Raw genomic sequence first — 51,178 nt, 5'->3', positions numbered from 1 at the left:
CCGAGGGTGCGGGTCATGTACCGGTACGCGGCGATGCGGCGCTGCCGGGCGGCGGTGCGGTTCTCGGCGGACACCTTCGCGGGGTCGAGGCCGGTGCGGTGTGGGGCGCGTTCGGCTTTGCGGTGCGCGGCCCATGCGGCGCGACATTCGGCGTCGGTGGGTTCGTGGCGCTTGATGTGACGGAGGTAGGCGGCGACGGTGCCGCAGGGGGCGCGGCGGGTCACAGCACCTCCCCGTGGCGTCGGGGCCCGGTGCCGGGGCGGGGTTCCTCGTCCCAGCGCGGGTCCCAGGTGAGGCCGTCGGTGTGGTCGGGCGGGAGGGCGTCGATGCGCTCGTCGCGGACGTCGCAGAGGGCGGGGAGGTCGTCTCCGGCTCGGGCGATGCGGGCGATGGCCCATCCGAGGGCGATGATCGCGACGGCGATGGCGGGGACGGCGGTGGCGGTGCTCACCGGTCGCTCCCCAGGACGGCGGCAGCCGGGAACTCGTCCCAGGTGCGGCCGTCCAGCTCGCGCCCGGCAGCCTTCTTACTGACGAGGCGTACCGTGATTGCGTCACCGCGCGCCATGGGCGGCTCGACGGGCCGCCCGTTGTGGAGCGGGCGGAAGGTGCCATCGGTGTCCAGGAATGCGGACTGTGCGCCGCTGGTGTGCAGGAGCATCGACTCCGGCACCCACACCCCGTACTGCTTGAAGAAGAACGAGATCCCCGCGGGGGTGCACTGGTCGCGGAGTGAGCGGGCCCAGTCGGGGTGCATGGGGCGGGCGCGGGCCCGGACTCTCCGCCGACGATGACCCAGTCGGGGGCGATGCGGTCGGGACACGGTCCGCTGCAGAACCCGCCGGGGAAGTCGTGGACCGGGCAGTGCGTGAGGCCGTGGTGCAGGTTGATCGGTCCGAGCAGGGGCTCGGCGCTGATGAACCGGATGGCGGCCGGGGTCTGCATGAGCGCGGGTACGCGCAGGTTGGCGCGTTTCTGGTCCTCGGTGGATACGCCGAGCCAGACGTTCGGCAGGGGCCACGGTGCGAGGTGGGCGAGGTTGTCGCGGAAGCTCGGCCGGTTCAGCAGGGACCGCATCCGCCCGTGTCGCTTCGTGAGGAGCTGGAAGGTGTGCTGCGGAGCACGGGCCATCACCGAGAACACTTCGGCGATGAACTCGTCCGGCACGCCCTCGTGGAACAGGTCGCTCATGCTGTTGACGAAGATCCGGCGGGGCTTGCGCCAACGGAGCGGCTGTTCGAGTCGCTCGGGCCGGAGCGTGAGGTCGAACCCGTTCTCGAAGTGGTGGCCGGGCGTGCCGCGCCACCGCTCTGCGAACGTCTCGGCATAGCAGTTGTCACAGCCGGGGCTGACCTTGGTGCAGCCTGTGACCGGGTTCCAGGTGGCGTTGGTCCACTCGATCTTGGTGGTGGCGGTCATGTGGGTCTCCTGGGGGTGGGGGCGCCGCGGGTGGCGGCGGCCCCGCAGGTGGTCAGGTCAGGCGCCGGGCTCGGCGGCCGGGGTGCGCGCGTAGAGGCGGTCACGGATCGCGGTGAGGGCGTCACGGGCGTCGCCGGGGTGAGCACCCCCGCACTCCCACGCGACGACGACGGACTCGACGAACGCCCGGTCGGCCTCCAGTCGGTCCCGTTCGGTGTCGGCCGCCGCGACCGTCTCAACCAGCGCCGCGTTCTCCCCACGGAGCCGGGACACCAGCGTCAGCAGGTAGGTCACGTCCGCGCGGGCGTGCACCATGAACTCGACGTCCGCCTCCGCCGTCTTCTGCTCCGCCGGGGTGACCCCTGCCGGGACGAACACGTCGGCGACCCGGACATCCCCGGCGTCGATGGCCAGGGTGGCGCCGTCGGCCGGGTCGAGGTCCGCCACGACCTGCCACGTGCCCTTGGAAGCGGCGGTCTTGCGGGCCCGGATCGCGGCGAGACGCGCGCTCTCTGCACCGAACATCGGCTTCTGCTGGTCAGCCACGGGTCCCTCCGTCCTGCTCGCTGTGATTGGCGGCGTAGACGGCGCGCAGGTCGACCAGCTCCCGCCGGTCGTCGGCGACGATCGCCTCGGCTAGGTCCAGCACCGGGACCATCTCCGGGCACGGCACGCCCGCGAAGTCCCCCCAGGGGATCCGAGCCCCGCACGAGCACCGGCGGTCCGGCATCGGATAGTCGGGCACCTGGTGCTGCCCGCACAGCCGGAGCAGCAACAGCAGCAGCGCGTCAACCTCGGCGGTGTACGGACGCCGCCGCTTCAGCGCCGTCACGGCCGTGTGCACGAGGTCGTGCGGGCCGCCCTCGACGGGCTTGATCTCGGTCATCGGACGCCCGCCCACTTCAGGTCCTCGTCCGTGCACGCGACGACCTCGACGCACACGTCCGGGTCCTCGTCACGCTCCCACTCGGCCTTCCGCTGTGCCTCGTCCCACGGCAGCGGCATCTCCGGCAGGACGGGCGTGCCGTCGATGACGACGTAGTAGAAGGGTCCGGTCTCGTCGCGGTAGTGGATCGTGGTCAGCTCCACGTCGCCGCTGCTGGTGCGCTCGATCACTGTCGCTCTCCGTCCTGCGCGCTGAGGGGGTTCGTGGGCCGGTGGGGGCAGGTGCACGTATCGCCCTGTTTGCGGACCTTGGCGATGAGCAGTTCCCACGGCGTGTACGCCGGGACACCCAGCGCCTCAGCAAGGGCGCGGACGCGCTCGGTGTGCCGGTCGATGTTTCGGGCGCACGTCGAGAGTTGACGGCGCAGCTCCTCGATGAGGTCTTCCTGGCGTCGCACCTCGCCGCCCAGGCGCGCCTGGACTTCCTTGATCTGCTCGTCCGCCTCGAGGTGGGCTCGCACGAGCGCAGCCTCGGCCTTCGCGTCGGCGCGTTCGTTGATGAGGGTCTCGAGGCCGGTCGCGGCCTTCGCGATCCACTTGGCCTGCTCGACCAAGTCGTTGCTCGTCTGCTCAGCCACGGCCATCGCCTCCGAGGTCGGCGGCGATCTCGTCGGCCGTCCGGGAACCACCGGGCACGATCAGCGCGTGCGGAACCCCGTCGATCTTCAGGGTCGCGTTCTTGTAGCCGGCTTCGGTCAGAGCGCCCGCGAGCCGGTAGTAGCGGCCACGGCGCACACCCGGCGTGCCGAGGCCGTACATGCCGTGCTCGAAGCGGGCGACGACCACGACGTGGTCGAAGGACTCCCGCAGGGGCTTGAGGACGTCGAAGCCATCCGGTCCGGGCTCGAACCCGGCGGACACCAGCGCGTCCCACACGTTGGTGCCGAGGTGCTCGGCGTCGAGGCTCGTTGCGGTCACCGGGTCACCGCCGTCTCCACCGGGCGCCACGGCCCGTCCCCGGCGCGGGTCACCAGGACGGCATCGTGGTTGCCGCAGAAGTGAAGGGCACGCAGCCAGCGGCGGGCGTCAGCCTCGCTCGCGCGAACGTCGACTTCCTCGACGGGGCACGTGCAGCGGACACCCCACTCGGGCTTGGTGAGCATGACGGTCATGACGCCACCGCCTGCCCTACGGCCTGGGCGGCGTCGTACCGGGCGATGCCCCACACGATCGCGCAGCAGGCCCAGAGGAAGGACCAGTTGTAGTCCCGCAGGTTCCACTCCCACGTGTCGTAGAAGCGGAACGGCTTACCGTTCTCCCCGTCGGGGAGGTACGTGAACTGCTCCAGCGCGTATCGCGCGTCCTGCTCGGTGGTCGTGTAGTAGTCCGGCAGGATCCCAGTAGTCGCGTTCGTCCAGGCGTCGGTCACGCCGGGGTAGTTCTCCTCGGCGTCCTTCAGCTCGTCGGCGACGCACTCGTGGAGCAGGTCCTCGTTGTAGGTCTTCAGACCGTCGCGTCCAGCGGTGACCTTCTCGTCCCAGTAGGTGAAGTTGGGTTCGCCGTTCCACGCGGAGCCGCGGAAGAACTGGAACATGTCGTCGGCGCGGCGGAACACGTAGCCGTCGATGTCACCGCTGATCGACAGGTAGCCCGGCCACGTGACCAGGTCGAAGTGGTACAGGCCCGAGTTCGGGGCCATGAACCGCACGTGCCGGTACAGGCCGTCGTCGTGCAGCACGGTCATCTCGTGGTTCGCGGTCTCACGCTTGAACCGCTCGGCGATCTCGGTCGCGGCGGTCATGACGCGCACCCCTCGCACGTCGTGCCCTGGGCGTTGACCGTGCCGTGCGTGTCGCACACCCACGTGGAGCCCAGGATGATCGCCCCGGCGGCCTCAACGGGCCCGGCGATCCGGTTACGCTTCTTCATAGCTAGCCGACTTCCTTCCTGCTGATGACGGGTGGTCGGTTGGTCAAGGGCTCGACCGGGCGCAACCGGTCGAGCCCGTTCTGCTAGGCGGCGTCCCGCGTCTCCTGCGGGGGCGTGGTGAGCCAGCCCGCGAGGAGCGGGCGGAGCTTCAGGTGCACGTCGTCGCCGCGGCGGATCTCCGGGGCGGAGTCGGCGGCGCGCTCTGCGGCTTCCCAGATGCGGGCCTCGGCGTCGGTCATGCCGGGCCGCCACCACGCCGGGCGCTTGGCCTGGCCGCCGCTCACGAAGCGGCCTTCATCGGCTGCTCGACGACTTCGTCCTCCAGGACGATGTCGTCGAGGTCGGCCCCGAGCGCCTTGGCGATGCAGGCAAGCATCAGGCGGGATGCGTTCTTGCGGTTCCGTTCGATGTTGCGGAGGGATTCCGGATGGCGGTCGGTGCGGACACCGAGCTCGATCAGGCTCAGCCCGGCCCGTTCGCGCAGGTCGCGGATCTTGTCCGCGTCGTAGGGGAGGGTCTGCATCTCGGGCATGACGCCACCATAGGACTGTCAGTCCTATCCAGTCCAGAGATTCGAGGACTCTGATTCCTTTTTCTGGACTGACGTCACCTTGAGGGGACTCTTAGGTACACCTAACCGGGGCAGTATCCACACGCGGATGCAAGTGCTCTAAGCTTGCGCGCGAGTCCCACTGAGTCCCACCTGACCCCACTCCGGCTCAGGCGACGAGGAGAACCATGGCCCGCCAAGCGAGCGCCGACCCCTCCTGGCGGAGGATCGCCGCCCTACTCGTCAGCAGACGCATCGACCTCGACCCCAGGTACCGGAACCGTCGCGTCTTTTGCCGAGAGAAGAAAATCGAGTACCGGGTCATCTCCGACATCGAAGGGGCTCGCCGCACCAACTTCAGCACGCCGATGATCACGGCAATCGAGGTCGCATACGAGGTTGCCGAGGGATCGATCAAGGCCGCCCTAGCCGACTCGTCGATCAAGCGGCTACCGGAAAGACGCACCCGGCAAACGGCAGGTACCACAAGCTCGCAAACTAGGACAAACCCCGACATTCCACAGTCTGTGAGCTTGCCTGATCTTGAAGAGTGGGAGCAGCACATCTGGCTCACTCCAGACCTCACTGTCGAACAACGCCGCGCCGCCATTCACTTTGTGCGACTGCAACGCGGCGACCTCGCCGGCGACAGCAAGGCGCTCTTGCATCTCAGCAACGCTCTGAACCAAATGGTTGCTCGACACCTGGCACGAGAGCAGGACCCCCCGCAAGCCAGTTGAGGCCTCTACCGCCAGACCAATCGTTGCCGCAACGTTGCAACACGGATTGTTAGGTCACGATCACGTAACCTTGCCGGTACAACGTCAACACCACGCCCGCAACGGGTGTCTCATCTATACGGGGACCTGGCACACACACGACAACTGCACAAGCAGCGAAACAGCCGAGGTGTGCCTGCATGTCTATCAGCGTCGATGGCTCCGGTGCCCCGAACCCCGACGATGGTCCGATCCCCCTAGACGAGCTCCGCGCCCTGTCGTGGATCGATGTCCGCACTCGGCAAACCACCCGACACCCCGACCTCGACCGCTACCTCGAACACGCCGAGATGGACGACGCGGTCGCCGAGTTCAACGCCCGGACGTTCGTCTCCGACGTACCCGTTACGTACATCGCCGCCCTCCGCAACGGAACGCCTGATGGCAGCTACTCCGTCACCATCAACGGAACTACGGTCCGCTTCGCTCTGTCCTCCTCGACCGCACCACCTGCAATCCCGATCCGGCCCGTGAGAACGAAAGTTTTCAGCAGCTTCGCGACATCGTCGCGACCACCACCTGCACCGGCATCGTCCTCGATCTCCCCCACGAACTCGTGCTCGCCATCTGGGAGCGCAACGGGGAGGAAATCTGGGCGTGCCGACCAGGCACCTCCACCGGCCCTCTCCGGAAAGCACGGCAACGACGCCGGCGCCTCACCGCCCTCTCCCCTCTCCCGTTCCTGGGCGCGTTCGGGCAGACCATCACCAGCGGCACGTGCGCCGCGAGTTTCGCGTTCGCGCCGATGCTGCCTGCGGTACCGCATTCCGACAGCGACCCTGGGGTCCTCTCCCGGCCACCCGCCGCCGCCGCGCACCACCAACCGCTAACCGTCTTGCCCACCTCCGCAGAAGCGGCGCGCACCGACGTGTTCCTGCCCCCAGCGGCGGCCTCGGATTTCACGCTCCCCGGGCCGACACCGTCGTCGACGCCGACGAACTCTCCCACCCCGATGGCGACGGCGTCGGCAACGACGACTGTGGAGCCCCCGCCGACGTCCCCATCTCCGACGCCTTCGCCCACAACCAGCGTCCCGGCGGGCAGCCCCACTCCAGCAACGGAAAACCCCATCGACCAGATCGATAACGGGACGCCAACGCCCGAGCTCGAGAAGACGGAACAGTCGGCCCCAGCCGGCGACACCGATGCGCGCTCCCGCCCGAGGGCGAAGAACCGCGAAGCGTCCGAAGGCCAGCGACACCACCATCGACCGGACCGATCCCGCAACCACCAGGGTGGGGACCGCGGTCACCGCTAGTTCGCAGTGGTCACCCGATTGGGCTGCCTCCAAGTGATCAGGACGGACTCGTCCGGCTCATAGCGTTTACGGCCATGCAGCGGCATGATCTCGACCTTCTCCGTCAACGCCCTGATCACCTCACGACGCTGCGGAATCGACCGCCGATTCCACTCCGCCCGCACCTCATCGAGCGTCCGCCCAACGAAATCACGCAGCACCGGCGCGACCCGCGTCTCCCGCATGCGGATCCGCGCCCGCTCGATCTCCGGCACCAGTTGCCGCTCGAGCCGCTCCAGGCTGTCCAGCGACAGCGTCCGGCGGCCCGCGCGGTCGCGGGCGTCGTCCAGCAGCGCCTGCTTCTCCGTGACCTCCTGCAGCAGCGCAGCCAGACGCTCATCGGCGTCCTCGTCCTGCTTCATCAGGTCCACCAGGTCAGGCCGCGCGAGCCGCAGCCACATCGACCGCTCCACGAACGCGTCCACATCGGCGACCCTGCGGGACACGCAGTAGCCCGTCGCCGGCCCGAACCCCGACCTGCTGTCCGGCGCGCACACATACACGGGCTGGACCCGCGGCCCCATCCGCCGCACATACCGGCCGCACACACCGCACGTCGCCAGCCCGGCGTTCAGTCGCTTCACCGCCCCCTCCAGGTGCTGAGCCCGCCCCGTCCGGGTGAACCGCTCCATGCACGCGTGGAACATCGTCTCGTCCACCAGCGGCTTCCAGACCGTTTCCACGCCCTGCAGCACCTCCCCCTGGTGGACACGCTGCCCCACGTAGGCGGGGTTCGTTGCGATCTCCCTCAGCCGGGTCGGCTGCCACCCCGTCTTCCCGTTCCGCGGGGATGGGATACCGCGGCGATTCAGGTCGACCGTCACGCCCCGCAGCGAGTCCCCCGACGCGAGGCGCTTCACGATCTCCCGGACGACCTCAGCATGCGAGTAGACGTGTTCCTGCCCCTCCTTATCGGTCGTCGTGCGTGGCTCCTCATCGAAGATGATGTCGACGATCTCCCGTTTCCCGTCCGGCTGAACCTCGTAGATGCGCTTGTAGCCATAGAGGTTGCGGCCCTGCGGCTTCCCCTTCTTCGCCGCGTTCCGCTTGTCCCGGCGGAGACGCTCGGACGTCTTCTCCGAGTCGTCGGCCGAGTCCAGCCCCTCCTCCGCGAGAGTCTTGTAGTCGCGGCGCTTCCTCGGGTCGTAGGTCCGTTGATGGGAGGTGATGTGGATCAGGACGCCCAGGTCCCGGCAGCGGTCCAGGAACAGCACCCAGTTCGCCAGCCGCCGGTCACCGCGGGACGATTCCCACAGCACCACGACGTGGAACCGGCCAGCCGCAACGTCCTCCAGCAGCCGGTCCCAGTCCTCACGCGTCCCCCGCGCGAAGCGGGAGGCGGACTTGTCGTTGTCGCAGTACACGTCGCCGATGTGCCAGCCTTCCTGATCGACGACCTCACGGTTCTCGGTGTCCTGGTCTTCGACGGAGCGGTGGTTGCCGCGCTTGTCCTTGCTGACGCGGGAGTACAGCGCGGCAACCAGCTGCTGGCCGGCCTTGAGGGCGGCGTGCGCGAGTCCTTCGGGGGTCACGACTCCCAGATTAGAGCCAAACGACCTTGACGAGAACGGAACGCGTCCACGAACAGCCGGTGGTCGTCGCGGACGACCTCCGCGTACGCCGTCCCGAACCGGACCATGTCCTCGACGAACGCCGACTCGTCCGCGCCGATCACCGAGCTGATCGCGTCCTCCACCTGAAACCCGACGAGCGTGTGGTCGGAGTCGCTGTCGGACACGCAGTGGATCTTCGCGGTGGCGCGGCCCAGGTCGTCCAGCACCGACAGCATCTCCGCGGGCTCGGTCAGCCCGCCCCAGTCCAGGTCCTCCTCGTAGGGCGACAGCTCCTGCACCACGTACCCGACCCCGTCGATCTCGGCGTGCCCCAGCCACGGGTCGGTGTTGGCCTGCAGCGCCCGCCGCGACACCGCCGTCCGGTGCCCGTGATGCCGGAAGTACTCCCGGATCCGCGCGTCGTCGACCACCCGGCTCGGCGCCGCCACGTTCCCCTGCTTCATCGACAGGATCACGTCGTTCTCCAGCGCCTGCGAACGCCCCTCCACCAGGATGTTGTACGCCGACAGCCCCGCCGACCCGATCCCGAACCCCGACGCACCCACGATGTCCTTGATCTCGTAGGTCAGGCTCGCGAACCGCTTGTCGGCCGGGATCGTCTCCAGGTACCCCAGGTAGGCCGCCTCCACCTTCGCGCGCTCGGCCTCGCCCAGCCGCCGCACCCCGGACCGGTCCCGGAACCGCCGCTCGTGCCCGTCCAGGACCGTCTTGCCCTCCAGCAGCCCGATCCGCGTGGACGACAGCGCGTCGATCAGCACGCCCCGCACGTACCCGTCCGTCGTGTCGAGCGTCAGCGCGAAGTCGTCCCCGCCGTCGCCCGCGAACCGCCGCACCTGGTCGACGTAGGCGCGCACGTACGCCTCGATCAGCCGCCGGATGTCGGCGTCGGAGATCGCCTTCTGCCACGCCAGCAGCGCCAGGCTCGCCACCAGCCGCTTCACGTCCCAGGTGAAGTGCCCGACGTACGCCTCGTCGAAGTCGTTGACGTCGAACACGAACACGCCGTCGTCGTTCATGTACGTGCCGAAGTTCTGCGCGTGCAGGTCGCCCTGGATCCACACCCGCGCCGTCCGCTCGTCCGCCCACGGGTCCTCGTCGTCGACGATGTCGGCGTAGAACAGGCAGGCGCTCCCCCGGTAGAACGCGAACGGATCGGACGCCATCTTGCGGAAGCGGCGGCGGAACTCGGCGGGACTGCGCTCCATCAGGTCCGAGAACGCGTCCACCAGGACGTCCACGATCTGCGCCTGCCGCTCCTTGGGCTCGCGGCCGCGCAGGTCCTCGGTGATGCTCGCCATCAGGCTCTCTCCTCAGATGATCGGGTGGGCTCCCCGCCGCTGCCGGGGCCGTGTCCCGGTCATTGTGCCGGGTCTGCCCCCGTTCGGGCGGTGAACAACATGCGAACCCCCGGCTCGTCGCGCAGGAGGTCCAACGCGTATTGGGCGTGCCCGGGCACGTATCCGTTCCCGATCAGCATCGTCACGTCCGCCGCCAGCCCCTCCGCGCCGAGCGCCGCCGCCGGGAACGACGTCGCCATCGAGAAGAACACCACCGACCCGCCCTGCGCGGTCGCCAGGATCGCGCCGTGCTCGCAGCCCGGCACGTCCACGCACACCACCGTCACGTCCGCCGGTCCACCGGCCGCCGCGACCTCCCGCGCCACCGCCACCGGGTCCCGCGCGCCGCCCGCACCACGCGTCGGCCAGCCCGGACGCCTCCAGCCGCGCCGCCTCCGCCGCCGTCAGGCACCAGCCCCACCAGCCGGGACGCCCCGGCGCGCCGCGCCGCCGCCAGCGCCAGGCACCCGCTCTTGCCCGCCGCCCCAGCACCGCGACCACCGGCCCGTCCCCGCCGGACGACCCGCCGGACTCCGTCCGCGACTCCACGACGCGGCGGGTCAGCGCCGGGGCGCCGCACACGTCCAGCACCGACAGGGCGAGCAGGGACGGGCACGTCGCCCGGCAGCACGGCCGCGATCGAGAGCGCGAAAAGGACCGCGTGCCCCCGCGCGGGCACCTGCTCGGAACGCCCGTCCCACCCGGCGAGCCCGTCGGTGACCGCGAGCGGCGTCAGCGTGAGCGACACCAGCGTGGCGACGCGGTCGCCGGGCTTCAGCCCGAGCGGCGAGTCCGGCCCGGCCTCCTCGACGACGCCGACGAGCATGCCGCCCGACCCGGTGACGGGATTGTGCATCTTGCCGCGCTCGCCGATGATCCGCAGCACCTCGGCGCGGACGGCGGCGGCGTCGCCGCCGTGCGCGGTGTGCAACTGCCGGTAGGACGCCGCGTCCAGGTTGAGCCGCTCGACCGCGACCCGCACCTCGTCCGGGCCGATGCGCGGGTCGGCGTCCAGCCGGTGCGCCGCCTGCGGCAGCACGCCCGCGGGCTCCAGCACCCGATGCAGCCCGATCGCCGTCCCGCCGGTGGTCCCGTCGGTCATTGCGCCATCCCTTCGGTCATCGGCATCTCATGGAAGATATACCGAGAGCCCCTGGTTTGATCGAAAGTCTTCCCGTAACGTCGGCCGTGCACAAGATTTTTATGCGATCACGTGAGGCGAGGAGGGGTCGACGATGACCACTGCCCTGCACCCGGACACCGGAACCGGCGCGACCGGCGACGCGACCGGCGACGCGGAACCGTCCGCCGGACGGGCGGCGGGCCAGCCCTACGAGTACCGGCGCCGCCCCCTGGAGGAACCCGACTGGCGGCGCCTGCCCGGCTGGCGCGACGTCACCGACGCGGAGTGGGAGTCGGCGCAATGGCAGCGCGCCCACTGCGTCAAGAACCTCCGGCAGCTCCGCGCGGTCATGGGCGACCTGCTCGACGACTCCTTCTACGCCGACCTCGAACGCGACCAGGCCGAACGCGCGACGATGTCGATGCTGCTGCCCCCGCAGATGCTCAACACGATGGACACCTCCTCCACCGCCGCGTTCTACGCCGACCCGGTCCGCCGCTACATGCTCCCGGTCTTCTCCGACCGCCGCACCGACTGGCCGTCCCACCCGCACGCCGCCCGCGACTCCCTCCACGAAGCGGAGATGTGGGCCGTCGAGGGCCTCACCCACCGCTACCCCACCAAGGTCCTGGCCGAACTGCTGCCGACCTGCCCCCAGTACTGCGGCCACTGCACCCGCATGGACCTGGTCGGCAACTCCACGCCCAACGTCGACAAGCACAAGTTCACGATCCGGCCGCCCGACCGGCACGAGGCGATGCTGGACTACCTGCGCCGCACCCCCGGCGTCCGCGACGTGGTCGTCTCCGGCGGCGACGTCGCCAACCTGCCCTGGCCCCGGCTGGAGTCGTTCGTCGCCGCGCTGCTCGACATCGACAACGTCCGCGACGTCCGGCTCGCCAGCAAGGCGCTGATGGGACTGCCGCAGCACTGGCTGCAGGACGAGGTCCGCGCCGGCATGGAACGGCTGGCTGCCAAGGCCCGCGAGCGCGGCGCGAGCATCGCGATCCACACCCACGTCAACGCCGCCCGGTCGGTGACGCCGCTCGTCGCGCGCGCCGCCCGCGCCATGCTGGACACCGGAATCCGCGACGTCCGCAACCAGGGCGTCCTGCTGCGCGGCGTGAACGACTCCCCCGACGCGCTGCTCGACCTGTCGTTCGCGCTGCTCGACGAGGCCGGGATCATGCCGTACTACCTGTACATGTGCGACATGATCCCGGGCAGCGAGCACTGGCGCCTCGCGGTCTGGGAGGCGCAGGAGCTGCAGCACGCGATCATGGGCTACCTGCCCGGGTTCGCGACGCCCCGCATCGTGTGCGACGTCCCCTACGTCGGCAAGCGGTGGGTGCACCAGCTCTCCGGCTACGACCGCGAGCGCGGCGTCTCCTACTGGACCAAGAACTACCGCACCGGCCTCGAAGCGTCCGATCCCGACGCTCTGACCAGGCAATACGAGTATCACGACCCGATCTATACCCTGCCGGAGGAAGGCCGTCGCTGGTGGCGGGAGCAAATTTCGGTGTGACGCGTCGACGCGTCCCGCCCGGCGCCTTTACATTGTAGATCATTAGCCGGTGCCTTACCCTCGGGCGGATGAGCAGCGATCTCCCGGCCCGGTTCCCGCTCGGTGCGGCGGTGTCGGTCGCCGATCTGGAGGGCGACCCGCACCCGCACCTGGCCCGGCTGCGCGCCGCCGAGCCGGTCTCGTGGCTCCCCTCGCTCGGCGGCTGGCTCGTCACCTCGCACGCCCAGGCCGTCCGGGTCATGCGGGACGCCGCCGCGTTCACCGTCGACGATCCGCGCTTCTCCACCGCCCGGGTCGTCGGGCCGAGCATGCTGTCGCTGGACGGTCCCGCCCACGCCCGCCACCGCGACGCGTTCGCGCGGCCGTTCCGGCCGGCCCGGACCCGCGAGCGCTTCGCCGCCTTCGCCGCGGCGGAGGCGGGCCGCCTCGCGGCGCGCTCGTCCCGGCGGGACGCGCGGAACTGCGCGGCGACCTGGCCGGGCCGCTGGCCGTCGCGGTCGTCGCCGAGGCGCTCGGACTCCCCGAGGTGGACGCCGCGACCGTCCGGTCCTGGTACGGGACGTTCGTCGACGCGGTGTCGGCGCTGACCGGCTCCCCGGACGGCGACGGCGGCGCGGACGCGGCCCTGGAACGTTCCGGCGCGGCGTACGCGAAGCTGACGGACGCGGTCGCGGAGGCGATGGCCCGCCCCGGTTCGCTGCCCGCCGAGGCGGCGCGCGGCGAAGCCGGACGGGACGGGCTGGCGGCCGCCGAGGTGGTGGCGAACGCGGCCGTGCTGATGTTCGGCGGCATCGACACCACCGAGGGCCTGATCACCAACGCCGCGCTGCACCTGCTGTCCGATCCCGCACTGGCGCGGGCCGTCCGGGACGACCGGGAGCTGCTGCCCGCGGTGATCGAGGAGTCGCTGCGCACGGAGCCGCCCGCCGCCGTCGTCGACCGCTACGCGGTCCGCGACGCCGACCTCGGCGGCGCGCCGGTGCGGGCGGGCGACCTGGTGCGGGTGTCGATCACGGCGGCGAACCGCGACCCGGCCGTGTTCGCCGACCCGGACCGTTTCGACCCGCACCGGGCCGACGCGGGCGAGCACCTGGCGTTCGCGCACGGCCCGCACTTCTGCTTCGGCGCGACCCTCGCCCGGCTGGAGGCCCGCGCCGCCCTCGGCGCGGTCCTCGACCGGTTCCCCGGCGTCCGGCTCGATCCGGGCCGTCCGGCGCGCCCGGTGGGGCTGGTGTTCCGCAAGCCGGACCGCCTCGACGTCCGGTGGGACGCCCCGTCCGCGCGTCCGCGCAGGTGATCGCGGCGCCGTGACCCCGGGCGACCGGCCCGATATGGCACCATCGTGCAGATGATCGTAGAACGCCGGGTCGAACTTCCCTTCGGGCACGCGAGCCGGGAGGCGGAGACCCACACGAACCTGTCCGCGATCCGCCAGGACGGCCCCTGCCTGTGGGCGGCCGGCGACGAGACGGCGACGGTCGAGCGGCTCACCGCCGTGACCGGCCCGGACGGCGCCGTCACCGGCTACGAGGGGCACGTCACCGTCGCGCTCGCCGACCTGGTCCCGCTGCCCGCCGGCCCGGACGAGGAGGCCGACATCGAGGGGCTGGGCCGGGCGAACGGCTGGCTGTGGGCGATCGGCTCGCACAGCCTCAAACGCAAGAAGATCAAGGACGGGCATCCGGCGGCGAAGTCCCGCAAGCGGCTGGCGACGGTCGTGCGGGAGGACAACCGGTTCATCCTGGCGCGGATCCCGCTGGTCACCGGCGAGGACGGGCTGCCGCGCGCGGTGCGCGAGGACGGCGGCCGGACGGCGGCGGTGCTCGGGCTGGACGGCGACTCGATCACCGACCTGCTGGCGAAGGACCCGCACCTGGCGCCGTTCCTGCACCTGCCCGGCAAGGACAACGGCGTCGACATCGAGGGCGTCGCGGTGCACGGCGACCGCCTCTACATCGGGCTGCGCGGCCCGGTGCTGCGCGGCTGGGCGGTGCTGGTGGAGATCCGGCCCGGCGCCGACCCCGACGACCCGCGGCGGCTGCGGGCGCTGCCGGTGGACGGCGACGACCTCTACCGCACCCACTTCCTCGACCTCGGCGGCCTGGGCGTCCGCGACCTGTGCCCGCACGGCGACGATCTGCTGATCCTCACCGGCCCCAGCATGGACCTGGACGGCCCGGTGCGGGTGGTGCGGTGGCGCGGCGCGGCGAAGGCCGACGCGCCGGAGATCGTCCACGCGGACGACCTGGAGGTGCTGGGCGACCTGCCGTACGGCGACGGCGACGACCACGCCGAGGGCATCGCCGTCCTGGACGGGCCCGGGCCGGGCCTGCGCCTCCTCGTCGTCTACGACAGCCCGTCCCCCGACCGCCTCACCGCGGGCGGCGGCGTGCTCGCCGACATCGTTCACCTGCCCTGACACGACCGATGCCAAGTAAGCGCTAGCTTTTGCCGTCTGCTTTCATGGTGCGGTAACCGACCGGCCGAAAGATGAGGCGAGCATGATCGAGTGGTCCGACGAAGACCTGATGATCCGCGACGCGGTCCGCGACTGGATCGACGCGGAGGTCCGTCCCAACCTGGACGCGCTGGAGTCGGGCGAACTGCCGCCGTACGGCATCATCCGCGGCCTGTACAAGACGTTCGGCATGGACGAGATGGCCCGCTCGTCGTTCAAGGCCCGGATGGAGAAGGAGCGCTCGGGCGCCGCCGCCGGAAGCGGCGAGGACGACACGGACGGCGCGGACGGCGGCACCGGCCGCGGCGGCAACGCGGCGATGAGCATGCTGCCGATCATCGAGCTGTGCAAGGTCGCCCCGGGCCTGGTGTCGGCGATGGGCGTCGGCCTCGGCCTCGCCGCCGGGACGATCATGAAGCGCGGGACGGTCGAGCAGAAGGAGCGCTGGGCCCTCGACCTGCTCACCATGGAGAAGGTCGGCGCCTGGGCGATCACCGAGCCGAACTCGGGCTCGGACGCCTTCGGCGGCATGCAGGCCACCGCCCGCAAGGTCGGCGACGAGTACGTCCTCAACGGCGGCAAGACGTTCATCACCAACGGCCCCTACGCCGACACGATCGTCTTCTACTGCAAGCTGGACGAGCCGGGCGTCGAACCCCGCGACCGCGAGATCCTCACGTTCGTCCTGGACACGGGCATGGAGGGCCTGGAGCAGAGCAAGCCGCTGCGCAAGATGGGCCTGCACTCCTCCCCCACCGGCGAGCTGTTCCTCAGCGACGTCCGCGCGGGCGCCGACCGGCTGCTGTCGTCCGGGAAGGGCGGCGGCAAGGAATCGGCCAAGCAGAACTTCGTCACCGAGCGCGCCGGCGTCGCCGCGATGGCCCTCGGCGTCATCGAGGAATGCCTGAAGCTGTCGGTCGAGTACGCTAAGACCCGCGAGCTGTGGGGGCAGCGGATCGGCGACTTCCAGCTCATCCAGCTCAAGCTCGCCAAGATGGAGGTCGCCCGCCTCAACGTCCAGAACCTCGTGTTCCGGCACGTCGAGATGCAGCGCGCGGGCCGCGCCCCGACGCTGGCGGAGGCGTCGGCGATGAAGCTGTACGCCGCGCAGGCCGCGAGCGAGGTCGCCCAGGAGGCCGTCCAGCTGTTCGGCGGCAACGGCTACATGAGCGAGTACCGGGTCGAGCAGCTCGCCCGCGACGCCAAGTCGTTCCAGATCTACGCCGGCACCGACGAGATCCAGGTGACGCACATCGCCCGCGACCTGCTGTCGCGCTGACGTCCCGGCCGTTCCCCGGCGGACCGTCGGGAGCCTCTGCGATCATGAGGCGCCCGACGGTCCCGGTGGCGCCTCGCCCGTCATGGCCGTCTCCCCGTCCGTCGCTGGAGCCCGGTCCGCCGTCACCGGCGGCCCCTCCCACCGAACACCGCTCATACATGTTTGTCAATGTATCGAAATAATGGCTCGCCGCGACGCGGCGAGCCGGCCGTGAGCCGCTCCCGTAGGGTTGGCGGGTCGACGAGCGAAGGGATCTGCATGGCGGGCGACTCCAGCGACGCGGTGGTGCTCACGCGGCCCGGGCCGGGGGTCCGGCTGGTGACGCTGAACCGGCCGGGCGTCCGCAACGCGATGACCGAGGAGATGACCCGGGCCTGGGACGACGCCCTGGACGAGGTCGCGGCCGACCGGGAGACCCGCGTCCTCGTGGTGACCGGCGAGGCGAGCTCCTTCTGCTCCGGCGCCGACCTGTCCTGGCTCGATCAGGGAACCGGCGAGGACATCACGATCGACCGCCTCCGGGACCGGATGCTGCCGTTCTACCGCAGCTGGCTGCGCCCGCGCACGCTCCCCTTCCCGGTGATCGCCGCGGTCAACGGGCCCGCCGTCGGCGCGGGCGTCTGCCTCGCACTGGCCTGCGACCTGCGCTTCGCCGGGCCGGGCGCACGCTTCCGCACCCCCTTCCTCTACCTCGCCACGCACGGCGGCATGGGCGCGACCTGGCTGCTGCCCGAGGCGATCGGCGTCACCCGGGCCCGCGACATGCTCTACACCGGCCGCGAAGTCGCGCCGGAGCAGGCGCTGGAGTGGGGCTTGGTCAACGACGTCGCCGAGGACGCGCTCGCGCACTCCCTGACGGTCGCCGCCCGGATCGCGGAGGCGGGCCCGATCGCGCTGCGGCTCACCAAGACGGGCTTGGAGCAGTCGGCCGCGGGCCTGGAGGCCTCCATCCAGTGGGAGGCGCTCGCCCAGCCGGTCACGATGACCACGGCCGACCTCCACGAGGGCATCGCCGCCTTCCGCGAGAACAGAGACCCGCGGTTCCGCGGGCACTGAGCGGGCGCCGCGGGTACCGGTCGTCCGGCGCGGATCCTCCTGGCGGCGGGGCCTCGCCGCGAGCGTAGATGCACCGACGGGGATGCCGGCCGGGCCGTCGAGCACGGTGGCGGGCGGCGATTGTACTGGTCAGTACGGAGAACTGAGCGCCGATAGGGCTTGACGTGCGCCGGGGCGTCGGCGCACCATCATTTTCGATACCGACGTCGAAATCATCGGCGATGGGCTTTCCCGGCCACGGTCGCCGCCATCCCTCCGACAGCCGTATTCTCCAGCGCTTCGCGTCCGAGGCCGCAGCACCGCCGCGCCCGCGACCCGCTCTCCTCCCCGGGCACGGCCACGCCCCCACCGGGCCCGGCTCGCACACGGCGGCGAAAGCGCCGCGCCGGACTCGCCCATGCTCCCGATCGGACGGCCGAGTCCACCCACCCCACCCTGGAGGACCCGATGACCACCGGACCCGCCCCGTCCGCCCCGCCGAGAGTGCCAGCCCACACGCGCGTGCTGATCGCGCTGATCGCGATCGAGGTCTTCGCCGTCACCGAGACCGCGATGGCGATCGCGGCCATCCCGACCTTCATGCGCGTCTTCGAGGCCGACTCGGCCGCGGTGGGCTGGACCACCACCGCCTATCTGCTGGTCGGCGCCGCCTTCGCCGCGACCGGCGGACGGCTCGGCGACATCTTCGGCCGCCGCAAAGTCCTCGCGCTGCTGCTCCTGGCGGCGGCCTGCGGCTCGCTGATCAGCGTGCTCGCCACCGACCTGTGGATGGTGGTCCTCGGCCGGGGAGCGCAGGGCCTGGCCGCGGGCGCCCTGCCCATCTCCTTCGGCCTGGTGCGCGAACTGCTGCCGGAGCGGCGGGTGCCGCTCGCGATCGCGCTGCTCGGCGGCATCGTCCCGATCTCCGCCGGTGCCGGGGGTCTGATCGCCGGGGTGCTGCTCGACCACGGCGGGTGGCGCGTGCTGTTCATGGCCGCGACCGCCATGGGCGTCGTCGCGTCGCTGATCGCGTGGGCGGGTCTGCCGCGCACGCCCGGCCTCAGGCCGCGTCCGTCGATCGACATGGTCGGCGCCGTGCTCCTCGTCCCGGCCACCGCCTTCGTGCTGTTCGGCCTCACCCAGGCCGGCGACTGGGGCTGGACGAACGCGTCGGTGATCGGGTCGATCGCGGTCGGGCTGGCGGCCTGGGTCGCCTGGGTCTCGTGGGAGCGGCGCGTCCGCGAGCCGATCGTCGACGTCCGCCAGTTCCGCGACCGCAAGGTCGCGCTGACCACGCTGGCGACGCTCCTGGTGGGCATGGGCGGGCAGGGCACCGCCACGATCATGGCGCCGATCATCCTGCAGATGCCCGCGAACGCGCCGGTCGGCATGGGCCTGTCGCCGGACCCGCGCGGGCGTGGTGATGCTGTGCATCGCCGTGGTCGGCTACGGCGGGGCGGCGGCCAGCGGACGGATCGCGCAGCTGGTCGGCGCCCGCTGGGCGCTGGCGGTCGCGGGCGTGCTGTACATCGTCGGCCCCATCGTGTGGATCTTCCAGGCGCAGAGCCTGCCGGGCACGATCATCGGCCTGGGGCTCACCAGCATCGGGTCCGCGTTCGCCTTCTCCGCGACGCCGAACCTGATCGTCGAGGTGGTGCCGTCCGAGCAGACGGGCGCCGCCACCGGCATGAACCGGGTGGTGCTGAACGTCGGGGTCGCCGCCGGGCTGTCCGTCGGCTCGATCATCCTCGCCACCTGGACCGCGGCCGGCACGCACCTGCCGACCGAGACCGCGCTGACCGCGGGCTGCCTGTTCATCGTCGGCTGCGCGGTGGCGACCCTGCTCCTCACCGCGTTCATCGGCAACGCCCGCCGAACGGGCACGGGCCCGAGCCCGGCGTCCGGCGTCGACGCCGAGTCGGCGATGGCCTGACGACCGCGCACCGGAGGCGCCGCCCCGTGCGGCGTCTCCGGTGCGGGGCGGTGGACGGCACCGGGACGGAACGTCTATGTTCGGCAGATGCAATAATTTCGAACGATCGCCGCGCGCGTCCGGTCGCGCGGCGTCGCCGGGAGGTCGGAATGGATTTCGGTGTGCACCTGGGAGCCGTGAACCCCGGCCTGTGGGGGGAGGTGGCCGAGGAGGCGGACCGGCTCGGGTTCGAGTCGCTGTGGGTGCCCGAGCACCTGGTGGTGCCGATCGACGCGGCCGGGAGCCCGCACGACGGCTCGGACCATCCGCCGATCCCGTCCGATGTCCCGATCTTCGACGCGCTGGGCGTGCTGTGCCATCTGGCGGCGCGCACGACCCGGATCCGGCTGGGCACCTGCGTGTTCAACGTCGGCCTGCGCCACCCGTTCGTCACGGCGCGGGCCGCGGCGACGGTGGACGTGCTGTCCGGCGGACGGCTCGCGTTCGGCGTCGGCGCGAGCTGGCTGCGCTCCGAATGGGAGGCGATGGGGCTCGACTTCGACCGCCGCGGGGCCCGGGTGGACGAGGCCCTGGAGGTCTGCCGCCGGCTGTGGAGCGAAGACGTCGTGGAACACCACGGCGAGTTCTTCGACTTCGGGCCGCTGGCCTTCGAGCCGAAGCCGGTGCAGCGGCCGGGCCCGGCGCTGCACATCGGCGGCGACGGGCCGGCCGCGCTGCGCCGTGCCGCCACCGTCGGCGCGGCCTGGATGCCGATGAACCACTCGCTGGACGACCTGCCCGCCTCGGTGGCCCGGCTCGGCGAGCTGGCCGAGCACGCGGGACGCACGACGCCGATCGAGGTCACGCTCCCCGGCGGCGCGATCGAGCGGCCGCAGGACGTCGAGCGCCACGCCGCGGCGGGCGTCACGCGGCTGATCGTGTCGCCCTGGTCGCGTTCGCGGGAGGCACTGGACGGGATGCGCCGGTTCGCCGACGCGTTCATCGGCACCCGGGGACGCGGCCGGTGGTCAGGAATCGATGACCGCGGCCACGGCTTCGACCTCCACGAGCTGGTCCTTGTAGCCGAGCACGGTGACGCCCATGAGCGTGCTCGGTACATCGTGCCCGCCGAACCGGTCCCGGACCACCCCCCATGCCGTCACCAGGTCCTCCTGCCGTTGGGAGGCGACCAGAACGCGGGTGCTGACGACGTCCTCCAGCTCCGCGCCGGCGTCGGCCAGAGCGGTCCGCAGGTTCTCCACGGCTTTGGCCGCCTGCCCGGCGAAGTCCCCGATCGCGGCGGTCGAGCCGTCCCGGTTCAGTGGGCACGCCCCGGCCAGGAAGATCAGCCGGGCCTCGGCCGGTGCCGTGGCCGCGTAGGCGTACTCGGCGACATCGGACAGGGACGCGGAGCGGATCAACGTAACGGCACGAGGCACAGGGCGTTCCCTTTCACGTCATCACAGTGATGCCTCTGCACCCTTTCAAAGACCCGCTCAGGGGTCGACGCATTTTCCTGACCGGGGCTTCCGCAGCGATCCACCGCCCCGTCTCGACGACGTGAAGGCCCGCCGTCCGGTGGTGGACGGCGGGCCTTCACGGCAATCCCGCTCTTCTCGGTCCCGCTTCCGCGTGCCCCGCCGGGCGACGGCGCGCGCGTCAGGTGCCCGCCCGTTCGAGCACCGTCCGCCGGTCGGCGCCGGACGCGACGAGCGGCCGGTAGCGCATGACGAGCGCGGGCGCGCCGAACGAGACGACGCCGGTGAGCGCGCCGCCGGTGAAGTACCCGGCGACCGTGCCCTTGACGGCGCCGCCGTCGAGGCCCGCGCCGTGCAGCGCCACCGTCTCGTCGGCCGCGCCGGTCCGCCCGATCGTCTGGATCTTGAGGCCGAACTGGTCGGACCACACGTAGGGCGGCATCGCCGGGGGCGGCTCGGTGCCGAGGATGTCGCAGGCCACCTGCGCCGCCTGGGTGATCGTCGTCGTCCAGTGCTCGCTGCGGTGGTGCTCCCCGAGCGCGGGATCCCACCAGGCGGCCGCGTCGCCGAGCGCCCAGACGCCGTCCGCGCCGGCCACGCGGCCCCTGCTCGTCGCACGCCAGCCCGTTCCCGGTGGTCAGGCCCGCGCCGTCGAGCCAGGCGAGGTCGGGGGCCGCGCCGACGCTCACCAGGACGGCGTCGGCCGACAGCACGGTCCCGTCGGACAGCTCGACGGTCCGGTCGTCGGCGAACCGGGCGATGCCGGTGCCGCAGCGCAGGTCGACGCCCGCCTCGGTGAACAGCCGGGCGGCGAGCGCGCCCGCGTCCGGGCCCAGCGCCCTGGCGCAGGGGACGGGCTGCGCCTCCAGCACCGTGACGGCGATGTCGCGGCGGCGGGCGGCGCAGGCGACCTCCGCGCCGATGAAGCCCGCCCCGACGATGATCAGCGAACGGGCGGTGTCGAGCGCCTCGCGCAGCGCCAGGGTGTCGTCGAGGGTGCGCAGGGTCGGTACGCCGTCCGGCTGGCCGGGCAGGCGGCGGGGGACGACGCCGTCGCGAGCACCACCGCGTCGCCGGCGACCGAGCCGCCGTCGTCCAGCTCGACGGTCGTGCCGCGCAGCGCGACCGCGCGGGTCCCGAGGCGGGCCGTGACGTCCAGTTCGGCCAGGCCCGCGCCGTCGCGCAGGGTCGCCCGTCCGGGTTCCCAGTCGCCGGTGAGGATCTGCTTGGACAGCGGCGGGCGGTCGTAGGGGTCGTGCCGCTCCGCGCCGATCAGGGTGATCCGCCCCTCGTGACCGTCCGCGCGCAGCCGCTCGATCATGCGGAGGGCGCCGACGCCCGCGCCCACGACGACGACGTGGTCGGGCATCACCGCGTCCCCCGGACGGCGTCGCCGTCGGCCGCGGCTCCTCGGCGGGCACCGGCGGCGCGGGGGCGGCCGGCGCCAGAACGCGGCGAGCTGGGCGGCGGCACCGGCCAGCCCGACGACCGGCCGCCACGGCGGCGGCGCGGCGGCCGCGCAGCCGCGGTCGAGGCCCAGCGCCGAGTCGACGCTGTAGCGGCCCGGGCCGAGGGCGGCGAGCGCGGTCGTGGCGACCGCGAGGTTCAGGACGTACTCGTAGCCTTCGGCGGTGATGAAGAAGCCGTTGGGCTGGTGCACGGTCCGGGCGGCCACGCCCATGGTCCCCACGACGGCCGACGCGGCCAGCGGGGTACCGGCGCCCGCGACCAGCGCCGCCCCGGCCCCGACCTCGATCGCGGCGCTCAGTTGCGCCTGCAGCCGGTGCTGCCGGAAGCCGATCGACTCGAACCAGCCCGCCGTCCCGTCGAGCGTACGGCCGTGCTTCACACCGTGCGCGATCATGGTCCCGCCGACGGCGGTGCGCAGCAGCAGCCGCGCCAGGTCCAGTCCGTCACGCCGGTTCTCGTTCTGTTGGGGCACCGGTGTTTTCCTCTCTTCGGTCGGCTCGCGGATCAATCCCGGCCGGATCGGGGGACGGCGAGCCCGACAAGCTTCACATCGAGGTACTCGTCGATTCCCTGCGGGCCGCCTTCGCGGCCGAGGCCGCTCATCCCGACCCCGCCGAACGGCGCGGCGGCCGCGGTGGGATTGATGTCGTTTACCCCGACGATCCCGAACCGCAGCGCCTCGGACACGCGCACGGCGCGTCCCATGTCGTTGGTGTACACGTAGGACGCCAGCCCGTACTCGGTGTCGTTGGCGCGGCGCACGGCCTCGTCCTCGGTGTCGAACGGGACGATCGCGGCGACGGGACCGAACGTCTCCTCGCGGTAGATCCGCATCGACTCGTCGACGTCGGCGAGGACCGTGGGGGCGAAGAACCGGCCGGCCGCGAGACCGTCCCCGGTCAGCCGCTCTCCCCCGGCCAGCGGCCGCGCGCCCTTGGCGACGGCGTCCTCGACCTGGGCGGTCACCTTGGCCAGGGCGGCGTCGTCGACCAGCGGGCCGACGGTCACGCCCGGCCGGTCCCCGGGCCCGGCGACCAGGGCGCCGACGCGGGAGACGAGCGCGTCCGTGAACGCGTCGAGGATCGGGCGGTGGACGAAGATCCGGTTCGGGCTGATGCACGCCTGGCCGGTGTTGAGGAACTTCACCAGCGCGGCGCCCTTGGCGGCGTGGACGGGGTCGGCGTCGTCCATCACGATCATCGGCGCGTGCCCGCCGAGTTCCATCGAGACCCGCTTCATCGTGGCCGCCGCGCGCGCCGCCAGCTCCTTGCCGACGTCCGTGGAGCCGGTGAAGGTCAGCTTGCGCACGGCGGGCGCGTCCAGGAGCCGCTCCCCGACCGGGCCGGGACGGCTCGTGGTGACCAGGTTCGCCGCACCGGGCGGCAGCCCCGCCTCCGCCAGCAGCTCGAACACCGCGACCGCGCACAGCGGGGTCTGCTCCGCCGGTTTGAGGACGATCGTGCAGCCCGCGGCCAGCGCGGGCGCCACTTTCCGCGTGATCATCGAGATCGGGTAGTTCCACGGGGTGATCCCCGCGACGACGCCGACGGGCTGCCGCAGGATCGACAGCCGCTGGTCGGCGCGTCCGGACGGCACGGAACCGCCGTAGACCCGTTTCGCCTCCTCCGCGAACCAGCTCAGGAAGTCGGCCGCGTAACGCACCTCGTTGCGGGCGGCCTTGAGCGGCTTGCCCTGTTCCCGGGTCATGAGCGCCGCGAGGTCCTCGGCCCGCTCGGTCATCAGGGCGTGGGCGCGCCACAGGACGTCCGCGCGCCGGTAGGCGGTCTCGCGGCTCCACGGCCCGAACGCCGCCGCGGCCGCCGCGATCGCCCGGTCGGTCTCCGCGGGTCCGGCGTCGGCGGCACGGCCGACGGGCGTTCCCGTGGCCGGATCGGCCACCGCGAACGTCCGTCCGTCGTCGGCCGCGTGCCACTTGCCGTCGATGAAGAGGGTATCCCCGTCGCGCACACTGACTCCGATCGACGTTTCCATAGACTTCTTAGCATTCGGGCTTTACCGTGCGCGCACCCGGGGTCCCGTCAGTCGAGCTTCGCTCCGGTCTTGCGGACGGTCACCGGTTCGGCCAGGCCCTGCTCGTCGCAGACGCGCTGCATGCGCGCGATCGTCTCGTCGAGGCCGGGGCCGAGCCGCTCGCCCGGCGTGAAGGCGGCGGGCAGTTTCTTCATGCCGTTGATGACGCCCGTCGAGTCGTAGTGCTCGGCGCCGTCCGGGTCGCAGGCGAAGTCGGGCATGCGGTCCAGGACGGCGGTGAGCATGGTCTTGAACGCGGCGCGCGCCACGTTGGAGCCGATGCAGCGGTGGATGCCGAGGCCGAAGCTGCTGTGCCGGTTCCCGGACCGGTCGAGCCTGATGCGGTGCGGGGCGTCGAAGACCTGCTCGTCCCGGTTCGCCATCGCCCAGGACAGCCAGAGCCGGTCGCCCTCCTTGAACCGCGTACCGTTGATCTCGCAGTCCTGGGAGACGGTGCGGCCGTCGCCCTGCGCGGGGGTGAAGAAGCGCAGGAACTCCTCGGTGGCGCTGTTGAGCAGCGTGTCGCGCTCGCGGCTGAGCCGCTCGCGTTCGCCGGGATGCTCCGACAGCCATTCCAGGGAGTGCGCCGTCAGCGCGGTGGTGGTGTCGAAGCCGCCGCCGACGAGCAGCATCACGACACCGACGATCTCCATGTCGTCGGGGCGGTAGCCGTTGATCTCGGCGTTGATCAGCGCGTTGATGAGGCCGGGGCGGGGGTTCGCCCGGATCTCGGTGATGTTCTCCAGCAGGTGCATGCCCATGCGGACCTGGAGTTCCTGCACGCGGGGATGGTCCGGGGAGCCGGGCGGGGTGTAGACGGCGGCGTGGATGGGCTCGCAGTAGACGTCCCAGTCCGTCAGCGGCATGCCGAGCAGCGCCAGGGTCAGGACGGCCGGAACGATGTTGGCGAGGTCGTCGACGAAGTCGATCCGGCCGCTCTCGATCCGCTCGTCGAGGCAGGCGCGGGTCAGCTCGTCCATCACCGGTTTCCAGCGCGCGACCGCCGCCGGGGAGAGGTAGGGGTTCAGCGCCTGCCGGTAGTGGCGCTGTTCCGGCGGGTCCATCTCCAGGAAGCCGCCCTGGATCCGGTGCTCCCCGGTCGACGGCGGGATGCTGATCCCGCGATAGCCGCGCTTGGTGCCCGCGACGTCGTGCTCGTTGGAGAGCACGTCGGCGCGCCGGGCGAGGTCGAACAGTTCCTTGTTGCCGCTGGCGAACCAGTACCCGCCGTGGGTGTCGTTCCAGGCCACCGGGCACTTGGCGTGGAGTTCGTCCGTCAGCTGCTCGAACTCGGTGCGGTAGCGGGTGGAGTGCCGGTCCAGCTCGATGGTGTGCTTCTCCCGTTCCGCGTCCGCGGTCGGGGACTCGTCCGTGCTCATGGGAATTCTCCAGCCCGGTGAGGGGGTCAGGACAGGACGGTCGCCGCGGGCGGCGGTCAGCCGCCCGCGGGGAACGCGATGGTCTTGACTTCGAGGAAGTCCTCCAGGCCCTCGGTGCCCCATTCGCGGCCGAGGCCGCTCTGCTTGTAGCCGCCGAACGGCGACTCGACGTCGAACCACTGCGCGCCGTTCACGCCGACCGTCCCGGACCGGAACCGGCGGGCCATCGCCATCGCCCGGTCCGGGGCGCCGAACACGGCCGTCAACAGGCCGTAGATGGTGCCGTCGGCGATGCGGACGGCGTCGTCGTCATCGTCGTAGGGCAGGATCACCAGCGCGGGGCCGAAGATCTCCTCCTGCGCGACGGCCGCCTCGGGCGCGACGTCGGTGATGAGGGTGGGTTCGACGAAGTAGCCGCGGTCGAACCGGTCGGTGGGCTTGCCGCCCAGGACGACGCGCCCGTCCCGTCCGGCCGACTCGTAGTAGCCCAGGATCCGGTCGCGCTGGGTCGCGTTGACGACCGGCCCCATCACGTTCTCGGGGTCGGTCGGATCGCCCCACTTCACCTGCTTCATGGCGCCCTCGGCCAGGCCGACGGCGTCGTCCAGCTTCGCGCGCGGCACCAGCAGCCGGGTCAGCTGCGTGCAGCCCTGCCCGGCGTGGACGCAGACCGCACCGGCCATGGACGGGACGATGAGTTCCAGCGGCGCGTCGTCGAGGAAGACCGCGGCGGACTTGCCGCCCAGCTCCAGCGTCACCCGCTTGACGGTGTCGGCGGCGGCGCCCATGACCTTGCGTCCGGTGGCCGTGGAGCCGGTGAGGGAGACGGCGTCGACGTCTCGGTGGCTCGTCAGCACCTGGGCGACCGAGTTGTCGGCGGTGGAGACGACGTTGAGGACACCGGGCGGGATGTCGGTGTGCTCCGCCGCGATCGCGCCCAGCGCCAGGACGATCCAGGGGGTGTCGGGCGCGGGCTTCAGCACGACCGTGCAGCCCGCGGCCAGCGCCGCGCTCACCTTGCACACGCTCAGGTAGAACGGGTAGTTCCACGGGGTGATCGCCGCGACCACGCCCGCCGCCTCCCGCCGGACGATCCGGTCGGTCGGCATCACGCCGAGGATCGTCTTGGTGGGCAGCGTCCGCTCGAACTCGTAGCCGTCCAGCAGGTCGATGTAGTGGTCGATGAAACCGATCGCCGTGTCGAGCGGGATCCCCGGGGTCTGGCCCACCGGGACGCCCGACTCGGCCACCAGTACCTGCCGCAGCGTCTCGACGTTCGCGCGCAGCGCGTCCCGCAACTGCACCAGGCAGCGGCGGCGCAACGCGACGTCGGTCGACCAGCCGGTGGTGTCGAACGCGCGCCGCGCGGCGCCGATGGCGCGCTCGACGTCCGGGACGCCCGCGTCGGGCGCGGTGCCGAGCACCTCCTCGGTCGCCGGGTCGATGTTGCCGAAGGTGCGGCCGTCGGCGGCGGCCACGAGCCCGCCGTCGATGAGCATCCGCTCGACGAGAGGGTTCACTTCGAGGCTCCACTTCGTTGGGGTCGGGGCGTCCGGCGGGCGTTCACCGGAGGTGCCCCATCGACTTCAGGGCCGCGTCGGCGGCGTCGAGCACGGTCCCCGGCTCGGCACCGGCGGCCAGCGCCAGGTCCACGACGAGGCGCGCGTCCTTCCGCAGGAGCGCCCCGGCGAACGGCCCCAGCGGCGCGAGGGTGTGGCCTTCCAGGCCGCCCAGCATGTTCGTCCCGAAGCTCCCGCCGGACCCGTGCGCGAGGACGGTCGACAGCGCCCCGGGGTCGACGCCGAGGCCCCGGGCCAGCGCGAACGCGCTCTCGGCGACTCCGAGGTTCGCGGCGAACAGCAGGTTGTTGACGAGCTTGGCGCGCTGGCCGGCCCCGAGGGTGCCCAGGTGGACGACCGGGCCGCCGAAGGTCTCGAACACCGGGCGGCAGCGTTCGGCGACCGCGCCGTCGCCGCCGACCATCACCAGCAGCTCCCCCCGCTCGGCCGCGGGCCCGCCGCCGCTGACCGGCGCGTCGACGACCGCGACGCCCGGCGGCGGCCTCCTCGGCCAGGCGCTCGCAGGTCCGGGGATGCACGGTGCTGTGGATCGCGATCACGCCGCCGGGGCGCATGCCCGCGAGCAGGCCGTCCGGCCCGCGCACGACCTCCTCGACCCCGGCGTCGTCGACCACGCAGACGCAGGCGATGTCGACGGCGGCGCCCAGCTCCGCTGGCGACGCGGCGGTCCCGGCCCCGGTATCGGCGAACGGCTCGACGGTCTGCGGGCGCCGCGCCCACAGCGTCGTCGGGAGACCCGCCTCGACGATCCGGCGCGCCATCGGCCCGCCCTGGCTGCCGAGACCGATGAACCCGACCCGATCCGGCGTCGGCGCGCTCACGTGACCGCGCCCGCGATCTTGAGCTCCAGCAGTTCCTCGTCGCTCAGCCCGAGCTCCCGGAGGATCTCGTCGGTGTGCTCGGCGAACAGCGGGCCGCGCGTGAGGCGCGGCGCCTCCCGGTCGAACTGCACCGGGCTCGCGACGAGCCGCCGGGTGACGCCCTCGGCGTCGACGACGTCGGCGATCTGGCCGATCGTCCGCAGCGACGGGTCGTTCCCGACCTCGAAGGTGTTCTGCACGACCGCCCACTGGCCCCGCATGCCGTCGAACGCCGCGACCCACTCGTCCTTGGTCCGGCCCTCGATCACCTCGGCGATGATCGCGGCGGCCTCGGCCGCGTTGGCCATCAGCTTCTCGGCCGAGTCGAACCGCTCGTCGGCGGCCAGTTCCGGACGTCCGATCCGCTCGGCGAACTCGGGGAAGTACCGGCCGGGCTGCAGCATCGACAGCGACAGCCACCGGTCGTCGGCCGTCCGGTAGACGGCGGTCAGCGGGTTGCTCGCCCGCGCGGCGACAGGGTCCACCTTGGGCAGGGGGCCACCGGCCATCAGCGCCAGGTTCACGTTCATCTGGGCCGCCCACGCGCCGACCCCGACCAGGGAGATGTCCACGGTCGCGGCGACGCCCGTCCGGGCCCGCGCGAACAGGGCGGCCGCGATCCCGCCCGCGATCGTCATGCCGCCGATGTTGTCGCCGTAGGCGCCGACCGGCTGCTGGGTCAGGAACTCCGCACCGGGCGGGGTGGCGGAGTCGGCGCTGCCGCCCCGCGCCCAGTAGGCCGTGGCGTCGTAGCCGCCCTTGCCGGCTTCGGGGCCGCTGTGCGCGAATCCTGTGCCGAGCGCGTAGATGATGTCGGGGTTGACCGCGCGGACGTCGTCGACGTCGATGCCCAGCTTCGTGCGGGCACCGGGGAGGAAGTTGGTGAGGAAGACGTCGCTGGAGCGGATCAGCTCGTGGAGCACCGGCGTCGCCTCCGGCTTCTCCAGGGCGAGCCCAATGCTGCGCTTGCCGCGGTTCGGGCCGTCCATCATCGGTGAGAACGTCGTGCCCTCCCCGCCGACGTTCTGGCTGAACACCTTGACGATCCCGCGCTGGGCGTCGCCCCTCTCCGCGTGCTCCACCTTGATGACGTCGGCGCCCCAGTCCGCGAGGACCGCACCGGCGGACGGCACGTACGTGAACTGGGCGACCTCGAGGACCCGGACGCCCTCCATCGGTCTGAACATGGACGAAACCTCGGTTCCCGGAATCGATCCCCAAAAGTTCTAAAAGCTTAGAAGTATCTGGGTCGGGCAGGCAAGCGTCGCCCGGGAACTCGATCGGCCGGAACCGGCGGCCGACGGTGTCCCACAGGTGACCCGCCGACGGCCCGCCGGCAGGCCTACGCGGTCACGGCGTCGTCCCCGTGCACGAGCGCGACGAGTTCGCGGCGCAGCACCTTGCCGGTGGGGGTCGCGGGGAACTCGTCGACGAACACGACGTCCGCCGGCGTCTTGGAGCCGCGGAGCCGTTCGCGCACCCACGTCCGAAGGTCGTCGGCGTTCACGCCGGCGCCCGGACGGGCGATGACGAACGCGGCGATCCGCTGGCCCCACTCGGCGTCCGGGACACCGGCCACGACGCTCTCCAGCACCGCCGGATGCCCGTCCAGGACGTCCTCGATCTCGGCGGGCGCGATGTTCTCCCCGCCCCGGATGATGGTGTCGTCGGCGCGTCCCCGGACGAACAGGTAGCCGTCGGCGTCGAGGTAGCCGCGGTCGCGGGTCGGGAACCAGCCGTCGCCGCGCACTTTGCTACCCGCCTCCAGGTACTCCCCCGACACCTGCGGTCCCCGCACGACGATGTCGCCGACGATGTGCGGGGCGCACGCGCGTCCCTCGTCGTCGTGCACCTCGATCTCGACGGACGGCAGCGCGCGCCCGACCGACCCCAGCCGGGCCCGCACCGACGGCTCCGCCGAGGCGGCCGCCGTCCGGTGGTCGTCCGGGCCGAGCACCGCGATCGACGACGCGGTCTCCGTCAAGCCGTACGCGTTGACGAACCCCGTGCCGGGGAACAGCTTGAGCGCGCTCTCGATGACCTCCGGCGCGATCTTCGCTCCCCCGTAGGAGACGGACTTCAGGCAGCCGGGCCCGTTAGTCCCCCGGCTCCGGAGTTCGGCGACGATCCTCGACAGCATCGTCGGGACCACCATGGCGTGGGTGACCTGCTGGCGCTCCACCGTGTCGAGCCACTCCCCCGGCGCGAACCGGTCCAGATACACGATCCGGCGGCCGCTGTAGAGGTTCGACAGCGCGTTGGCGACCGCCGCGATGTGGTACGGCGGGACGCTGACGAGCGTCGCGTCCGAGTCCGGCACCGAGCCGAACTCGACCGACCCGAACAGGTACGACGTCAGGTTGCTGTGCCGCAGCACGGCGCTCTTCGGCGCCGCCGTGGTGCCGCTCGTCATCAGCAGCACCGCGACCGACTCCGGATCGAGCGTCGCCGCCGCCGACGAGACGGGCGACGCGCCGTCGCCCTCCGGCAGCGCCAGGAACTCCTCGACGCCGATCGTCGCGGCTCCGGGCACGCGCTCGGGAGTGTCGGTCACCACGAGCGGCGACTCCTGGCGCCCCATCACGTCGGCGAGCTGCCCGTCGCCCAGCCGGTAGTTCACCGGCAGGAACGGGACGCCCGCGTACGCGGCGGCGAACAACGCGACGGGGAACGCCGGGCCGTTCGGACCGAGGTAGACCAGCCGGCGCGTCCCGCCGGAGGCGAGGCGGTCGGCGCCGGCCAGCACCCGGGCGCGCAGCCCCGCGCCGGTCAGACCGGTCTCCCGGTCCCCGACCAGCACCCGGTCGGCCATGCCGTCGGCGACCATGTCGAGGATCATCGCCAGGTTCATCGAAGCTCCACCCCCTGTTGTCGAGAGCCGGTCAGCGTCCGCGCTTGACCTGCTTGAACGGGACGTCCCGGTCCGGTGCGGCCTCGCGGGGCATCCCCAGCAGCCGCTCGCTGATCACGTTCCGCGACATCTCGGTGCTACCGCCGCCGAGGCTCGCGCTCTGCCGCATGAGGTAGCCGATGGCAGTCCGGCCGCCCATGCCCTCCTCGGCCCCGGTGCCCGTGGCGGCGTTCGACCCGGTGATGCGCAGCGCCAGGTCCTCGCCGCGCTGGACGGCCTCGGCGTGCAGGAGCCGCGGCATCGACGCGCCGCCGGGGGCAGCGCGCCCGACCCGATCGCGCGCGACACCCGGTCGGCGGTCTGCTCGGCCACCCTGTTCAGGGTCAGATGCTCGCCGAGCATCTCGCGGACCCGCGGGTCGTCCGCCCGCCCGGACGCCCGGACGGCGTTCGGCGGGGTCACGCGCGGCATCGTCCGGGGCTCGCCGCGGCCGCTCACGAACGGCGAGCCGCCGCCCAGGGCGTTGCGCTCGTGGAAAAGCTGGCGGGACGCGACGGTCCAGCCGTCGCCGACCTCCCCGACGACCGCCGACGCGGGCAGGACCACGTCGTCGAAGAACTCCTCGCAGAACTCCCGGTTCCCGTTGATCATGCGGATGCGGTTCATCGTCACGCCCGGCGCCTTCGTCGGGACCAGGAACATCGTGAGCCCGCGGTGCTTGGAGACGTCCCAGTCGGTGCGGGCCAGGCACAGCCCCCAGTCGGCCGCGTAGGCGGAGGTGCTCCAGGTCTTCGCGCCGTTCAGCACCCAGCCGTCGCCGTCGCGGTCCGCGCGGGTGATGAGGCCCGCGAGGTCCGAGCCGCCGCTCGGCTCGGACAGGAACTGGCAGAGGATCTCGTCGCCGCGGATCGCCGCCCCGATCCGGTCGCGCTTCTGCTCCTCGTCGGCCGTGTCGAGCAGCGTCGCGGCGCAGATCGCGAACGTCGGGACGTTCAGCATCAGCGGCATCTCGTACGGGTCGCTCTCCTCGGTGAACGCCTGCTGGTGGGCGATCGTCAGGCCGAGGCCGCCGTACTCGCGGGGGAAGCAGATGCCCGCGAAACCGCCCGCGTACAACATGCGCTGGAGCTCGCGGGCGCGCTCCCATTCGTGGGTGTCGTCCTCGACCAGCGGCGGCGGGGCGTCGTCGCGGGGCGGCATATTGTCCGCCAGCCACACCCGGGCCCGGCTGCGGAACGACTCCACACTCTCCGTCGTGCTGTCGGTCATCGCGGATCCATCCTTCGGCGGGTCAGAGGGAGGACAGGTCGGCGAGGCGGAGGCGGTGGTCCGCCGGAGTCCCGTACAACGCCTGGTCGAGGATCGCGCGGCGCAGGAACAGGTGGAGGTCGTGCTCCCAGGTCACGCCGATGCCGCCGTGCAGCTGCACGCAGTCCTGCAGGATGGTCAGCGACCGCTCCCCGACGAACGACTTGGCCACGCTGACCAGCTCGGCGGCGTCCGCCGACTCGTCCTGGACGGCCGCGGCCGCAGCCTGCGTCGTCGCGTGGCACGCCTCCAGCCACGTCCGCATATCGGCGAACCGGTGCTTGAGCGCCTGATAGGACGCCAGCGGACGGCCGAACGAGTACCGGTCGAAGGCCCACTGCGTCGTCATCGCGAACGCCCGGTCCAGGACGGCGCACACCTCCGCGCACTGGACGATGACGGCGATCTGGAGCTGCCGCTCGACGATCTCGTCCGCTCCCGGTGCGCCCACGAGGGCGTCGGCGTCCACCCTCACCCCCTCGAAGCGGACCTCGCCGAACGAGCGCGACAGGTCGACCGTCCACTGCTCGGAGATCGTCACCCCGGGCGTGGACGCGGGCACGAGGAACTGCGCGACGCCGTCCGGTGCCTTCGCCGTGACAAGCAGAAGATCGGCCTGCCGCGCGTCCTCGACACGGTCCTTGACGCCGTCGAGGACGTAGCCGCGGTCCGCGGGCGCGGCCGTCAGCCGGGGGTCCGACGGCGTCCACTCGCGGCCGGGCTCGTACACCGCCCACGTCGCGATGCTCTCCCCCGCCACGAGCGCCTCGATCCGCGCGGTGTGGTCGGGGCCGTTCCCGTGCGCCGCGACGAGACCGGCGAGGACGACGTTGACGGGCAGCAGCGGGCCGGGCGCCACTCCCGCGCCCAGCTCCTCGGCGAGCACGGCGAGATCGCGCACGCCCTCGCCCGACACGCTTCCGCCGCCCAGCTCCTCGGGGACGACGGCGGCGGCCCAGCCCAGTTCCGCGCCCTTGCGCCACCAGTCCCGGGACCATCGGGGCTCGCCGGCCTCCATGCCGCGGATGCGGTCGAGGGAGTACTCCTGCTCCAGCAGCCCCCTCGCCGACTCCTGCAAGAGCTTCTGATCCGGCGAGAGCGCCAGCTCCATCGGGACTCCCCTTCACTCCGTCACGAGAACGCCGACCGGCGCCGTCCAGGCCGCGCCCGTGCGGCCCGCGGCCCGCCCGTCACCGCCCGGGACAGGGCTCACTGAACACGAAAACTAAACAGTTGTCAATGTATCTAACTATATGTCCGACCAGGGTCGTGTCGTCCTGGGCTTCCCGTCGAGAGGCGCGCCCGTGCACCGGGGCGGCCGCCCCTGACCGGCGCCCTGTGCGTCGTCTCACACCGTAACGAAAATGTTTCACATCCTTGGTTCGGCTAGATTCATAGTTGCCGAATACTGAAATAGTGACCGACGGAAAGAGGAGGAGGCGTCATGTCCCGCGAGCCCGTCGCAGCGACGGAGGTCTTCAAGGCACTGGGCGACCCGATCCGGTGGAGCATCGTCCAGCAGATCGCCCGGGAGGACGAGTTCGCCTGCAGCCTCCTTGAGGACATGCTGCCCGTCTCCAAGCCGACCATCTCCTACCACACCAAGATCCTCTCCCAGGCGGGGCTGATCGAGGTGCACAAGCGCGGCCGCAACTACTTCTACTCCCTCCGCAAGGACGTGGTGCGCGAGGTGATGGGCGAACTGTGGGAGCTCGCTCCCGGCGCGGACCCGATCCCGGACGAGCAGAACCGCGCCGACCGCGACCGTTCCGCCCCGCGGGCGAAGAAGCCCCGGGCCGCCGCGTCCGCACCGGGTGAGGGCGACGCCGCGATCCTGACCTGGTAGCGGTCACCGAGCGCGTCAACACGGCAGGAGCTCGCCCGGCAGGCGGCCGGCGCGGTTCGTCCGCACCGCCGAGAGAAGGCCCCGGACGGCCTGGCCGCCGCTCAGCAGGACCTGGCCCGTGGTCTCCTCGACGCACAGTTCGCCGTGCCCGCCGTTCGCGTCGTGCCCGCGGGCCGTGTCGTGCGTGGCGCACCACCGGCGCACCGCCATCTCGGGCCTCGATCCGACCTGGACGGTGCTCGTCTCCGGCGGCACCGACGACCGGACGCCGCGCCGGGCGTGCGCCGCCGCCCACACGGCCGTCCCCACGAACTCCCAGTGCCGGGGGTGCAGCGCCAGCACCACCCTGGAGCAGCCGACCTCGTCGACCCGGAAGACCGACGGCCACACCTCGTCGGCGGCGCGGTCGAGGGCGGGCGCGAGCCGCGCCGGGGCCCGGTCGCTCAACGCCCGCAGGCGGCGGTAGCGGGCGGCGCTGCGGCCTTCGGCGGGCAGCGTCGCGTAGCCGACGCCCACCACCCGTCCCGCGTCCACCGCGAGTTCGTGCACGCGGCACTGCGTCCGCACCTCGACGCCCGCGTCCAGCGCCGCGACCGCAGTTCGGCCCGCAGGTCGTCGCGGGACCGGGCGGCGCGCGAGCTGAACGGGCGATGCCCCGTCCGGACGTTGCGGTCGAGGGCGAGCACCCGCGCGCCCGTCCCCGCCGTCACCAGCGCGGCGGCGGCCCCGAGCACTCCGAATCCGATGATCACGACGTCGACATGGCTGTTCAGCGACATGGGCCAGCCTCCTCGCCAGCGCGTCCCCGGAACGGGGGGTCCGGGTGGGGATGATCCTTCGTCGACGCCGCCACCATATGAACCTTCCGTGACACGTGTCAACGGACGATCGGGCGGGCGCTCACGAGCCTGGACGAGCCGGACGCCGTCCACGCGGCCCGCCCGGCGGCGGGCCCCGGTTCGCCTCCGGGCCTTATGTGGTCTCGCCGAGCAGGAGGAAGAACGCCTCGTCGAGCGGGGCCGCGTCGCCGGCGGACGACCGGCCGCCGTAGGCCGAGGCGAGCGCCGCCCGGAACGGGCGCACCGAGTCGGCGACGTCGCTGGCCACGGTCGTCAGCCGGGGCGACACGACCTGCCCGATGTCGGCCCCCTCCACGCCGACCACCGCGACGTCCGCGGGCACCGCCAGGCCGAGGCTCTTGGCGGCGAACACCAGCGCGAGCGCGACCTTGTCGTTGTAGCAGGCGATGCCCACCGGCCACCCGCGCGCCTGCACCAGTTCCCGGAGGACCCGCTGCGCGCCGTCGGGCTCGATGGGCACGTGGACGCGGGAGGGCGGGGCCAGCCCCTCGGACTCGCAGAACGCGGGCGACGCGGACGCCCGCCCCCGCCCGTACGGATCGTCGCGCGCGTCGGCCAGGAACGCGTACGCGATCTCGGTGCGACCGCGGGAGTGCAGGTGCCGGACCTGGAGCGTCCCGATCCAGCGGTTGACGTCGGAGGGCAGCCGCCGCGGCAGCACCGGGCAGCCGGCTTCCGTGATGGCCTCGCGATCGGCCAGGGACAACCCGCCCAGGTCGACGACCCCCGCCGGACGCATCGTCTCGACCATGTGCTGCAGCCGGTTCGACGCCGTCTCCCTGCCGCGGGCCACGTCGAAGTGCACCACCATGGTGAACCCGAGCTCCTCGATGTCGGCGGAGATGACCTCGATGACGTCCTGGAGCCGTATGAACGTCGCGTACGGCACGACCACGATGATGAAGTCGCTGCGTCCCATGACCAGGGCGCGCCCCGCCGCCGACCGGACGTAGCCGAGTTCGGCCGCGGCCCCGCGCACCCGCTCGACCGTGTCCTCGCTGAACCGCTCGACCTGGCCGTTGAGGACATGGCTCACCGTGGCGCGGGACACGCCGGCCAGCCGGGCGACGTCGATGCTGGTCGCCGGACGCGCACGCGGCGTGGAGGGGAGCCCGCCCGTCGGCTGCCTGGACACATCGTCTCCCGGTAGGTAGCTGGTCATGGAAAGCCGGTCCCGCGCGAGGCCGCGGCACGCGCGCCGTCCGGTCCCGTCGGCCTTCGACACTGCCCCAATCTACCCCCGTTCGACATATTTACGAGCTTTGAAATATCGACGGGTCGGTTGCGGATCAATTCAATATCGACGTCGGTGTCGACTCTGTTTACGATGCGCTCATGCCATCGCCTGGTCCCCTCCTCGGCTTGAGCCTTTCCGGCCTCCGGGACCATGGGGCGTCCGTCGCGTCCACCGCCCGGCGAGGCGAACGGCTGGGCTTCGATTCCGTCTGGTCGTCCGAGGCGTGGGGGCGGGACGCGTTCACTCCGCCGGCCTTCGTCGCCGCGGCGACCGACCGCCTCCGGCCGGGCACGGCGATCGCGCAGACGGCGGCGCGGACACCGGCCGCGACGCGGTTCATGCTCGGGCTCGGGGTCTCCGGGCCCCAGGTCGTCGAGGGGCGGCACGGGGTGCCGTACCGGCGTCCCGTCCAGATGACGCGCGAGTATCTGCGGGTGCTGCGCAGAGGGATGGCTCGAGTTCTCCGGCTCGTTCTTCTCCATTCCCTGCACATCGGGGGCATGGCCGCCGGCTGGTCGAGGAGTCCGCACGCAGGGCGGCGCTGTTCGAGGAGATGCACGGCCCCGGGCGGCCGCCGCACATCGGCGTCCTACTGGACAACGTGCCCGACCACCTGCTCTGGCTCGGTGCCGCGGCGCTGTCGGGGGCCGTCGTCGTCGGCGTCGACTCGACCTACCGCGGCGACCGGCTCGCGCAGCTCGTGCGGCACACCGACTGCCAGGTCCTGGTCACCTCGTCCGGTCACCTGCCGCTGCTGGACGGCGCGGACACCGGCGTCTCCCGTGAGCGGATCCTGGTCGTCGACGGGCCCGGGTACGCCGCACGGCCGGCGGCGTCCTCGCCAGAGCCGCCCGCGCGGCGGCCCCGGGAGGACGATCTCTTCCTGCTGATCTTCACTTCCGGTTCCACCGGCCTGCCCAAAGCGGTGCGCTGCACCCAGGGACGGTTCGCGCGCACCGGCGCGCACGTCGCCGCGATCGCGGGGCTCGGCGACGGCGACGCCGTGTACCCGGACACCGGCGAGGAGTGCCCGCCGGTGACGTTCGGCCCCGACGGCCGCTACTGGTCCGGGGACCTCGCCTACCGGGACGCCACGGGTGGCTGTACTTCGCCGGACGGTCCAACGAGCGGCTTCGCATCGACGGCGAGAACTTCGCCGCCGCGCCCGTCGAAGCGATCCTCGCGGGCCACCCCGACGTCCGCTCCGTCGCCGTCTACGCCGTCCCCGACGACCCGGTCGGCGACCGAGTCATGGCGGCCGTCGAACTGCGGGCCGGTGCGGAGTTCGATCCCCGCGGCTTCGACGCCTTCCTCACCGCGCAGGACGATCTCGGCACGAAGTGGCCGCCCTCGTTCGTCCTCGTGACCGAGGAGCTGCCGAAACTCTCGAGCATGAAGATCGACAAGACGCGGTTGAGGCGGGCGGCGTGGCACGGGCGGCGGGTGTTCTGGCGGCCGGCGAAGGGGGCGCCTCTCCGGCCCCTCGACGACGCCGACCGTGCCCGGCTCGCTCACCTGCTCCCCTGAGCGCGGCACCGGACGCCGCCGCGAGCGGCGGCCGACCTATCGGCGTGCGGTGAGGCCGAGGAGCTCCAGCGCGTTGTCGCGGGAGATGCGCCGCACCTGGTCTGCGGCCAAGCCCCGGAGGGTGTCGGTCACGAAGTCGGTGGGCCGGACGACGCCTTCGGCGTACGGCCAGTCGGAGCCGAGCAGAAGGCGGTCCACGCGTACCCGGCCCACGAGCCCGTCGATGTCGTCCTCCCAGAAGGGGGTGACCCAGAATCGAACTCTCCGCGCCTCCCGGCTCCCACATCCGGACGAGCGCGTCGTAGCCGTCGTTGCCCGCGTGGGTCGCGACGACGATTCCCGCCTCCTCGGCCAGACGCCAGAAGGGGTCATAGACGGGGTCGAACGGTGAACGGTAGCCGCCCGGCACGGGAACCGGCGCGTTCCTGACGTTCACCGCGACGGCTCCGGCGGCGATCACCGTGCGAAGTTCGGCGACGGCGGCCGCGGGATCCGGCAGCGGGACGTAAGGCACACCGTAGATGCGGTCTTCGTGCCGGAAACCCCAGTCTTCGGCGAGCCATCGGTTGAAACCGTGGAAAACCTTCGCGCACGCCTCCGGATCGTCCTTGAGCGCCTCCTCCATGCCGACGCCGAGGGTGGGGAACAGCAGTGCTCCGGCGACGCACTGCCGGTCCATGACCTCGATGCGGGCGTCCGGGTCGCGGTACTCCGGCCGGATCGGTTCGAGGTCGCCGAACGCCTCCCGGATGGTCTTGCGTTCGGGATCGCCCCGGTACCAGTCGTACAGCGAGCCGGGACGGGCCACCGGGGCGAACGTCGGATTCGCGATGTAATCGTCCAGCCTGCCGCCGACCGGCGGCCGGCGCCGGCCGCCGATCTCCGCCCAGCGGAAACCGCGGCTTCCGAGCGAGCGGTCCTGATGCCTGGTGAAGGCGTCTTCGGCCTCGTAGGTGTCGAAATCGAAGATCCACTCGTCCCGCATCACCCGACCATGAGAACGCGGCGGCCGAAAGCTGTCAATCTTGACATCGAAATCAAACCAGCTCGCACGCAGGCGGCGGGACGCGGGGAATACCTCTAGATCTTTCACCGTGCCGAGGTCTTCAACATCGAGGGGCGTCGCGGTAGTTTGACCCGTATGTCCGGAGGCCCGGCGGCCACCGGAGAAGTCCCGCCCCAGGTCGGCCCCATCATGCCGGTTTCGAGAACGCCGCCCGGTTTCCGAGGAGAGGCACTGCAAGCCGCCGCCGGGCGACTCCCGGCACGTCCCGGTTCACGCCCGCGGCACCGTCCGTCCCCGCGGGGCTCAAGGAGGTATCGGCATGGCAGAACAGGTTCCTCTGGTCGACTACCTGGTGCTGGGCGACAGCCCGCATCTGGTCGCCAACGAGTGCGCCGACTGCGGCGCGCGTTTCTTCGACCGCCGCAACGCGTGCGCGTCCTGCAGCGGAACCGCTTTCCGCAAGGCCGCGGTCGCGACCGCCGGACAGGTGCGCGCGTTCACGATCGTGTCGGTGGCCGCGCCCGGCGTCCCCGTCCCGTTCGTCGCCGCGACCATCGACTGCGAGGGGACGAGCGTGGCGGCCAACCTCGTGAACGTCCCCGCCGACCCCGACCATGTGACGCTCGGGATGAAAGTGCGGCTGACCACGCTCCCCGTCGGCACCGACAGCGCGGGCACCGAAGCGATCGGCTTCGGCTTCGAACCCCTGGAGACCACCGATGGCCGCTGACGACATCTGGATCCTCGGGATCCACATGACCAAGTTCGGCAAGCACAAGGACAAGGACACCATCGACCTGGCCGCCGAGGCCGCGATGGGCGCGCTCGCCGACGGCGGCGTCACCATGAAGCAGATGGGCGTGCTGGCCGCCGGGAACCTGATGAACGCCGGAGCCGGCATCGGCCAGCAACTACAGAAACAGATCGGCCAGACCGGCATCCCCGTCTACAACGTCGCCAACGCCTGCGCGACCGGCGCCACCGCCCTGCGCACCGCCATCATGGCGGTGAAAGCGGGCGAAGCCGACTACGGCCTCGCGGTCGGCGTCGAAAAACTCTCCGGCGCCGGGCTGCTCGGCCAACCCAAAACCGCGGGCGCCGCCGACGGCACCTGGACGCCCTCGGGCCGGGTCGGGTCGGTCACCGGCCTGGAAGGACGCGTCGGCACCGGCACCATGCCCGGCGTGTTCGCCCAGATCGGCCAGGAGTACGGCCACAAATACGGCGGGACGAGCTTCGAGCTGTTCGCCCGCATCAGCGAGAAGAACCACGCCCACTCCACGCTCAACCCGCTCGCCGCCTACCAGAAGCGCTACACCCTCGAAGAGATCATGAACGACGTCATGATCTCCTACCCCAACACCAGGCCGATGTGCTCGGCCAACTGCGACGGCGCCGCCGCGGCCGTCGTGGTGAGCGGCGCGGTGCTGAAAACGCTGACGGGCGAGCAGCGGCGCCGCGCCGTCAAGGTGTCGGCGTCCGTCCTGACCTCCGACCCCTGGCAGGAGGGCTGCCAGGTCCTGCCGGACGTCAACACCCTCACCCGCGACGCCGCCGTGCGGGCCTACGACCAGGCGGGCGTGAGCCCGTCCGACCTCGACCTGGTCGAACTCCACGACTGCTTCGCCACCGCCGAACTGGTCCACTACGACAACCTCATGCTCTGCCCGGAGGGCGGCGCCGTCGACTTCTTCGAATCCGGTGCCACCTGGCGCGACGGCACCACCCCGGTCAACGTCTCCGGCGGCCTGCAGTCCAAAGGACACCCGATCGCCGCGACCGGCATCGCCAACATCTGGGAGGTCTGCCGCCACCTGCGCGACGAAGCCGCCGACCGGCAGATCCAGGACGCGAAGGTCGGCTTGGCCCACGTCATCGGCCTCGGCTCGGCCTGCGGCGTCCACATCCTGGAACGCGCCGCCGCCTGAGGCGGACGCCCGGCCGGTCCCCCCTCACGGCGGCGGGGACCGGCAGGCGCCCCCGTGGACGGCCCCGACGACCCGCGCCAGGGGCGGATCGTGGTCGCCGCCGGTCAGGGGTCGGGACGGCACACCACGGTCACGTCGGCGACCACGGCGTCGTCCGCGCCCGCGTCGGTGAGCCGGACGTCCACGAACGCCCGGTCGCCGTGCACGGCGAGCACCTCGGCGGTCGCCGCCAGCGGCCCGGCCAGCGCCGGGCCGAAGTAGCGGATGTCGAGGTCGACCGCGACGAACGGGCCTCGCGGGGCCAGCGCCCACTCGGCCGCGAGTTCAGCCACGGTCGCCTGCGCGCCGCCCTGGACGGTGGCGCTCAGCCCGTTGACGATCGCCGGATTGCGCTCGACCAGGACCGTCCGCGCGTCCGCGTACCGCGGCCGGAACCAGGCGTCGAACGGTACCGACGGCGGCGGCCCGGTGGCGATGAACGGCTCGTTGGACACGACCTCGTGCCCGGACGGCCGGTTCAGGAACGTCGCCACGGACCGTGCGAACAGCGCCCCCTCGTGCCGCATCAGCACCTCCCCCACGAACAACCGGCGCCCCGCCTTCAGCGGGCGGCCCTCAAGTTCGACCCGTCCGCGCGCGGGGAGCGGCCCGAGCAGCCGGACGTTGAGATCGACCGTCGGCGCCACCGCGCCGGACGGGCGCAGCCCGGCGACCACGTCGGCCATCGCGGCCAGCGCGCCCAGGCGCGGCCGCTCGGCGCCCTCCGCCCACACCGCCGGGCCGAGCCGCGCGGTCGCGCGCGAGACGTCGCCGTCCGGGCGCAGCATGCGCAGCCCGAGCGAAGTGAGGAACGAATCGCCGCTCACACCGTCGCCGGTGGCGAGGCCGGGCGCGTTCAGGTCCACCATGGCGTCAGACCGCCCTTCGGGCCGCGATCGGGCGCCGCGGCCGCGCATGACGCGGTCGGCCCGTCGTCGTCCATGTCTTGCGCCATCACGCGTGACCGCCTTTCCAGGCTCACATATTTACAACGAAAACATGTATATGTTATTCGGTGAGGTACGGGCGACCGCAAGCCCGGAAGCGGAGCGGTGATCGGCCGTCCGCTCGGGCGTCGCGGGCGCGCAGGCCGACCGCCCGCGACACCCCGAACCCCTCGGCAGGGCTTCCTCGGCTTTCCGGCTCCGGGCCGACCCGGTGTCCGCGGCGGACGATTTCTTCACCGCCGTCGCCGCGGCGATGGCCGCGCACACCACGCTTTCCGAGCAACCGGGCGTTTTCTCGGACTGATGATCCGTTCGATCCATCCGGAGGCCGACGCCTCGACCGGGAACCAGGCCGTCATGGTCCGGCTGCCGGCCACGCAGAGCGCCATCTTCCAGGCGTCCGTCTCCTTCGAGGCGGGCGACCCGGAGTCGGTCAGCCGGTCCGTCCGGTGTTACGCGATCAGGGGACTGGCCGGGAACTGACCGGAGGAAACCCGCCCGCCCGCGGTGCAGGTGCAGGCGTGCGTGCGGTCCAGGCCGATGGCGCCCTTCTCGCGTCGCGTGTTCCCGACGGCGGCCGGTCGTTCACCGGGCCGTTCGTCCGGTGACGAGGTCCGAGGAGATGACGTCGGAGAAACGGCGGAGGGTCTCGACCGGTGCGAAGTCGGTGAACCAGATGTAGAAGCGGTCGACGCCTTCGGCGTGCAGCCGGGCGAAATGGGCGGCGAGTTCCGGTGCGGTGCCGATGACCAGGCCGTCGCCCATCGCCGTCCGGCCGAAGCGGCGCCGGGCGGTGGCGACGACGTCCGCCCGCTCGTCCTCACCGGGCACCAGGGCGACCATCGTCTGCATGGAGACGCGTGCGCCGCCCGTCTGCTCGCGGAGCGTTTTCATCCGGCCGATCTGGTGGACGGGGAGGTTCCACCAGTCGGCGTGGGCGCGGACGAGTTCGAGGGTGCGCCGCCCGGCGCCGCCGATCGTGATGGGGATCGCGCGGGTGGGCACGGGACGCTGGCGGGCGCCGGTCAGGGTGAAGTGCTCGCCTCGATGGTCGACGACGTCGCCCGCCCACAGCGCCCGCATGATCTCCAGCGACTCGGCGAGCCGCGCGACGCGGTCCCCCGGGGCGGTGGAGCCGATCCCGAACGTCTCGAACTCGGCCGGTGCCGAGCCCCAGCCTATGCCGAGTTCGAACCGGCCGCCGGAGGCGTGGTCGAGGGTGGCGACCTGGCGGGCCAGGACGGCCGGGTGGCGGAAGGCGTCGCACAGCACCAGGTGCCCGACGTGGAGCGTGCTCGTCCGGGCGAGGACCCACCCGGCGATCGTCATCGCGTCCCACATGTCGTGCTCGTCGGCGAGCGGCGGGACCAGATGGTCCATGAAGGCGATGCCCTCGAAACCGGCCCCTTCCGCGGCGAGCGCCCGCTCGACGATCGCGTCCACGGACATCCGCATCTGCGGGAGGAAAAGGTGAAAAACCGGCGTCGCGAGATCCACGGACAGACGGTAAGTCATAGTGTGTTCGATTGTCTAAGGGTGACCGCGGTCCGTTCCGGGGCACCAAGGTCCGCCCGTCACCCCGGGAGGCGGCCAGGGCCTTGTCCGCGTGGACGTTCATGTTGATTTCGCTGTGGATCGCTGCGAGAACGTTCCGGCCGGTGCCGATGACGTAGGTGGCCCGTTTGGGCGGCAGGCCGGGGATGCGCCGCGCGAGTCCGTAGGCGCGGGCGACGGTGCCTCCGGTGTCGGCGAGCAGGGGGTAGCCGAGCCGGTGCCGGTCGTCGAACTGCTTCTGCTTCTCGACGTCGTCTCCGCTGATGCCGAGGATCGTCGCGCCGTGCTCGGCGAACTCGGCGACGATGTCGCGGAAGTGGCATGCCTCGCGGGTGCAGCCGGGGCTGAGCGCGGCCGGGTAGAAGAACAGGACGACCGGCCCGGTGTCCAGCAGGCCGCTCAGCCGCACGGGCCGTCCGTCCTGGTCCTGCAGTTCGAAGTCGGGGGCTCGGTCGCCGGTTCGCAGCATCGGATGTTCTCCCGGTTCGGTCGTGGACGGGTGCGGCGGCGGCCTCGCGCCCGCCACCGGGCGATCGCCGCGGCCCTGCTCGGCGCGGATGGCATAGTCGTTCTTTTGCGCCGCCCGGCCGGGCCGGACGATTTGACGTACCATCACGGTACATTAATTCTCGGGGATGGTGAAGTGAGTTCAGCAGGACGTCCGCGCGGGCGCCGACGGGACCCGTCGATCGACGCGCGGGTGCTCCGGGCGGCGGTGGCGGAACTGGCCGAACGGGGCATCGCCGGGTTCTCCACCAACAGCGTGGCCGCGCGGGCCGGGGTCGACAAGCGGGGCATCTACGCCCGCTGGCCCGACCGCGACCGGCTCGTCGTCGACGCGCTGGGCACCCTGGCCGCCGGGCTGACCGTGCCCGGGACGGGCGCGCTGCGCACCGACCTGCTCGCGATCCTGCCCGCGGTGGCCGCGGTGTTCACCGGCCCGCGACTGGAGATCCTGCAGCGGTGCGTCCAGGAGGCGCGGAACCACCCCGCCGTCTACGCGGGGTTCCGCCGCGACTTCATCGACCACTGCATGGCGGTCGTGGAGGACGTGTTCCGCTCCGCCCGGCACCGCGGCGAGATCCCCGGCACCGTCGACGCCGAACTCGCGAGCGAATCGTTCCTGGGCGTGATCCTCACCCGGGTCAGCTTCTCCGGCGAGGCGTCCATCCTCGCCCCCGACCGGCAGGACGCCATCGTCGACTTCTTCGTCACCGCGCTCGGGTCCGGCGAGGCCGCGCCGTCCTGCGTCCGCGTCCGGGACCGCGGCACGCTCGCCACTTGGCGTCCGCAGCGGTCTTGTAAAGGTACTACCTTTGCGGCAAGGTGTCCGTACGCGCCCCAGCGCGGCCGGACGGAACGTATCGGAGTTGCCGTGGAAGCCATCGACCCCCAGTTCGGCACCGTCACTCTGCTGCTGATGGCGGCCGGAGCCGTGGCGGTGCTGCTGTTCCTGATCATGAAGGTGAAGCTGCACGCCTTCGTCTCCCTGGTCCTGGTGAGCGTGCTGACGGCCGTGGTCGTCGGGTTCTCGCCCGGCGACATCCCGGACGTCCTGATGTACGGGTTCGCCGACACCATCGGCTCCGTGGCCCTGCTGGTCGCGTTCGGCGTCATGCTCGGGCGGCTGCTGGAGGTGACCGGCGGCGCGCAGACGCTCGCGGACACGCTCATCGGCCGGTTCGGGGAGAAACGGGCGCCCATGGCACTGGGCGTCGCGTCCCTGCTGTTCGGGTTCCCGATCTTCTTCGACGCCGGGCTCGTCATCTTCGTCCCGATCGTCCTCACCGTCGCGCGGCGCTTCGGCGGCTCCCTGCTCTACTACGCGCTGCCCGCGGCGGGCGCGTTCGCCGCGATGCACGCGATCGTCCCGCCCCACCCCGGTCCGGTCGCCGCGGCGAACCTGATCGGCGCCAACGTCGGGCTCACGCTGCTCGTCGGCATCCCGATCGCGGTGGTGGCGTGGTACGTCGGCGTCCTGCTGGTCTCCCGTTTCCTCGGCGCGCGGGTCGACGTGTCGCTGCCGGACGTGATCTTCGGCGAGGTGGAGGACGGCAAGGGCGGTAAGGACGGCGAGGAGCCCGACTGGCGGGCGCCGTCCTTCGGCACGGTCCTCATGCTGCTGCTCATCCCGCTGGTGCTGATCTCGATCAACACGGTCCTCTCGACGCTGGTCGAGAGCGGGGTGCTCGACGAGGGCCAGGACTGGGTCGACTACCTGAGCCTGATCGGCATCACGCCGGTGGCCCTGATGATCACGGTCATCGTCGCGATCCTGGTGCTCGGCCGGCCCAACGCGTCGATGGCCACCGTCAGCCGGATCGTCGACCAGGCGCTCGGCCCGGTCTGCGCCATCATCCTGATCACCGGCGCGGGCGGCATGTTCGGCGGGGTGCTGGAGCTGAGCGGCATCGGCGACGCGCTGACCGAGAGCCTGTCCGATCTCGGCATCTCGCTGATCCTGCAGGCGTTCATCATCGCGACGCTGCTGCGCGTCGCGCAGGGCTCCGCGACCGTCGCGCTGACCACGACCGGCGGGCTGATCGCGAGCGCGGTCGCCGAAGCCGACCTGAGCGACTTCAAGCTGACCCTTCTCGTGGTCGTCATCGCGGCGGGCGCCACCGTGCTCTCGCACGTGAACGACTCGGGGTTCTGGCTGGTGAGCCGACTGTTCGGGATGGACGAGAAGACCACCCTGAAGACCTGGACCGTCCTGGAGACGACGCTCGGCCTGTCGGTGTTCGTGATCGCCTCGCTGCTGTGGCTGGTCGCCTGACCCGTGTCGTCAGCGGGCGGGGACGCCGTTCCCGCCCAGCCGGCCCATCTCGTCGGCGACCTCGACGCAGATCGCCGTCATCGCGGCCCCGGCCACCTCGGGCTCGCGTCCGGCGACGGCCTCGGCCACCACGAGATGGAGCCGGCGCGCCTCCGGCTTGGGCCGCACCGGCATCAGACGATGCAGCGTGCGGCCGCGCAGCACTTCCTCCACGACGTGGGCGAGGCCGACGAACATCACGTTTCCCGAGGCTTCGAGCAGCAGCCGGTGGAAGGCGATGTCGTGTTCGAGGAACGTGGTGAGGTCGCCCGCCTCGCCCGCCGACTCCATCGCCGCCCCGAGCTCGACCATCCGGTCCCGCTGCCGGTCGTCGGCGTACCGGGCGGCCAGCGCGGCGGCGGGCGGCTCGATCGCGGTGCGCAGCTGCGAGAGCTGGTGCAGGTACCTGCCCCGCTCCGGCCCGTCGAGCCGCCACCTGATCACGGCGCGGTCGTAGGAGTCCCACTCGTCCTCGGGGAGCACCGTGACGCCGGTCCGCCGGCGGCTGGCGACCAGCCGCTTCGACGCGAGCACCTGCACCGCTTCGCGGGCGACCGTCCGCGACACGCCGAACTCCTGCTGCACCCACTCCAAGTTGACGTTCGACCCGGGCTCCAGGGAGCCCGAGATGATCAACGGCCCGAGCTTGGCGAGGACCTGCTCGTGCAGAGTCGACATGTCCGCCAGCGTAGCCCGCGGGCGGAACGGGACCTCCCGCACACCCGGCCTCCACGCCGCGACGACGACTCTTGACCCGCGAAATCGGGCGGCTTACGCTCACCCGGAACGAAGATCGGATCCTGCTCCGAGGCGGGATCGGCGAGACTCGAAGGGCAGCCCATGGCGGGGCACACCGAGCACGCGGCGGTCCGGTCCGATGCCCGCTGAGCCGCGCGGCGCGCGGGCGGGCGCGCGTACGCCGGCCGCGGATCTCGCGGACGACTACGAGCGTGCGGGCTTCGGCGCGGACCTGGGGTTCGGCGAACGGCCCGCCCTCCTCGTGGTCGACCTCGTCCGCGCCTACCTCGATCCGGAGTGCCCGCTGTACGCAGGCGTCGAGCCAGTAGTCGGGCAGGTGGCGCGGCTCGTCGCGGACGCGCGCAGGCTCGGCCGCCCGGTCGTGTTCACCTACGTCTCGTACCGCTCCCCCGCCGACGGCGGCCTGTTCTACCGGAAGGTCCCGGCGCTGCGTTTCTTCGCGCAGGGCTCCCCGTTCGCCGAGCCCCCGCCGGAGCTCGTCCCGGAGCCGGGGGACGTGGTGGTGACCAAGCAGTATCCGAGCGCGTTCTTCGGCACCTCGCTCGCCTCCACGCTGACGTCCCTCGGCGCCGACGGCGTCGTGGTGACCGGGGTGAGCACGAGCGGGTGCGTGCGGGCCACGGCGCTGGACGCGCTGTGCCACGGCTTCCGGCCGACGGTCGTCACCGACGCCGTCGGAGACCGGGACGTGGCCCCGCACGAGGCCGCGCTGTTCGACCTCGGGGCCAAGTACGCCGACCTTCTCGACACCACGGGCGTCCTCCGTGCGTGGGCGGACGGCCGATGAGCGGAGGTTCTCGTGCGGTACGCGGTGATCGGATGCGGCAACGTGGGGATGGAGCTCGCCCGGCGGTGGGTCGCGCAGGGGCACTCGGTGGTCGGCACCACCACCTCCGCCGGACGGGTCGATGAGCTCCGCGAGGTCTGCTCGGACGTCGCCGTGCTGCGCGGATCGGACCGTGCGGCCGTCGCCGAGGCGACGCGCGGCGCGGACGCCGTGGTGCTGACGGTGAGCCCGCGGCCGTCGCGCTCGTTCGACGCCGCGCAGCGGGTCGGCGAGTACGCCGACACCCTGACGGGGAGCGCGCGGGCCGCCGTCGCCGTCCACCCCCGGGTCGTGTTCACAAGTTCCGGATCGGTGTACGGGGAGGGTTCCGGGACGGTGATCGACGAAGCCCATCCGCCGACGGACGACGCGGACGCGTCGCCGCGCGGCTTCGTCGCGGCGGAGGAGGCCGTGCTCGCCGCGCCGCGGGGCGCGGTGCTGCGCATCCCGGACGTGCACGGCCATCCCCGGGACATCGACTATCCGGCGCGGGTGCGGTTCGCGCACGAGGCGCTGGGCGGGACCGTCCCGTTCGCGGCCGACGCGCTGCTGTACCGGATCGACTACCGGGACGCGGCGGCGGCGCTCGACTTCGTGGTGAGCGAGGGGCTGACCGGGGCCTACAACGCGTTCCCGGACGCGGCGGTCCCGCGGACGAACGCCGAGGTGTTCGGCGAGCTCTGCGCGGCCGAGGGACTGCCGGAGCTGACGTTCCGCGGCGAGATCCGGACGCCGGTGGTGCCGGTGACGTCGGCGAAGCTACGCGCGGCGGGGTTCGCCTTCGCGCACTGAGGCGGACCCGGTTCCGGCCAGGGCGCGGCCGACCAGGCGTCCGAACGCGAGCGCGGGCGTGAGGCACATGCCCGAGCAGAACGCGTTGCCGTTGACGGCGGCGGACCCGATCACCTCGCCCACCGCGTACAGGCCGGGGACGACGGCGCCGTCGGCGCGGCGCACCCGGAGCCGGGCGTCGACGTCGATCCCGGCGAAGGTGATCAGCGTGACGGGGCGGTTCTCGACGGCGTAGAAGGGCGGCTCGGCGATCGGCGCGGGCAGGTGCCGGCGTCCGAACGCGGTGTCGGTCCCGGCGGCGACGGCGGCGTTGTACCGCTCGACCTCGGTGCGGAGACCGGCCGGGTCGATGCCGGCCGACCGCGCCAGTCCGGGCAGGTCGGACGCGCGGTGCAGGCCGCTGCGGACGCCGCAGCGGGCGTCCAGCTCGGCGGGGCTCCAGCCGTGGACCATGGGGCGCGACTCCCGCAGCGCCCGGGCGTCGAAGACCGTCCAGAAGGTCATCCGGTCGACGCCGGTCAGGACGCGTTCCTTGCGGTCGATGCTCGGTTCGTCCTCCGCGATCCAGCGCCGGCCGTGCCGGTCCACGTAGATCTCCCACGGCGGGCGCTCGGCCGCGACGAGCTGCGGACGGTTCGTCCAGTCGACGCGCGCGTCGCCGCCCTGCGGCGGCAGGCCGCCGAACGTCGGGATGTACCGGCCGCGGCCCTGCAGACCGGCCCCGATCCGGCGCGCCATGAGCAGCCCGTCGCCGGTCGAGGTCGGCGCCGTACGTCGTCAGGGGCGCCCCTTCGAGTTCGGCGAACAGGTCGGGGGCGTGGCCGAACCCGCCGGTGGCGAGCACGACGGCGGGCGCCGGGCGTCCGGGCCGTCCGGGCCGTCCGGGACGGTCACGCCGGTGACGGCCCCCGCGTCGGTGCGCAGCCCGGTGACGCGCGCGGCCGCACCGCACTTCGACCCGTCCGGCGCGGGTGTGGGGTTCGAGCAGGCGGCGCAGCGCCCGCAGGATCGCGGGGCCGCCCGGCGTCTCGGCGGCGTGGACGGTGCGGGGCGTGGTGTACGGCTCGTGCCCGTGCACGATGCGCGGGGTCGCCGGGTCGATCTCGTAGCCCGCGTCGAAGAGCCATTCCAGGACGGCGGGCTGCTCGGCGAGGGAGAGCCGGAGGAGGTCCTCGCGCGCGGTGCCCCGGCTGATCCGCCGGACGTCGGCGAGGTGCCGTCCGGGGTCGTCGGCGATGCCGCGTTCCCGCTGGGCGGAGAAGCCTCCGGCCGACAGGTGCCCGCCGGAGTACGGCAGCGTCCCGCCGATGTCCGCGGCCTTCTCCAGGACGAGCACGCGCGCGCCCGCCGCGGCCGCCTCGACGGCGCAGGCGAGCCCGCCCGGGCCGGCCCCGACGACGACCGCATCGAACGCCATGACGCTCCCTGTTCCGCTGACGGACACAGTGTTTCTTTCTCTGGGCGTACCGGTCAAGGTTCGGCCTTGCGGGCATATGCGAAACGATGTTTCCATTAGCGAAACAGCCGCCGGGAACGGAGACGAGCACGTGCGACCCCATGTCGAGCTGATCCAGGAAGACGACTACATCTGGCACGCCGCCGAGCTGGCGGGCGGCGAGGGCCGGGCGAGCGAGCGCAGGCTGTCGGTGGACGAGGAGGACGGCTCGTCCTCGCTGCGGATCGACTTCCACACCGGCTGGGGACGCGGGCCGGGCATCCACCACGCGAACACGGAGTACTACGTCCTCGAAGGGGCGATGACGTACGGCGGCCGCGCCATCGGCGCGGGCGGCTACGTGTACGCGCCCAAGGGCGTGCCCGCGGACGCCGTCACCTTCGCCGAGGGCACCCGGATCCTGCACTACCGCGAATACGGCGACGCGGGATTCGACCCCGTCGACGGCCTGGGAGCCCCCCGCTGGAAGGACGCCTACGAGGACGTCATCGTCGTCGACAGCGAGGGGATGCGGTGGGACGCGGTGCCCAAGGCGGGCCCGATGCCCGGGCTGTTCATCAAGTACCTGCACGTCGACCCCGTCAGCGGCTTCTACACGAGGCTGGTGCACGCGCAGGAGGGCTGGACCGACCACCGCCTCGCCCACCACCCCTGCTACGAGGAGGCGTACACCGTCCAGGGGCACATGGAGTACAACTTCGGAACCCTCGACCTCGGCACGTACTTCTTCCGCCCCGCCCGCGTGAAACACGGGCACTTCACCACACAGGAGGGCGGCGCGACCTGGCTGCTGCGGTCGGACGGCGAGCTCGTCAACTGGTACACCCGGAACGAATGGGTGCGCTGGGGCGGCCGGGCCGTCAACTACGGGCCCGGCGACGGCCGGATGCGCTGGTCCATGGCGTCCCACGACCTGGGCCGCGGGACGGACGGCCGCTCCGGGCGCGACCTGAAGGAACTGCAGGAATCGGTGCTGTACCAGCGGAGCCTGGGCGAGCCCGGCGAGGACTACGCGCAGCACGGGCACGGCCCCGACAAGAGCGTCCTCGCCATCGCCAAGGCCCTGGACGCCGCCCGCCTGCAGGCAGGCCACGGCGAGGACCACGACCACGACCACACCGACGGCCACGACCACGACACCGGCACCGTCGAGCCCGACTGGGGCGCGCCCGTCGAAACGCTCGAACACGCCGACGAGCGCGTCGACGCCCAGCGGCACAACTGGGGCGCGGGCCGCGCCTGGCGGGAGGGCGATCCCGTCCCGGCGCCCATCCTGTCGAGCCGTCCCGTGCGCAGCCGGACCACCGGCCGGTGGGACGGCGACGGCATGTGACGGGAAACCCCGCAGGCCGTCGCCGACGGCCTGCGGGGTCCCCCTCTCCCCCCGCGCTCAGCGGACGTACTCGACGGTGACCGCGTCGTCGACCGCGTCGCCGACGCCCCACAGCCAGACGCCCGACCACACGTCGCCGAGCACCGTGCGCAGGAACATGGCGCTCCACCGCGCGGACGCCGCGACGCTCGT

General features: G+C 72.1%; 51 protein-coding genes and 12 pseudogenes. 22 read left to right on the top strand and 41 right to left on the bottom strand.

The window, feature by feature from the left end; translation table 11 throughout:
* From BJF79_RS33705 to BJF79_RS33650, 13 genes and pseudogenes are all read right to left on the bottom strand, one after another.
* Positions 1 to 224, bottom strand: a 224-nt coding sequence (locus BJF79_RS33705; RefSeq protein WP_262402938.1) for a hypothetical protein, incomplete at its 3' end; no start/stop codon positions are given.
* Positions 221 to 451, bottom strand: a complete 231-nt coding sequence (locus BJF79_RS33700; protein WP_075903531.1) for a hypothetical protein — start codon at positions 449 to 451, stop codon at positions 221 to 223. The genes BJF79_RS33705 and BJF79_RS33700, both read right to left, overlap by 4 nt.
* Positions 448 to 1,418 (bottom strand): annotated as a pseudogene (locus tag BJF79_RS33695) (DUF5131 family protein). Before BJF79_RS33695 ends, BJF79_RS33700 begins: the two are co-directional and overlap by 4 nt.
* 57 nt (positions 1,419 to 1,475) lie before the next feature.
* A complete protein-coding gene (locus BJF79_RS33690) occupies positions 1,476 to 1,964 on the bottom strand; it encodes a hypothetical protein (RefSeq protein WP_075903529.1) in 489 nt (162 codons plus the stop codon).
* Entirely contained in the window at positions 1,957 to 2,304 is a 348-nt protein-coding gene (locus tag BJF79_RS33685; RefSeq protein ID WP_143220591.1) for a hypothetical protein, read from the bottom strand. The genes BJF79_RS33690 and BJF79_RS33685 overlap by 8 nt, the downstream gene beginning before the upstream one ends.
* Positions 2,301 to 2,534 (bottom strand): hypothetical protein, encoded by a 234-nt coding sequence (locus BJF79_RS33680; RefSeq protein WP_075903525.1) that lies wholly within the window; start codon positions 2,532 to 2,534, stop codon positions 2,301 to 2,303. Before BJF79_RS33680 ends, BJF79_RS33685 begins: the two co-directional genes overlap by 4 nt.
* Complete coding sequence (locus BJF79_RS33675) at positions 2,531 to 2,941, bottom strand: hypothetical protein (protein WP_143220589.1); 411 nt, start codon at positions 2,939 to 2,941, stop codon at positions 2,531 to 2,533. The genes BJF79_RS33680 and BJF79_RS33675 overlap by 4 nt, the downstream gene beginning before the upstream one ends.
* On the bottom strand, positions 2,934 to 3,281 hold the full coding sequence (locus tag BJF79_RS33670) for a hypothetical protein (RefSeq protein WP_075903521.1): 348 nt from the start codon (positions 3,279 to 3,281) through the stop codon (positions 2,934 to 2,936). The genes BJF79_RS33675 and BJF79_RS33670 overlap by 8 nt, the downstream gene beginning before the upstream one ends.
* Positions 3,278 to 3,475 (bottom strand): hypothetical protein, encoded by a 198-nt coding sequence (locus BJF79_RS33665; protein ID WP_075903519.1) that lies wholly within the window; start codon positions 3,473 to 3,475, stop codon positions 3,278 to 3,280. The genes BJF79_RS33670 and BJF79_RS33665 overlap by 4 nt, the downstream gene beginning before the upstream one ends.
* Positions 3,472 to 4,104, bottom strand: a complete 633-nt coding sequence (locus BJF79_RS33660) for a hypothetical protein (protein WP_143220587.1) — start codon at positions 4,102 to 4,104, stop codon at positions 3,472 to 3,474. The genes BJF79_RS33665 and BJF79_RS33660 overlap by 4 nt, the downstream gene beginning before the upstream one ends.
* Positions 4,101 to 4,232: a hypothetical protein gene (locus BJF79_RS62835; RefSeq protein ID WP_262402937.1), complete on the bottom strand. Its 132-nt coding sequence runs from the start codon at positions 4,230 to 4,232 to the stop codon at positions 4,101 to 4,103. The genes BJF79_RS33660 and BJF79_RS62835 overlap by 4 nt, the downstream gene beginning before the upstream one ends.
* Positions 4,233 to 4,315: 83 nt before the next feature.
* The gene (locus BJF79_RS33655) at positions 4,316 to 4,516 is read right to left on the bottom strand and encodes a hypothetical protein (RefSeq protein ID WP_075903515.1); all 201 of its coding nucleotides are present in this window, start codon (positions 4,514 to 4,516) and stop codon (positions 4,316 to 4,318) included.
* The gene (locus tag BJF79_RS33650; RefSeq protein WP_075903513.1) at positions 4,513 to 4,764 is read right to left on the bottom strand and encodes a helix-turn-helix domain-containing protein; all 252 of its coding nucleotides are present in this window, start codon (positions 4,762 to 4,764) and stop codon (positions 4,513 to 4,515) included. Before BJF79_RS33650 ends, BJF79_RS33655 begins: the two co-directional genes overlap by 4 nt.
* 206 nt (positions 4,765 to 4,970) lie before the next feature.
* Here BJF79_RS33650 and BJF79_RS54235 point away from each other — a divergent pair, with 206 nt between their 5' ends.
* Entirely contained in the window at positions 4,971 to 5,522 is a 552-nt protein-coding gene (locus BJF79_RS54235; protein WP_143220585.1) for a hypothetical protein, read from the top strand.
* Between the two features lie 427 nt (positions 5,523 to 5,949).
* Here the strand turns inward: BJF79_RS54235 and BJF79_RS62830 are convergent, their stop codons facing one another.
* The 5 genes from BJF79_RS62830 to BJF79_RS33625 form a co-directional block, all read right to left on the bottom strand.
* Entirely contained in the window at positions 5,950 to 6,111 is a 162-nt protein-coding gene (locus BJF79_RS62830) for a hypothetical protein (protein ID WP_262402936.1), read from the bottom strand.
* A gap of 704 nt (positions 6,112 to 6,815) precedes the next feature.
* Positions 6,816 to 8,390 (bottom strand): recombinase family protein, encoded by a 1,575-nt coding sequence (locus tag BJF79_RS33635; RefSeq protein WP_075903507.1) that lies wholly within the window; start codon positions 8,388 to 8,390, stop codon positions 6,816 to 6,818.
* Entirely contained in the window at positions 8,387 to 9,730 is a 1,344-nt protein-coding gene (locus tag BJF79_RS33630) for a DUF2252 domain-containing protein (protein WP_075903505.1), read from the bottom strand. Before BJF79_RS33630 ends, BJF79_RS33635 begins: the two co-directional genes overlap by 4 nt.
* 59 nt (positions 9,731 to 9,789) lie before the next feature.
* A complete protein-coding gene (locus BJF79_RS62825) occupies positions 9,790 to 10,056 on the bottom strand; it encodes a hypothetical protein (RefSeq protein WP_262402935.1) in 267 nt (88 codons plus the stop codon).
* Complete coding sequence (locus BJF79_RS33625; protein WP_262402934.1) at positions 10,053 to 10,871, bottom strand: hypothetical protein; 819 nt, start codon at positions 10,869 to 10,871, stop codon at positions 10,053 to 10,055. Before BJF79_RS33625 ends, BJF79_RS62825 begins: the two co-directional genes overlap by 4 nt.
* A gap of 133 nt (positions 10,872 to 11,004) precedes the next feature.
* On the opposite strand from BJF79_RS33625, the gene BJF79_RS33620 reads away from it, so the two are divergent.
* From BJF79_RS33620 to BJF79_RS33580, 9 genes and pseudogenes are all read left to right on the top strand, one after another.
* On the top strand, positions 11,005 to 12,420 hold the full coding sequence (locus tag BJF79_RS33620; protein ID WP_262402933.1) for a KamA family radical SAM protein: 1,416 nt from the start codon (positions 11,005 to 11,007) through the stop codon (positions 12,418 to 12,420).
* Positions 12,421 to 12,488: 68 nt separating this feature from the next.
* Entirely contained in the window at positions 12,489 to 13,007 is a 519-nt protein-coding gene (locus BJF79_RS62820; RefSeq protein WP_262402932.1) for a hypothetical protein, read from the top strand.
* On the top strand, positions 12,947 to 13,717 hold the full coding sequence (locus BJF79_RS62815; RefSeq protein ID WP_262402931.1) for a cytochrome P450: 771 nt from the start codon (positions 12,947 to 12,949) through the stop codon (positions 13,715 to 13,717). The genes BJF79_RS62820 and BJF79_RS62815 overlap by 61 nt, the downstream gene beginning before the upstream one ends.
* Positions 13,718 to 13,768: 51 nt before the next feature.
* Positions 13,769 to 14,839: a DUF3616 domain-containing protein gene (locus BJF79_RS33610; protein WP_075903503.1), complete on the top strand. Its 1,071-nt coding sequence runs from the start codon at positions 13,769 to 13,771 to the stop codon at positions 14,837 to 14,839.
* A gap of 82 nt (positions 14,840 to 14,921) precedes the next feature.
* Positions 14,922 to 16,157: an acyl-CoA dehydrogenase family protein gene (locus BJF79_RS33605; RefSeq protein WP_075903501.1), complete on the top strand. Its 1,236-nt coding sequence runs from the start codon at positions 14,922 to 14,924 to the stop codon at positions 16,155 to 16,157.
* Between the two features lie 258 nt (positions 16,158 to 16,415).
* Positions 16,416 to 17,213, top strand: a complete 798-nt coding sequence (locus BJF79_RS33600) for an enoyl-CoA hydratase/isomerase family protein (RefSeq protein ID WP_075903499.1) — start codon at positions 16,416 to 16,418, stop codon at positions 17,211 to 17,213.
* A gap of 447 nt (positions 17,214 to 17,660) precedes the next feature.
* Positions 17,661 to 18,497 (top strand): annotated as a pseudogene (locus BJF79_RS67600) (MFS transporter); the annotation flags it as partial.
* Positions 18,498 to 18,606: 109 nt separating this feature from the next.
* Positions 18,607 to 19,125: pseudogene (locus BJF79_RS33585) on the top strand (MFS transporter); the annotation flags it as partial.
* A 149-nt stretch (positions 19,126 to 19,274) separates the two neighbouring features.
* A pseudogene (locus BJF79_RS33580) lies at positions 19,275 to 20,036 on the top strand (LLM class F420-dependent oxidoreductase); the annotation flags it as partial.
* Between the two features lie 96 nt (positions 20,037 to 20,132).
* Here BJF79_RS33580 and BJF79_RS33575 read toward each other — a convergent pair.
* The 12 genes and pseudogenes from BJF79_RS33575 to BJF79_RS33525 all read right to left on the bottom strand — a co-directional run bounded on the left by BJF79_RS33575 (position 20,133) and on the right by BJF79_RS33525 (position 33,172).
* Positions 20,133 to 20,543: a RidA family protein gene (locus BJF79_RS33575; protein ID WP_075903493.1), complete on the bottom strand. Its 411-nt coding sequence runs from the start codon at positions 20,541 to 20,543 to the stop codon at positions 20,133 to 20,135.
* A gap of 220 nt (positions 20,544 to 20,763) precedes the next feature.
* Positions 20,764 to 21,180 (bottom strand): oxidoreductase C-terminal domain-containing protein, encoded by a 417-nt coding sequence (locus BJF79_RS62805; protein WP_262402929.1) that lies wholly within the window; start codon positions 21,178 to 21,180, stop codon positions 20,764 to 20,766.
* Between the two features lie 64 nt (positions 21,181 to 21,244).
* Positions 21,245 to 22,524 (bottom strand): annotated as a pseudogene (locus tag BJF79_RS62800) (FAD-dependent oxidoreductase); the annotation flags it as partial.
* Positions 22,525 to 22,556: 32 nt separating this feature from the next.
* Positions 22,557 to 24,020 (bottom strand): NAD-dependent succinate-semialdehyde dehydrogenase, encoded by a 1,464-nt coding sequence (locus BJF79_RS33560; protein ID WP_262402927.1) that lies wholly within the window; start codon positions 24,018 to 24,020, stop codon positions 22,557 to 22,559.
* Between the two features lie 71 nt (positions 24,021 to 24,091).
* Positions 24,092 to 25,462, bottom strand: a complete 1,371-nt coding sequence (locus BJF79_RS33555) for a cytochrome P450 (protein WP_075903489.1) — start codon at positions 25,460 to 25,462, stop codon at positions 24,092 to 24,094.
* Between the two features lie 56 nt (positions 25,463 to 25,518).
* The gene (locus tag BJF79_RS33550) at positions 25,519 to 26,982 is read right to left on the bottom strand and encodes an aldehyde dehydrogenase family protein (RefSeq protein ID WP_262402926.1); all 1,464 of its coding nucleotides are present in this window, start codon (positions 26,980 to 26,982) and stop codon (positions 25,519 to 25,521) included.
* Between the two features lie 43 nt (positions 26,983 to 27,025).
* Positions 27,026 to 27,556 carry an NAD(P)-dependent oxidoreductase gene (locus tag BJF79_RS33545; RefSeq protein ID WP_262402940.1) on the bottom strand — a complete coding sequence of 177 codons (531 nt, stop codon included), beginning with the start codon at positions 27,554 to 27,556 and terminating at the stop codon, positions 27,026 to 27,028.
* Positions 27,557 to 27,575: 19 nt separating this feature from the next.
* A pseudogene (locus BJF79_RS67595) lies at positions 27,576 to 27,803 on the bottom strand (NAD(P)-binding domain-containing protein); the annotation flags it as partial.
* A gap of 56 nt (positions 27,804 to 27,859) precedes the next feature.
* Positions 27,860 to 29,089, bottom strand: coding sequence for a CaiB/BaiF CoA transferase family protein (locus BJF79_RS33540; protein WP_075903487.1), 1,230 nt, complete (start codon positions 29,087 to 29,089; stop codon positions 27,860 to 27,862).
* A gap of 155 nt (positions 29,090 to 29,244) precedes the next feature.
* Positions 29,245 to 30,753 carry a class I adenylate-forming enzyme family protein gene (locus BJF79_RS33535; RefSeq protein WP_075903485.1) on the bottom strand — a complete coding sequence of 503 codons (1,509 nt, stop codon included), beginning with the start codon at positions 30,751 to 30,753 and terminating at the stop codon, positions 29,245 to 29,247.
* A 114-nt stretch (positions 30,754 to 30,867) separates the two neighbouring features.
* A complete protein-coding gene (locus tag BJF79_RS33530; protein ID WP_262402924.1) occupies positions 30,868 to 32,022 on the bottom strand; it encodes an acyl-CoA dehydrogenase family protein in 1,155 nt (384 codons plus the stop codon).
* A gap of 22 nt (positions 32,023 to 32,044) precedes the next feature.
* A complete protein-coding gene (locus BJF79_RS33525) occupies positions 32,045 to 33,172 on the bottom strand; it encodes an acyl-CoA dehydrogenase family protein (protein ID WP_075903483.1) in 1,128 nt (375 codons plus the stop codon).
* A gap of 333 nt (positions 33,173 to 33,505) precedes the next feature.
* Between BJF79_RS33525 and BJF79_RS33520 the strand changes: the two genes are divergently transcribed.
* Positions 33,506 to 33,907, top strand: coding sequence for an ArsR/SmtB family transcription factor (locus tag BJF79_RS33520; protein ID WP_075903481.1), 402 nt, complete (start codon positions 33,506 to 33,508; stop codon positions 33,905 to 33,907).
* 15 nt (positions 33,908 to 33,922) lie between these two features.
* On the opposite strand, the gene BJF79_RS33515 is transcribed toward BJF79_RS33520, so the two are convergent.
* The 3 genes from BJF79_RS33515 to BJF79_RS33505 all read right to left on the bottom strand — a co-directional run bounded on the left by BJF79_RS33515 (position 33,923) and on the right by BJF79_RS33505 (position 35,992).
* Positions 33,923 to 34,456 (bottom strand): hypothetical protein, encoded by a 534-nt coding sequence (locus BJF79_RS33515; RefSeq protein WP_143220580.1) that lies wholly within the window; start codon positions 34,454 to 34,456, stop codon positions 33,923 to 33,925.
* Positions 34,351 to 34,686: a hypothetical protein gene (locus BJF79_RS33510; protein ID WP_075903477.1), complete on the bottom strand. Its 336-nt coding sequence runs from the start codon at positions 34,684 to 34,686 to the stop codon at positions 34,351 to 34,353. The genes BJF79_RS33515 and BJF79_RS33510 overlap by 106 nt, the downstream gene beginning before the upstream one ends.
* Positions 34,687 to 34,879: 193 nt before the next feature.
* The gene (locus tag BJF79_RS33505) at positions 34,880 to 35,992 is read right to left on the bottom strand and encodes a LacI family DNA-binding transcriptional regulator (protein WP_075903475.1); all 1,113 of its coding nucleotides are present in this window, start codon (positions 35,990 to 35,992) and stop codon (positions 34,880 to 34,882) included.
* Positions 35,993 to 36,102: 110 nt separating this feature from the next.
* Here BJF79_RS33505 and BJF79_RS54230 point away from each other — a divergent pair.
* From BJF79_RS54230 to BJF79_RS67585, 3 genes and pseudogenes are all read left to right on the top strand, one after another.
* A pseudogene (locus BJF79_RS54230) lies at positions 36,103 to 36,444 on the top strand (LLM class flavin-dependent oxidoreductase); the annotation flags it as partial.
* Positions 36,445 to 36,515: 71 nt separating this feature from the next.
* A pseudogene (locus BJF79_RS67590) lies at positions 36,516 to 36,962 on the top strand (AMP-binding protein); the annotation flags it as partial.
* Between the two features lie 68 nt (positions 36,963 to 37,030).
* Positions 37,031 to 37,531 (top strand): AMP-binding enzyme, encoded by a 501-nt coding sequence (locus tag BJF79_RS67585; protein ID WP_075903471.1) that lies wholly within the window; start codon positions 37,031 to 37,033, stop codon positions 37,529 to 37,531.
* Between the two features lie 36 nt (positions 37,532 to 37,567).
* On the opposite strand, the gene BJF79_RS62790 is transcribed toward BJF79_RS67585, so the two are convergent.
* Together BJF79_RS62790 and BJF79_RS67580 are read right to left on the bottom strand one after the other, a co-directional pair.
* Entirely contained in the window at positions 37,568 to 37,903 is a 336-nt protein-coding gene (locus BJF79_RS62790; RefSeq protein ID WP_262402923.1) for an amidohydrolase family protein, read from the bottom strand.
* Positions 37,892 to 38,210 (bottom strand): annotated as a pseudogene (locus BJF79_RS67580) (hypothetical protein); the annotation flags it as partial. The pseudogene BJF79_RS67580 and the gene BJF79_RS62790, both read right to left, overlap by 12 nt.
* Positions 38,211 to 38,856: 646 nt before the next feature.
* Between BJF79_RS67580 and BJF79_RS33485 the strand changes: the two are divergent.
* Together BJF79_RS33485 and BJF79_RS33480 are read left to right on the top strand one after the other, a co-directional pair.
* Positions 38,857 to 39,267 carry a Zn-ribbon domain-containing OB-fold protein gene (locus BJF79_RS33485; protein WP_075903469.1) on the top strand — a complete coding sequence of 137 codons (411 nt, stop codon included), beginning with the start codon at positions 38,857 to 38,859 and terminating at the stop codon, positions 39,265 to 39,267.
* Positions 39,257 to 40,465, top strand: a complete 1,209-nt coding sequence (locus BJF79_RS33480) for a thiolase family protein (protein ID WP_075903467.1) — start codon at positions 39,257 to 39,259, stop codon at positions 40,463 to 40,465. Before BJF79_RS33485 ends, BJF79_RS33480 begins: the two co-directional genes overlap by 11 nt.
* Before the next feature lie 104 nt (positions 40,466 to 40,569).
* On the opposite strand, the gene BJF79_RS33475 is transcribed toward BJF79_RS33480, so the two are convergent.
* Positions 40,570 to 41,373, bottom strand: a complete 804-nt coding sequence (locus BJF79_RS33475; protein ID WP_075903465.1) for a hotdog domain-containing protein — start codon at positions 41,371 to 41,373, stop codon at positions 40,570 to 40,572.
* Between the two features lie 381 nt (positions 41,374 to 41,754).
* Here BJF79_RS33475 and BJF79_RS33470 point away from each other — a divergent pair, with 381 nt between their 5' ends.
* Complete coding sequence (locus BJF79_RS33470; RefSeq protein ID WP_075903463.1) at positions 41,755 to 41,934, top strand: hypothetical protein; 180 nt, start codon at positions 41,755 to 41,757, stop codon at positions 41,932 to 41,934.
* Positions 41,935 to 42,036: 102 nt separating this feature from the next.
* Here BJF79_RS33470 and BJF79_RS33465 read toward each other — a convergent pair whose 3' ends face one another.
* Both BJF79_RS33465 and BJF79_RS33460 read right to left on the bottom strand, forming a co-directional pair.
* Positions 42,037 to 42,966: an LLM class flavin-dependent oxidoreductase gene (locus tag BJF79_RS33465; protein ID WP_075903461.1), complete on the bottom strand. Its 930-nt coding sequence runs from the start codon at positions 42,964 to 42,966 to the stop codon at positions 42,037 to 42,039.
* Between the two features lie 190 nt (positions 42,967 to 43,156).
* A pseudogene (locus BJF79_RS33460) lies at positions 43,157 to 43,474 on the bottom strand (peroxiredoxin); the annotation flags it as partial.
* 3 nt (positions 43,475 to 43,477) lie between these two features.
* Here BJF79_RS33460 and BJF79_RS56165 point away from each other — a divergent pair.
* Positions 43,478 to 44,194 (top strand): annotated as a pseudogene (locus tag BJF79_RS56165) (TetR/AcrR family transcriptional regulator); the annotation flags it as partial.
* A 186-nt stretch (positions 44,195 to 44,380) separates the two neighbouring features.
* Positions 44,381 to 45,781, top strand: a complete 1,401-nt coding sequence (locus tag BJF79_RS56160; RefSeq protein ID WP_075903535.1) for a GntP family permease — start codon at positions 44,381 to 44,383, stop codon at positions 45,779 to 45,781.
* A 9-nt stretch (positions 45,782 to 45,790) separates the two neighbouring features.
* Here BJF79_RS56160 and BJF79_RS33440 read toward each other — a convergent pair whose 3' ends face one another.
* On the bottom strand, positions 45,791 to 46,498 hold the full coding sequence (locus tag BJF79_RS33440) for a FadR/GntR family transcriptional regulator (protein ID WP_075903533.1): 708 nt from the start codon (positions 46,496 to 46,498) through the stop codon (positions 45,791 to 45,793).
* Between the two features lie 199 nt (positions 46,499 to 46,697).
* Here BJF79_RS33440 and BJF79_RS33435 point away from each other — a divergent pair, with 199 nt between their 5' ends.
* Positions 46,698 to 47,366 (top strand): isochorismatase family protein, encoded by a 669-nt coding sequence (locus tag BJF79_RS33435; RefSeq protein ID WP_075903459.1) that lies wholly within the window; start codon positions 46,698 to 46,700, stop codon positions 47,364 to 47,366.
* A 12-nt stretch (positions 47,367 to 47,378) separates the two neighbouring features.
* Positions 47,379 to 48,197 carry an NAD(P)-binding domain-containing protein gene (locus tag BJF79_RS33430; RefSeq protein ID WP_075903457.1) on the top strand — a complete coding sequence of 273 codons (819 nt, stop codon included), beginning with the start codon at positions 47,379 to 47,381 and terminating at the stop codon, positions 48,195 to 48,197.
* On the opposite strand, the gene BJF79_RS62780 is transcribed toward BJF79_RS33430, so the two are convergent.
* Together BJF79_RS62780 and BJF79_RS67575 are read right to left on the bottom strand one after the other, a co-directional pair.
* Positions 48,165 to 48,935 carry an FAD-binding protein gene (locus BJF79_RS62780; RefSeq protein ID WP_262402921.1) on the bottom strand — a complete coding sequence of 257 codons (771 nt, stop codon included), beginning with the start codon at positions 48,933 to 48,935 and terminating at the stop codon, positions 48,165 to 48,167. The two genes, BJF79_RS33430 and BJF79_RS62780, sit on opposite strands and share 33 nt — an antisense overlap.
* Before the next feature lie 112 nt (positions 48,936 to 49,047).
* Positions 49,048 to 49,614 (bottom strand): annotated as a pseudogene (locus BJF79_RS67575) (FAD-dependent oxidoreductase); the annotation flags it as partial.
* A 130-nt stretch (positions 49,615 to 49,744) separates the two neighbouring features.
* Between BJF79_RS67575 and BJF79_RS33420 the strand changes: the two are divergent.
* Positions 49,745 to 50,986, top strand: a complete 1,242-nt coding sequence (locus tag BJF79_RS33420) for a DUF4437 domain-containing protein (protein WP_075903455.1) — start codon at positions 49,745 to 49,747, stop codon at positions 50,984 to 50,986.
* Positions 50,987 to 51,178: the final 192 nt, after the last annotated feature.

It is taken from the genome of Actinomadura sp. CNU-125, from assembly GCF_001942465.1.
GTDB lineage: Bacteria > Actinomycetota > Actinomycetes > Streptosporangiales > Streptosporangiaceae > Spirillospora.
Note: the sequence above shows the minus strand (reverse complement) of the source record. Positions and strands in the feature narration are given on the sequence as shown.

Coding starts and splice junctions, on each gene's coding strand:
- BJF79_RS33605 (WP_075903501.1), top strand. CDS start 14,922: ATGATCGAGTGGTCCGACGAAGACCTGATGATCCGCGACGCGGTCCGC.
- BJF79_RS33435 (WP_075903459.1), top strand. CDS start 46,698: ATGCCCGCTGAGCCGCGCGGCGCGCGGGCGGGCGCGCGTACGCCGGCC.
- BJF79_RS33520 (WP_075903481.1), top strand. CDS start 33,506: ATGTCCCGCGAGCCCGTCGCAGCGACGGAGGTCTTCAAGGCACTGGGC.
- BJF79_RS33510 (WP_075903477.1), bottom strand. CDS start 34,686: ATGTCGCTGAACAGCCATGTCGACGTCGTGATCATCGGATTCGGAGTG.
- BJF79_RS33440 (WP_075903533.1), bottom strand. CDS start 46,498: ATGTCGACTCTGCACGAGCAGGTCCTCGCCAAGCTCGGGCCGTTGATC.
- BJF79_RS33555 (WP_075903489.1), bottom strand. CDS start 25,462: ATGAGCACGGACGAGTCCCCGACCGCGGACGCGGAACGGGAGAAGCAC.
- BJF79_RS33485 (WP_075903469.1), top strand. CDS start 38,857: ATGGCAGAACAGGTTCCTCTGGTCGACTACCTGGTGCTGGGCGACAGC.
- BJF79_RS33660 (WP_143220587.1), bottom strand. CDS start 4,104: ATGACCGCCGCGACCGAGATCGCCGAGCGGTTCAAGCGTGAGACCGCG.
- BJF79_RS33465 (WP_075903461.1), bottom strand. CDS start 42,966: ATGACTTACCGTCTGTCCGTGGATCTCGCGACGCCGGTTTTTCACCTT.
- BJF79_RS33665 (WP_075903519.1), bottom strand. CDS start 3,475: ATGACCGTCATGCTCACCAAGCCCGAGTGGGGTGTCCGCTGCACGTGC.
- BJF79_RS33530 (WP_262402924.1), bottom strand. CDS start 32,022: ATGACCGACAGCACGACGGAGAGTGTGGAGTCGTTCCGCAGCCGGGCC.
- BJF79_RS33480 (WP_075903467.1), top strand. CDS start 39,257: ATGGCCGCTGACGACATCTGGATCCTCGGGATCCACATGACCAAGTTC.
- BJF79_RS33685 (WP_143220591.1), bottom strand. CDS start 2,304: ATGACCGAGATCAAGCCCGTCGAGGGCGGCCCGCACGACCTCGTGCAC.
- BJF79_RS33525 (WP_075903483.1), bottom strand. CDS start 33,172: ATGGAGCTGGCGCTCTCGCCGGATCAGAAGCTCTTGCAGGAGTCGGCG.
- BJF79_RS62780 (WP_262402921.1), bottom strand. CDS start 48,935: ATGGCGCGCCGGATCGGGGCCGGTCTGCAGGGCCGCGGCCGGTACATC.
- BJF79_RS33630 (WP_075903505.1), bottom strand. CDS start 9,730: ATGGCGAGCATCACCGAGGACCTGCGCGGCCGCGAGCCCAAGGAGCGG.
- BJF79_RS33650 (WP_075903513.1), bottom strand. CDS start 4,764: ATGCCCGAGATGCAGACCCTCCCCTACGACGCGGACAAGATCCGCGAC.
- BJF79_RS62835 (WP_262402937.1), bottom strand. CDS start 4,232: ATGAAGAAGCGTAACCGGATCGCCGGGCCCGTTGAGGCCGCCGGGGCG.
- BJF79_RS33475 (WP_075903465.1), bottom strand. CDS start 41,373: ATGGTGGACCTGAACGCGCCCGGCCTCGCCACCGGCGACGGTGTGAGC.
- BJF79_RS54235 (WP_143220585.1), top strand. CDS start 4,971: ATGGCCCGCCAAGCGAGCGCCGACCCCTCCTGGCGGAGGATCGCCGCC.
- BJF79_RS33535 (WP_075903485.1), bottom strand. CDS start 30,753: ATGAACCTGGCGATGATCCTCGACATGGTCGCCGACGGCATGGCCGAC.
- BJF79_RS33470 (WP_075903463.1), top strand. CDS start 41,755: ATGATCCGTTCGATCCATCCGGAGGCCGACGCCTCGACCGGGAACCAG.
- BJF79_RS33540 (WP_075903487.1), bottom strand. CDS start 29,089: ATGTTCAGACCGATGGAGGGCGTCCGGGTCCTCGAGGTCGCCCAGTTC.
- BJF79_RS33600 (WP_075903499.1), top strand. CDS start 16,416: ATGGCGGGCGACTCCAGCGACGCGGTGGTGCTCACGCGGCCCGGGCCG.
- BJF79_RS62820 (WP_262402932.1), top strand. CDS start 12,489: ATGAGCAGCGATCTCCCGGCCCGGTTCCCGCTCGGTGCGGCGGTGTCG.
- BJF79_RS33625 (WP_262402934.1), bottom strand. CDS start 10,871: ATGACCGACGGGACCACCGGCGGGACGGCGATCGGGCTGCATCGGGTG.
- BJF79_RS33620 (WP_262402933.1), top strand. CDS start 11,005: ATGACCACTGCCCTGCACCCGGACACCGGAACCGGCGCGACCGGCGAC.
- BJF79_RS62790 (WP_262402923.1), bottom strand. CDS start 37,903: ATGACCCCTTCTGGCGTCTGGCCGAGGAGGCGGGAATCGTCGTCGCGA.
- BJF79_RS33610 (WP_075903503.1), top strand. CDS start 13,769: ATGATCGTAGAACGCCGGGTCGAACTTCCCTTCGGGCACGCGAGCCGG.